Source organism: Bacteroides sp. An322 (assembly GCF_002161765.1).
In the GTDB taxonomy this organism is placed as follows: domain Bacteria; phylum Bacteroidota; class Bacteroidia; order Bacteroidales; family Bacteroidaceae; genus Phocaeicola; species Phocaeicola merdavium.
Map to the genome: position 1 here is coordinate 1 of NZ_NFIN01000017.1, position 57,671 is coordinate 57,671.

Annotated in this window: 52 protein-coding genes and 2 pseudogenes (1 of these 54 running past the window's edge); 18 read left to right on the plus strand and 36 right to left on the minus strand. The window is 43.8% G+C overall.

The window, feature by feature from the left end; all coding sequences use genetic code 11:
• From B5F91_RS09760 to B5F91_RS09775, 4 genes and pseudogenes are all read right to left on the minus strand, one after another.
• Positions 1 to 271: pseudogene (locus B5F91_RS09760) on the minus strand (hypothetical protein); the annotation flags it as partial.
• 794 nt (positions 272 to 1,065) lie between these two features.
• Positions 1,066 to 1,992, minus strand: a complete 927-nt coding sequence (locus B5F91_RS09765; RefSeq protein WP_087428908.1) for a carbohydrate kinase — start codon at positions 1,990 to 1,992, stop codon at positions 1,066 to 1,068.
• Between the two features lie 26 nt (positions 1,993 to 2,018).
• Positions 2,019 to 2,618 (minus strand): SIS domain-containing protein, encoded by a 600-nt coding sequence (locus tag B5F91_RS09770; protein WP_087428909.1) that lies wholly within the window; start codon positions 2,616 to 2,618, stop codon positions 2,019 to 2,021.
• 58 nt (positions 2,619 to 2,676) lie between these two features.
• Positions 2,677 to 3,210, minus strand: a complete 534-nt coding sequence (locus tag B5F91_RS09775) for a TIGR00730 family Rossman fold protein (RefSeq protein ID WP_087428910.1) — start codon at positions 3,208 to 3,210, stop codon at positions 2,677 to 2,679.
• A 111-nt stretch (positions 3,211 to 3,321) separates the two neighbouring features.
• Between B5F91_RS09775 and B5F91_RS09780 the strand changes: the two genes are divergently transcribed.
• Both B5F91_RS09780 and B5F91_RS09785 read left to right on the plus strand, forming a co-directional pair.
• Positions 3,322 to 4,545 carry a pitrilysin family protein gene (locus B5F91_RS09780; RefSeq protein WP_087428911.1) on the plus strand — a complete coding sequence of 408 codons (1,224 nt, stop codon included), beginning with the start codon at positions 3,322 to 3,324 and terminating at the stop codon, positions 4,543 to 4,545.
• 268 nt (positions 4,546 to 4,813) lie between these two features.
• On the plus strand, positions 4,814 to 7,564 hold the full coding sequence (locus B5F91_RS09785; RefSeq protein ID WP_087428912.1) for a hypothetical protein: 2,751 nt from the start codon (positions 4,814 to 4,816) through the stop codon (positions 7,562 to 7,564).
• A gap of 409 nt (positions 7,565 to 7,973) precedes the next feature.
• Here B5F91_RS09785 and B5F91_RS09790 read toward each other — a convergent pair whose 3' ends face one another.
• The gene (locus tag B5F91_RS09790; RefSeq protein ID WP_144025100.1) at positions 7,974 to 10,124 is read right to left on the minus strand and encodes a M3 family metallopeptidase; all 2,151 of its coding nucleotides are present in this window, start codon (positions 10,122 to 10,124) and stop codon (positions 7,974 to 7,976) included.
• 104 nt (positions 10,125 to 10,228) lie between these two features.
• Between B5F91_RS09790 and B5F91_RS09795 the strand changes: the two genes are divergently transcribed.
• Together B5F91_RS09795 and B5F91_RS09800 are read left to right on the plus strand one after the other, a co-directional pair.
• Positions 10,229 to 10,504, plus strand: coding sequence for a hypothetical protein (locus tag B5F91_RS09795; protein WP_087428913.1), 276 nt, complete (start codon positions 10,229 to 10,231; stop codon positions 10,502 to 10,504).
• A gap of 203 nt (positions 10,505 to 10,707) precedes the next feature.
• Positions 10,708 to 11,169 (plus strand): glycosyl hydrolase family 8, encoded by a 462-nt coding sequence (locus B5F91_RS09800; protein WP_255376665.1) that lies wholly within the window; start codon positions 10,708 to 10,710, stop codon positions 11,167 to 11,169.
• 225 nt (positions 11,170 to 11,394) lie between these two features.
• Here B5F91_RS09800 and B5F91_RS09805 read toward each other — a convergent pair whose 3' ends face one another.
• The 18 genes from B5F91_RS09805 to B5F91_RS09890 form a co-directional block, all read right to left on the minus strand.
• On the minus strand, positions 11,395 to 13,221 hold the full coding sequence (locus B5F91_RS09805; protein ID WP_087428915.1) for a PL29 family lyase N-terminal domain-containing protein: 1,827 nt from the start codon (positions 13,219 to 13,221) through the stop codon (positions 11,395 to 11,397).
• A gap of 447 nt (positions 13,222 to 13,668) precedes the next feature.
• A complete protein-coding gene (gene tyrS / locus B5F91_RS09810) occupies positions 13,669 to 14,961 on the minus strand; it encodes a tyrosine--tRNA ligase (RefSeq protein WP_087428916.1) in 1,293 nt (430 codons plus the stop codon).
• A gap of 75 nt (positions 14,962 to 15,036) precedes the next feature.
• Positions 15,037 to 15,675, minus strand: coding sequence for a TatD family hydrolase (locus B5F91_RS09815; protein WP_087428917.1), 639 nt, complete (start codon positions 15,673 to 15,675; stop codon positions 15,037 to 15,039).
• Positions 15,676 to 15,716: 41 nt separating this feature from the next.
• Complete coding sequence (yidD, locus tag B5F91_RS09820) at positions 15,717 to 15,938, minus strand: membrane protein insertion efficiency factor YidD (protein ID WP_087428918.1); 222 nt, start codon at positions 15,936 to 15,938, stop codon at positions 15,717 to 15,719.
• Positions 15,939 to 15,941: 3 nt separating this feature from the next.
• Positions 15,942 to 16,337 (minus strand): ribonuclease P protein component, encoded by a 396-nt coding sequence (gene rnpA / locus B5F91_RS09825; protein WP_087428919.1) that lies wholly within the window; start codon positions 16,335 to 16,337, stop codon positions 15,942 to 15,944.
• Positions 16,338 to 16,448: 111 nt separating this feature from the next.
• Positions 16,449 to 17,195, minus strand: a complete 747-nt coding sequence (locus B5F91_RS09830) for a uroporphyrinogen-III synthase (RefSeq protein WP_087428920.1) — start codon at positions 17,193 to 17,195, stop codon at positions 16,449 to 16,451.
• Positions 17,196 to 17,199: 4 nt separating this feature from the next.
• The gene (locus B5F91_RS09835) at positions 17,200 to 18,003 is read right to left on the minus strand and encodes a DUF4271 domain-containing protein (protein ID WP_087428921.1); all 804 of its coding nucleotides are present in this window, start codon (positions 18,001 to 18,003) and stop codon (positions 17,200 to 17,202) included.
• On the minus strand, positions 18,000 to 18,587 hold the full coding sequence (locus B5F91_RS09840) for a TIGR00730 family Rossman fold protein (protein ID WP_087428922.1): 588 nt from the start codon (positions 18,585 to 18,587) through the stop codon (positions 18,000 to 18,002). The genes B5F91_RS09835 and B5F91_RS09840 overlap by 4 nt, the downstream gene beginning before the upstream one ends.
• Before the next feature lie 109 nt (positions 18,588 to 18,696).
• Entirely contained in the window at positions 18,697 to 19,989 is a 1,293-nt protein-coding gene (metK, locus tag B5F91_RS09845) for a methionine adenosyltransferase (protein ID WP_087428923.1), read from the minus strand.
• A gap of 223 nt (positions 19,990 to 20,212) precedes the next feature.
• A complete protein-coding gene (locus tag B5F91_RS09850) occupies positions 20,213 to 21,760 on the minus strand; it encodes an ATP-binding protein (protein ID WP_087428924.1) in 1,548 nt (515 codons plus the stop codon).
• Between the two features lie 56 nt (positions 21,761 to 21,816).
• Positions 21,817 to 22,296, minus strand: a complete 480-nt coding sequence (folK, locus tag B5F91_RS09855; RefSeq protein WP_087428925.1) for a 2-amino-4-hydroxy-6-hydroxymethyldihydropteridine diphosphokinase — start codon at positions 22,294 to 22,296, stop codon at positions 21,817 to 21,819.
• A gap of 12 nt (positions 22,297 to 22,308) precedes the next feature.
• The gene (gene queA / locus B5F91_RS09860; RefSeq protein ID WP_087428926.1) at positions 22,309 to 23,364 is read right to left on the minus strand and encodes a tRNA preQ1(34) S-adenosylmethionine ribosyltransferase-isomerase QueA; all 1,056 of its coding nucleotides are present in this window, start codon (positions 23,362 to 23,364) and stop codon (positions 22,309 to 22,311) included.
• 12 nt (positions 23,365 to 23,376) lie between these two features.
• Positions 23,377 to 24,084: a tRNA pseudouridine(55) synthase TruB gene (truB, locus tag B5F91_RS09865; protein ID WP_087428927.1), complete on the minus strand. Its 708-nt coding sequence runs from the start codon at positions 24,082 to 24,084 to the stop codon at positions 23,377 to 23,379.
• The gene (locus tag B5F91_RS09870; RefSeq protein ID WP_087428928.1) at positions 24,084 to 24,944 is read right to left on the minus strand and encodes an undecaprenyl-diphosphate phosphatase; all 861 of its coding nucleotides are present in this window, start codon (positions 24,942 to 24,944) and stop codon (positions 24,084 to 24,086) included. The genes truB and B5F91_RS09870 overlap by 1 nt, the downstream gene beginning before the upstream one ends.
• The gene (locus B5F91_RS09875) at positions 24,941 to 25,195 is read right to left on the minus strand and encodes a DUF3098 domain-containing protein (RefSeq protein WP_087428929.1); all 255 of its coding nucleotides are present in this window, start codon (positions 25,193 to 25,195) and stop codon (positions 24,941 to 24,943) included. The genes B5F91_RS09870 and B5F91_RS09875 overlap by 4 nt, the downstream gene beginning before the upstream one ends.
• Positions 25,196 to 25,222: 27 nt before the next feature.
• Positions 25,223 to 26,092: a permease-like cell division protein FtsX gene (locus B5F91_RS09880; protein WP_087428930.1), complete on the minus strand. Its 870-nt coding sequence runs from the start codon at positions 26,090 to 26,092 to the stop codon at positions 25,223 to 25,225.
• Positions 26,089 to 26,994, minus strand: coding sequence for a class I SAM-dependent methyltransferase (locus tag B5F91_RS09885; protein ID WP_087428931.1), 906 nt, complete (start codon positions 26,992 to 26,994; stop codon positions 26,089 to 26,091). The genes B5F91_RS09880 and B5F91_RS09885 overlap by 4 nt, the downstream gene beginning before the upstream one ends.
• 193 nt (positions 26,995 to 27,187) lie before the next feature.
• Entirely contained in the window at positions 27,188 to 28,201 is a 1,014-nt protein-coding gene (locus B5F91_RS09890) for an ATP-dependent 6-phosphofructokinase (RefSeq protein WP_087428932.1), read from the minus strand.
• A 128-nt stretch (positions 28,202 to 28,329) separates the two neighbouring features.
• Between B5F91_RS09890 and B5F91_RS09895 the strand changes: the two genes are divergently transcribed.
• The 3 genes from B5F91_RS09895 to B5F91_RS09905 are packed head-to-tail and all read left to right on the plus strand — an operon-like array spanning position 28,330 to position 32,570.
• Entirely contained in the window at positions 28,330 to 29,835 is a 1,506-nt protein-coding gene (locus B5F91_RS09895; RefSeq protein WP_087428933.1) for a GH3 auxin-responsive promoter family protein, read from the plus strand.
• A 9-nt stretch (positions 29,836 to 29,844) separates the two neighbouring features.
• Positions 29,845 to 31,767 carry an Ig-like domain-containing protein gene (locus B5F91_RS09900; protein ID WP_087428934.1) on the plus strand — a complete coding sequence of 641 codons (1,923 nt, stop codon included), beginning with the start codon at positions 29,845 to 29,847 and terminating at the stop codon, positions 31,765 to 31,767.
• Positions 31,764 to 32,570, plus strand: a complete 807-nt coding sequence (locus tag B5F91_RS09905; RefSeq protein WP_087428935.1) for a DUF3108 domain-containing protein — start codon at positions 31,764 to 31,766, stop codon at positions 32,568 to 32,570. The genes B5F91_RS09900 and B5F91_RS09905 overlap by 4 nt, the downstream gene beginning before the upstream one ends.
• A 47-nt stretch (positions 32,571 to 32,617) precedes the next feature.
• On the opposite strand, the gene B5F91_RS09910 is transcribed toward B5F91_RS09905, so the two are convergent.
• The 4 genes from B5F91_RS09910 to B5F91_RS09925 form a co-directional block, all read right to left on the minus strand.
• On the minus strand, positions 32,618 to 33,271 hold the full coding sequence (locus tag B5F91_RS09910) for a chloramphenicol acetyltransferase (RefSeq protein ID WP_087428936.1): 654 nt from the start codon (positions 33,269 to 33,271) through the stop codon (positions 32,618 to 32,620).
• The gene (locus B5F91_RS09915) at positions 33,268 to 34,179 is read right to left on the minus strand and encodes a ketopantoate reductase family protein (RefSeq protein WP_087428937.1); all 912 of its coding nucleotides are present in this window, start codon (positions 34,177 to 34,179) and stop codon (positions 33,268 to 33,270) included. Before B5F91_RS09915 ends, B5F91_RS09910 begins: the two co-directional genes overlap by 4 nt.
• Positions 34,180 to 34,352: 173 nt before the next feature.
• A complete protein-coding gene (gene ychF, locus B5F91_RS09920) occupies positions 34,353 to 35,456 on the minus strand; it encodes a redox-regulated ATPase YchF (protein WP_087428968.1) in 1,104 nt (367 codons plus the stop codon).
• A 169-nt stretch (positions 35,457 to 35,625) separates the two neighbouring features.
• Complete coding sequence (locus tag B5F91_RS09925; protein ID WP_239416398.1) at positions 35,626 to 36,195, minus strand: helix-turn-helix transcriptional regulator; 570 nt, start codon at positions 36,193 to 36,195, stop codon at positions 35,626 to 35,628.
• A 145-nt stretch (positions 36,196 to 36,340) separates the two neighbouring features.
• Between B5F91_RS09925 and B5F91_RS09930 the strand changes: the two genes are divergently transcribed.
• Positions 36,341 to 37,255: an AraC family transcriptional regulator gene (locus B5F91_RS09930; protein ID WP_087428938.1), complete on the plus strand. Its 915-nt coding sequence runs from the start codon at positions 36,341 to 36,343 to the stop codon at positions 37,253 to 37,255.
• A gap of 14 nt (positions 37,256 to 37,269) precedes the next feature.
• On the opposite strand, the pseudogene B5F91_RS09935 reads toward B5F91_RS09930, so the two are convergent.
• From B5F91_RS09935 to B5F91_RS09945, 3 genes and pseudogenes are all read right to left on the minus strand, one after another.
• Positions 37,270 to 38,144 (minus strand): annotated as a pseudogene (locus B5F91_RS09935) (radical SAM mobile pair protein B).
• Positions 38,141 to 38,809 (minus strand): radical SAM mobile pair protein A, encoded by a 669-nt coding sequence (locus B5F91_RS09940; protein ID WP_087428939.1) that lies wholly within the window; start codon positions 38,807 to 38,809, stop codon positions 38,141 to 38,143. The pseudogene B5F91_RS09935 and the gene B5F91_RS09940 overlap by 4 nt, the downstream one beginning before the upstream one ends.
• Positions 38,806 to 39,582, minus strand: a complete 777-nt coding sequence (locus B5F91_RS09945) for an MBL fold metallo-hydrolase (protein WP_087428940.1) — start codon at positions 39,580 to 39,582, stop codon at positions 38,806 to 38,808. The genes B5F91_RS09940 and B5F91_RS09945 overlap by 4 nt, the downstream gene beginning before the upstream one ends.
• Before the next feature lie 135 nt (positions 39,583 to 39,717).
• Here B5F91_RS09945 and B5F91_RS09950 point away from each other — a divergent pair, with 135 nt between their 5' ends.
• The 7 genes from B5F91_RS09950 (at position 39,718) to B5F91_RS09980 (ending at position 48,478) form a co-directional block, all read left to right on the plus strand.
• Positions 39,718 to 40,617: a helix-turn-helix domain-containing protein gene (locus B5F91_RS09950; RefSeq protein ID WP_018712095.1), complete on the plus strand. Its 900-nt coding sequence runs from the start codon at positions 39,718 to 39,720 to the stop codon at positions 40,615 to 40,617.
• Positions 40,618 to 41,029: 412 nt separating this feature from the next.
• Positions 41,030 to 41,932: an NAD-dependent protein deacetylase gene (locus tag B5F91_RS09955; RefSeq protein WP_087428941.1), complete on the plus strand. Its 903-nt coding sequence runs from the start codon at positions 41,030 to 41,032 to the stop codon at positions 41,930 to 41,932.
• Between the two features lies 1 nt (position 41,933).
• Positions 41,934 to 42,617: a hypothetical protein gene (locus B5F91_RS09960; protein WP_087428970.1), complete on the plus strand. Its 684-nt coding sequence runs from the start codon at positions 41,934 to 41,936 to the stop codon at positions 42,615 to 42,617.
• Positions 42,614 to 43,447 (plus strand): Fic family protein, encoded by an 834-nt coding sequence (locus B5F91_RS09965; RefSeq protein WP_087428942.1) that lies wholly within the window; start codon positions 42,614 to 42,616, stop codon positions 43,445 to 43,447. Before B5F91_RS09960 ends, B5F91_RS09965 begins: the two co-directional genes overlap by 4 nt.
• A gap of 523 nt (positions 43,448 to 43,970) precedes the next feature.
• Positions 43,971 to 46,805, plus strand: coding sequence for a leucine--tRNA ligase (leuS, locus tag B5F91_RS09970; protein WP_087428943.1), 2,835 nt, complete (start codon positions 43,971 to 43,973; stop codon positions 46,803 to 46,805).
• A gap of 97 nt (positions 46,806 to 46,902) precedes the next feature.
• Positions 46,903 to 47,799 (plus strand): YitT family protein, encoded by an 897-nt coding sequence (locus B5F91_RS09975; protein WP_087428944.1) that lies wholly within the window; start codon positions 46,903 to 46,905, stop codon positions 47,797 to 47,799.
• A 97-nt stretch (positions 47,800 to 47,896) separates the two neighbouring features.
• Complete coding sequence (locus B5F91_RS09980) at positions 47,897 to 48,478, plus strand: non-canonical purine NTP diphosphatase (protein WP_087428945.1); 582 nt, start codon at positions 47,897 to 47,899, stop codon at positions 48,476 to 48,478.
• Positions 48,479 to 48,545: 67 nt separating this feature from the next.
• Here the strand turns inward: B5F91_RS09980 and B5F91_RS09985 are convergent, their stop codons facing one another.
• The 4 genes from B5F91_RS09985 to B5F91_RS10000 are packed head-to-tail and all read right to left on the minus strand — an operon-like array spanning position 48,546 to position 52,018.
• On the minus strand, positions 48,546 to 49,058 hold the full coding sequence (locus tag B5F91_RS09985; RefSeq protein WP_087428946.1) for a PH domain-containing protein: 513 nt from the start codon (positions 49,056 to 49,058) through the stop codon (positions 48,546 to 48,548).
• Positions 49,059 to 49,074: 16 nt separating this feature from the next.
• The gene (locus tag B5F91_RS09990) at positions 49,075 to 49,854 is read right to left on the minus strand and encodes a radical SAM protein (RefSeq protein WP_087428947.1); all 780 of its coding nucleotides are present in this window, start codon (positions 49,852 to 49,854) and stop codon (positions 49,075 to 49,077) included.
• Positions 49,855 to 49,861: 7 nt separating this feature from the next.
• Positions 49,862 to 50,950: a hypothetical protein gene (locus tag B5F91_RS09995; protein ID WP_087428948.1), complete on the minus strand. Its 1,089-nt coding sequence runs from the start codon at positions 50,948 to 50,950 to the stop codon at positions 49,862 to 49,864.
• A 12-nt stretch (positions 50,951 to 50,962) separates the two neighbouring features.
• Entirely contained in the window at positions 50,963 to 52,018 is a 1,056-nt protein-coding gene (locus B5F91_RS10000) for a DNA adenine methylase (RefSeq protein WP_087428949.1), read from the minus strand.
• Positions 52,019 to 52,190: 172 nt separating this feature from the next.
• On the opposite strand from B5F91_RS10000, the gene B5F91_RS10005 reads away from it, so the two are divergent.
• Positions 52,191 to 53,663 carry a sigma-70 family RNA polymerase sigma factor gene (locus B5F91_RS10005; RefSeq protein ID WP_087428950.1) on the plus strand — a complete coding sequence of 491 codons (1,473 nt, stop codon included), beginning with the start codon at positions 52,191 to 52,193 and terminating at the stop codon, positions 53,661 to 53,663.
• Positions 53,664 to 53,731: 68 nt separating this feature from the next.
• Complete coding sequence (locus B5F91_RS10010) at positions 53,732 to 54,511, plus strand: class I SAM-dependent methyltransferase (RefSeq protein WP_087428951.1); 780 nt, start codon at positions 53,732 to 53,734, stop codon at positions 54,509 to 54,511.
• Positions 54,512 to 54,520: 9 nt separating this feature from the next.
• On the opposite strand, the gene B5F91_RS10015 is transcribed toward B5F91_RS10010, so the two are convergent.
• Positions 54,521 to 56,563, minus strand: a complete 2,043-nt coding sequence (locus B5F91_RS10015) for a helix-hairpin-helix domain-containing protein (protein ID WP_087428952.1) — start codon at positions 56,561 to 56,563, stop codon at positions 54,521 to 54,523.
• A 189-nt stretch (positions 56,564 to 56,752) separates the two neighbouring features.
• Between B5F91_RS10015 and B5F91_RS10020 the strand changes: the two genes are divergently transcribed.
• Positions 56,753 to 57,265, plus strand: coding sequence for a DUF4294 domain-containing protein (locus B5F91_RS10020; RefSeq protein WP_144025104.1), 513 nt, complete (start codon positions 56,753 to 56,755; stop codon positions 57,263 to 57,265).
• Positions 57,266 to 57,408: 143 nt separating this feature from the next.
• Here the strand turns inward: B5F91_RS10020 and B5F91_RS10025 are convergent, their stop codons facing one another.
• Positions 57,409 to 57,671, minus strand: partial view of an RNA methyltransferase gene (locus tag B5F91_RS10025; protein WP_087428972.1) — the end only. The gene runs 265 nt beyond the window's last position; only the last 263 of its 528 coding nucleotides appear in the window; its start codon lies off the right edge, out of view; it ends in the stop codon at positions 57,409 to 57,411.

The window sequence follows — 57,671 nt, forward strand, 5'->3', positions numbered from 1 at the left end:
CTTCTTTAATGCCGGTGCATTCAGGCATAGCAGCTGAAACGTCTCCGTTCGGTGTATGAACGATCAATTTGCCATCGCTGAACTCGATGCTTTCCACGCATCCCAAAGCATTTACTTTGGTCTCCAGGTCAGCCAAGTCTGATGCAATCTGATCAACCCGTTGGTTCAGGTTATTGATGTCATCATCATAATCATTACAAGAGGTAAAAGTTCCTGCCGAAGCGAACAAAAGCGCTCCGAACAGCAGTGCACTTAAATACTTTTTTCTCATAACAAAATAAATTTAATTTATAAATTAAAAAAACTCAAATCGTTCTAACTCAAGTCGTTACAAACAATTCCCTAATCTGCCGAAACCCCCGAATCCTTTTTGTCTTGTAACCGCGCCGGTTACTGACCAAATCAGCTTCCAACGCTCCGTATTTCGGGACACAGCAGTTTTACCATAGAACTCTTCCTTTTTTAATCACGTTGAAATCCGTATCCGGATACGTCTCTCGCTGCTTTCAAAAGGTTTTCATTCACAAATTTTGTTTTAGAAGACAACTTTCAAGGCACAAATGTAAATGTTTTATTTTATACATGTATACCTTCGTACAAAAAAGTTCGGCTAATTTTATATTTATTAACATAGAGACAAGAGCAATGCTCAAAAAACGGGGATTTGTGCAATGTTTTTGTCATATTCCTTAGGGTTTAGGCTAACAAGCCAGTTTGATTCCTTACTCCTTATTATATTATATATAGCATCTCGGAAGCATCAGCATAAGAAAAACCGAATAGATTCCGAACAGATTTGAAACGGTTCCGAACGTACTTCCGCCTACCAGTTCTCCGGCTTATCTTTGCATTGTCAATCAACGACAAGCGTTCTATGACTTTTTGTAACACTACCCGCCTGCGGAACGGTTTATAATAAATGAATATCCGCAAAGTACCAACTGTAGGGGCGTATCGCATACGCCCTGAAAACATCCACGTGAATAAGTGTGCGCATTCGGGCGTATGCGATACGCCCCTACGATAATCCAATTGTTTTAATCTGCGTAATCTGCGGTGAGAAAGCTACTTTCGGAACTTCTCTGCAAACTCCAGCGAGACGGAATTGGATACGCTTTGGCACACCTCGCTTCCGAAAGCCATACCGCACGCAATGATTTCATCCCAATCCTTTTCACTCAATCCACTTATATCAGAACGGCGGATGCGGTTGGCTATCAATCCATATACAATGCCGGCATTGAAGTTATCGCCTGCTCCAATGGTACTTACCGTTTTGACCTGAGGCACAGGATAATGCTTGTCGAAGTTTCCTGTGAAAAGACGGACATCACGGGGACCATCGGTACAGATAAACGACTTACAATAGAAATCTACCTTCTCCCGGTAAATGCGCTCCGGATTATCCAGACCAAACATAAAGCGAAAGTCCTCGGTAGACCCACGTAAGATATCGGTGTATTCGAAATTTTCGAGGATAGTGGGCATCAGCTTGATAGCTTCATTGGCATGCGTGCTGCGGAAATTAATATCATAATAAATGATAGCTTCCCGTTCGCGAGCCAAATCGAGCAATTCTTTAACTTTGTCTCTCAATACAGGTGTAATGGCAAAATAAGAACCTATCATCACGATATCATCTGCCTGGATATCGGGCATAACGACATCCAGACGCTGGCGGGGGTAATCTTTATAAAAGATGTATTCGGCATCGTTATGCTCATTCAGAAAAGCCAAAGATACAGGAGACTTTCCATCGGGAAAAACATTGACGCTGTCTGTACGCACGCCATTGGCACGCATATTTTCCAAGATGATTTCCCCCACACGGTCGTTTCCGGTTTCGCTGATAAAGGTCACATCCATGCCCATTCTTCCTAACGATATCATAGCGTTATAGACTGAACCTCCCGGCACGGCTGCCTGAGGCTGGTTATCACGAAACAGAATGTCGAGAATGGTTTCTCCTATACCTATTACTTTTCTTTTCATGGTTTATATATTATTGATTCTTAGAATTATTTGCTCAATTCCCGCGAACGTTCACCCAGATATCCACCGTGATGCCGTTTGCTGTATTCTTCGATTGTAAAGCCAGTCTGCTTCATTGTCTCTACCACAAGAATATCGCCTATAACCGTCATGACGGTAGTAGAAGTGGTAGGAGTCATGCCTAGCGGGCAGACTTCATCGGGATGGCCTGTAGCGATGCAAATATCTGCCGCCTCTGCCAAAGGGCTGTCCGGATTGCCGGTAATCACAATCTTTTTCAGATTCGGATTGAGCCGCTCTGCCAAATCGGTAAGTTCGATAATCTCGCGTGTCTTCCCCGAATTGGAAATCAAAAGCAAGAGGTCATTCTCTTGCAAGATGCCTAAATCGCCATGTTGTGCCTCACTGGGATGAAGAAACACCGAAGGAGTTCCGGTAGAACAGAATGTAGTGGCTATATTCATGGCAATCTGTCCGGCTTTTCCCATGCCGCTAGTCACCAGTTTCCCTTTCTTTTGATGCACTTGTTCCACAATCAGACTGACTGCTTTTCCGTAGGCATCGGTTATCGGGATATTAAGCACAGCTTGCGCTTCGCGGCGCAGCAATTCATGAATGGAATCCATTTCTTCAGTGAATAATTAATAGTTAACAATTAATAGTTTATCTCATATCGTCGGTGTCTTACATCAGCAATTCCGCCAATTCTTCGAAGGTATTTGCCACCTTATAATATTGTTTCAGCGGGCGATGGGCAAAACGGGTTTCTTCAAGCGTATGGAAAAAATGCAGGATGTCATTCCAAAATCCATTGATATTATAAAAGATGACCTGCTTTCCGTGATACCCGATTGTTGCTGAAGCCATGACATGGAATATCTCGTCTAACGTACCGACTCCTCCCGGCAAAGCAACCGCCACATCGGCTTCTTGCAACATAATGTCCTTCCGGTCGCTCAGATTAACGGTGTGGAATGTTACGTCCAACTTATCGCTCACCATACTCCGTTCTTCGAGTTTAGTAGGCACTACGCCCATAAGCATAGCCCCTTTTGCCTTGGCAGCTTCGGCTACAACCTCCATCAGACCGGTATTTGCTCCGCCATATATCAGCCATTTATGATGTTCGCCCATCCATGCGCCCAATTCTTCTGCTTTTTCCTTATATATCGGGGCTATTGAATCGGATGCGGAACAGAATAATGCTATCTTGTTCATGTGTATGAAGTTTATAAACTCAAAACTTACTTGCAAATATCTGCATTTTTTCTGCAAAAGCAATGAGTATTATTGTATTTTTGCATCCGAATTTATTCTAACAGAAAAAACATGGGCTATCAAACTGTTACTTTACCCAACGGAATACGCATTATCCACGAGCAGAACCCAATCAATGTGGCATATTGCGGTTATGCCATTGATGCTGGAACACGCGATGAACAGGCAGACGAACAAGGCATGGCGCATTTTGTTGAACATCTGATATTTAAGGGAACCCGCAAACGCCATGCATGGCACATATTGAACCGGATGGAAAATGTAGGCGGGGACTTGAATGCTTATACCAATAAGGAAGAAACCGTCATCTATAGCGCTTTCTTGAAAGAAGATTTCTTGCGTGCGGCAGAATTGCTGACTGATATTGTATTCAACAGTACTTTCCCACAAAATGAAATCGAAAAAGAAGTGGAAGTCATCATCGATGAAATACAAAGCTACGAAGACAGCCCAGCCGAACTGATATTCGATGATTTCGAAGAATTGATTTTCCCCGACCACCCGTTAGGGCGGAATATTTTAGGCAAGCCTGAACAGCTTCGGAATTTCCGGAGCGAAGATGCCTTACGCTTTGTCAACCGCTATTATAAACCGGATAACCTGATTTTTTTTGTGCAGGGCAATCTGGACTTCAACCGCATTGTGCGGAGTATGGAAAAAGTGACGGCTGGAATCCCTTTTAGCACAACAGAAAATTACACCCGTCAAGCCCCCGGACCTTATCATCCTCGTCAAGTCGTTTTGCACAAAGATACGCATCAGGCACACGTAATGATAGGCGGACGCGGATACAATGCTTACGATGAACGACGTACAGGACTTTATCTGTTGAACAATATTTTAGGCGGACCGGGCATGAACAGCCGGTTGAACGTAGCTTTGCGCGAAAAAAGAGGATTGGTATACAGCGTAGAATCCAATCTGACTGCCTATACTGATACAGGAACATTTTGCATTTATTTCGGATGTGACCTTAAAGATACCGACCGATGCATCGAATTGGTACAGAAAGAATTGCGCAACCTGCGCGAGCAACCGTTAACCACATCACGCCTAAACGCTGCGAAGAAACAAATTATCGGACAAATCGGTGTGGCAAGCGACAATTTTGAAAGCAATGCCCTTGATATGGCAAAATCGTTTCTTCATTATAAACAATATGAAGCTAAAGAAAAACTTTTCCAGCGCATCGAATCTTTAACTGCATCCTATTTGCAGGATATAGCCAATGAAATGTTTGATGAAAACTATCTTTCCACATTGATTTATCAATAAGCCTTTCTTTTCTAATTTTCTCATACCAAACACTCGTCAGGTTTTGGACTACAAAACCGGCACATATTTGCGCCGCGTGAGTTCCGAGCCTCTTGAAGCCTAGGATTAATTCACTATCTATCAACTACTTACCCATACCTACGTCAGTTTCCGGCGCGGTTACAAGACAAAAAGGATTCGGGAGTTTCGGCAGATTAGGAAATTGTTTGTAACGACTTGAGTTAGAACGATTTGAGTTTTTTAATTTATAAATTAAATTTATTTTGTTATGAGAAAAAAGTATTTAAGTGCACTGCTGTTCGGAGCGCTTCTGTTCGCTTCGGCTGGAACTTTTACTTCATGTAAGGACTACGATGATGACATCAACAATTTGAGTCAGAGAATCGACCAAGTTGCTAGCGACTTGAGCGACTTGAAGACAAAGGTTGACGCTTTGGGCGGTTATGTAGAGAACGTTTCTTTCGCTGATGGCGTATTGAGCGTTACTACTGGTGGAAACACCGTAACTTACAACATCCCCGACAAAACCGGAGTGAATGAAGTGACTTTGGCTTTGGAAGGAAATAATTTGGTTTTGACGGTTGACGGAACTGCTACTACTATCGAATTGCCGGCTGGTGAAAGTGGCGAAACTCCTGAAATTCCGGAAATCGAAGTTATCGACGGCGTTCTTTATATCAACGGAGAAGCTCAAGACTTGAAAGTAGACGTTGAAAGCAACGTTACTATCATCGAAAGCACTATCCCGGGCAACGAAACTTACACCGTTATGGTTAACGGCGAAGAAGTAACTTTCGCTAAGGCTTTTGCTGATGTAAGAATCACATTAGAAAGCGCTAACAACGGAAGCGATGGCTTCTATTTTACAGAAGTCGGTTTGTTGGCTGCTGCTGACAATCAACAATCATACGGTATTCATTGGGCAAGAGCAACTAAAGATATTGCATGGGACGGTCCTAAGGGCAATATCGCAAGCGGTACATTGGTTGTAGGTCAGACTACAGCTGCTGAAGTGACTGTACGTCCGATTAACTTCGACTTGAAAGCTCACGAAAACGAATTGACTTTGGTTTCTTCTACAGGCGTTGTAGCTCCTGCTAAAGTAGTCGTTTACAAGTCTCAAGACAATGGTCCGTTGCATAGTGGTTCAAGAGCCGCTGACATCACATACGATGACGTAAAACAGGGTGACTATGTATTGGGTATCCAATTGAACAGCGATTTGACCGACAGACAAGTTATCGAATCATTCGCTACTGCTGACGGCAATCACAACGTAAAATATGCTTTAGCTCTTGACGGTACAGTCGTTACTGACTATAATTTTGTTATTGATACACAACTGAAAGCTGATACTCAAACTAAGTGTGAGAAACCGCAACCTAGCAAGTTTGTTATCGGAGGAGAAAACTATTGGGAAGCTCCTACAGGTACTCACCAAATGACTTATTTGGATGGCCGTATCTATGATATGAAGGTTGAAATTGACCCGAGTTCTCAATCTGATGCTAATGTTTATGGTGTGAAGATTAATGAAGACGGAACGATTACAGCCGGTGCAAATGCAGAAAGTCGTCGTTTTAAATTGCAAGTAACATTGATTGACGTTAACGGAAATATTTCTGAAACAGAAGTTATTGAAGTTGTGTTCAAGCAAGCTGATCCTGCTCAGATTACCGAATTGGCTCCGATGCCTTATACTGTAACTCCGCTTGCTGATAAGAGTGTAGTTATCAATTTGGGTGACGTATTCACTTCATTGAGCGATGAAGATGCTATTGCGCTTGATAGCAGAAATAACATTGTATGGGATATCGAAGATACAGATGATACCTTCGTTCTTACTCAAACAAATTTGAGAGCTTTGAATGGAGAAATTGCAGGTGGTATCACTTACTATTCAGATGCTGCTTGTACGCAAGAAATCGATGCTAATGACTGGAATGACGGTGAAGCAGTGAAGTCTATTAAGTATGCTAAGATTCCTGTAACGAACTATAACCTCTTCGCATCGTTAGGTGAGCACTTGTTGTCTATTAAATTATATAGAGAAGTTGGTGTTGTTCCTACTGATCCTGTTTATAAGACTATCAAGACTGTTAATGTTCCTGTAGATGTTCAGTTGCCTGCTTGGGAAGCCTTGTTCTCTCAACCTACTCAAACTTGGGACAACGACACTTACATAACTCGTATTGTTGATGTTCGTGGTACTGGAACAAACCGTCGCGCTGAAATCTCTATGGATGCTTATGCAGCCGTAGCTGGTTCTGGAGCAATCGCTGATGATATCAAAGTTAACTACATCGGTGCTAATATTGATGGCAATATGATCAATGCTATCAATGGAACAAGTGATAATAATCCTTTGATGATAGCACAACAAGTAAATGCAAACTTCGTATTAAAAGCTGAAGCAAGTATCGCTGATGCAAATGGTAACCTGCCAGCAGCAGATATGACAGCTGACTTCCAATATACAATCGGTAATGTTCCTGCATTTACTGTTAAGAAAGAAAATGTGAAAGTTCATATCAAGTCTATCTTTGAAGATGTTACTTACGTTTGGTACAATAAGGACGGTAATGAAACTACTGGTCCGGCAGAATTGGATGGCGTAACAAGCACTATTAAGGGTACCGGTTCTACAGATTCTGATAAGAAGAAAGGTTTAGCACTGCGTTTCATCTCTCAAAATATAGAAATTGGTGACTTAGATCATGCTACTTGGGGTCAATTCAATGTATTAGGCCTCTTAGGCGGTGTTCAAGATCTCGTCGCAGGTGCTCCTACAAATAGAACTCAAATTGGATATGAAATGGAAGCAACAAGCGATGGTGTTTCTGCTATCACCATTACTAAGACTGCACACGTTGCATCTCCGTATGCTCAATCCTTCATCACTCTTACTCCGACAAGCGGTGTAATTTCTGACAATGGTGGTACAATCACATTGACATTCACTGACTTCTTAGGAGTTAAGACTGAAGTTGTTATTCCGTTCGTAAAGAAAAATCTTTAATAGATAGCAATATCTCTCTCTAAATAAAGAAGCGGCTCTGAACAGACCCGCTTCTTTAAACAGACAAGATTTTTAAGTAATTAATGCTTACCAAAGAGGTATTCTTGGCATAAAGCTGAGAATACCTCTTGCTTTTATATGCTTCCTGCCAATCCGGCACTTAGCTACTGACAAAAATGCATACGGCTGCATCAGCCAATTCATACGGGTGCATCAGCTATCGAAGCCTGCTTCGTAAGCCAATGCACCCGTATGCGTTTTTAATTATATGAACGTCCGCATTTCAGCAAATTAACTGTAGGGGCGTATTGCATACGCCCGAATGCACACACTTATCTACGCGGATGTTTTCAGGCGTATGCGATACACCCCTACATTGGTGCGGACATTCATATTTAATTATCAATGATTATTCTTTATCTTGTTTCAAAGGAGTGGGCGTATCCAAGCCACGCTTTTCGAGCAACCACTTGATTTCGGGACCTTTGCCACGGAAGTTGACGTACATATCCATAGCGTCATCGATGCCGCCCGGAGTCAGGACATACTTACGGAACTTGCTTGCCACTTCGGGGTCGAACAGGTTTCCGCTCTCTACGTATGCCCCAAAGGCATCACAATCCAGCACTTCCGCCCAGATGTAGCTGTAATATCCGGCGGTATAGCCTCCACCCATAGTATGCGAGAAATACGTGGTTCGGTAACGGGAAGGAATCTGCTTCAACAAGCCACGCTTGCCTAAAGTTTCGGCTTCAAACTCCATGACATCCATATTGGCAGGCACCGACTTCAATGTATGGAAATCCATATCGAGGAGCGACGCGGCAAGGTATTCCACCGTAGCAAAACCTTGTCCGTACTTGCTGCTCTTGTCGTATTTCTCAATCAATTCGGTCGGGATAACCTCACCGGTTTGATAATGTTTGGCATACACCTGCAACATTTCCGGCTCGAAAGTGAAATGCTCGTCGATTTGAGAAGGAAGTTCCACAAAATCACGAGGCACTCCGCTTACGCCTTGATAATGTACATCGCGGAACAGACTATGCAATCCGTGACCGAACTCATGGAAGAGCGTGGTAGCCTCATCAGGACTTAACAACGCCGGTTCTCCAGCCGAAGGTTTAGTGAAATTGCATACAATCGTAACTACAGGCACGACCTTATTGCCATTCTCATCGTAAGATTGGGGACGATAGCCTCCACACCATGCTCCCCCACTCTTGCTGGCACGCGGGAAGAAGTCGAAGTAAAGGATGCCCAAGGGTTTTCCGTCTTTGTCGATACACTCGAACACTTGCGCTTCGGGATGAGGTTTCGGCATGTATTCCAAAGGACGGAACGTGATGCCATACAGGCGGTTCGCCATATAGAAAGCACCTTCGCGCACATTGTTCAGTTCCAAGTACGGACGGATTTCATTCTCGTCCATATCGTACTTATGCTTTTTCGCCTTCTCGAAATAATAACGCCAGTCCCAACCTTCCGGCTCGAAATTGTTGCCTTCGCGCTTGATTTCCGCCTTGATGTCGGCTAACTCTTCTTTCGCCTTAGCCAATGCGGGCGTCCAAAGCTGGTCGAGCAGGTCGTACACGTTCTTTTCGTTCTTTGCCATACGGTCTTCTAATACCATGGAGGCATAATCTTCATACCCCATCAATTTGGCTTTCTCCAAACGGGCAGTAATCAATTCGCGCACCACCTGCTTGTTATCGGCATCGTTTCCGTTGTTTCCCCGGTTGATATAAGCCTTATAGATACGCTCGCGCAAGGTGCGGTTATCGGCGTATTGCAAGAAAGGCATGATGCTGGGATTGTGCAATGTAAACACCCATTTGCCTTCTTCGCCCATGCTCTTAGCGGTCTCGGCGGCTTGGGCAATCAGGCTGGCTGGCAATCCGCTCAAGTCTTTTTCGTCCGTAATGACCAATTTAAACGCATTGGTTTCTTTCAGCATATTCTGCTCGAACGTAATCTGAAGCATCGATATCTTTTCGTTCAAGGCACGTAGCTTCTGCTGGTCGGCATCGCTCAAGTTGGCTCCGCTTCGAACAAAGTCCTTGTATGTATTCTCCAATAATTTAATCTGTTCCTTGTCAAGGTTGAATTTCTCACGGTTCTCATATACTTCCTTTACCCGCTGGAACAGACGCTTGTTTAACGTGATATCATCGGAATGTGCCGAAAGCAACGGAGCCATTTCTTGCTCTAAAGCCTGCATTTCGGCATTCGTATTGCATCCGCTCTGTCCGAAAAATACGGATGCAACCCGTTGCAACATTGCTCCGCTCCGGTCGAGTGCCACAATGGTATTCTCGAAATCGGGCATCGAGCGTTGATTTACAATCGCATCAATCTCTTTCTTTTGTTCTTCCATTCCTTTCAGGAACCCTTTACGGTAATCCGCAATGGTAATCTGTTCGAAAGGAGGAACCCCGTAAGGCGTTTTAAATTCGCTCAGGAACGGATTAACGTGTCCCGTAGCGTCTTGTCCGTAAGCCGCCACGCCCGCGGCAAAGCATACGGCAAACATCAGTCTTCTACAAACATTGGTTTTCATATTTCTCTATATTTATCGTTTTGTGCGCTAAATTACGGAAAATTTCAAGAAAAGGAAACCAAAATGTGCTATCTTTGTAAAAGTAACAACTAAACACATGGATTATGGAAACAACTCTGAATACAAGTGCCGAATTACTTCGTCAAATCGGTTACCTTGCCGATGATGAGAACAGCCTGAAAAAACTCCTTGCCTATACCAAGAAATTAGTGACTAAGAAAAGGGAGGCGGAAGAAGAACCTGTACAGACTAAAGAGGAAATCCTTGCCGACTTTGCCGAGGCTTGCCGGGAACTGAAGTTGCATAGGGAAGGGAAAAAAGAACTTCAAACATGGGATGAGTTTAAAAAAGAATTGCAAGATGAAGGATATTACAATTAAACTTTCGGCTATATTTCGAAAAGAATTCAAGAGGCTTGCAAAGAAATACCGTTCACTTCCTTTCGATTTAGACAAATTGATAACAAGAAGAAATCGACAAACGAGTACAAACCGTTTTCAACGGAATCTTCTCGCCTAAGAATAAAGTCTATGTAGAGCCTGATGACTCCACAGCTTATATCTGCGACATCGTACACAACGATGTGCGCAGCGAAGGTATGTCATACGGAATGATGATAGCCGTCCAGTTTGATCGGAAAGACATCTTCGACCGCCTTTGGCGCTGGAGCAAAACCTATATGCAACACAAAGAAGGTCCTTCGGAAGGATATTTCGCCTGGTGCTGTCGCACGGACGGAAGCCATATCGACGGTGGTTCTGCTTCGGACGGCGAACTTTACTTCATCACTTCGCTGATTTTCGCATCAAACCGCTGGGGGAATGAAACTGGCATCAACTACCTTGCCGATGCACGCCACATCTTAGATTGTGCTTTGAAAAAAGACGGAACAGGCGGTATTATGCCACTTATCCATAAAGAGCACAAGCTCATTACCTTCGTCCCGAATGATTTCGGGTATGCGTTTACCGATCCCTCTTATCACCTGCCCGCCTTTTACGAAGTATGGGCACGCTGGGCAGATGACGGATGTTCCGACTATTGAATAGAAATAGGCTTTCATTTTGTCATTCTGAACATAGTGAAGAATCTCGAAAACACAAGCTGATGCACACGAGATCCTTCGCTTTGCTCAGGATGACATTACTTTTTGATAGGCTATTTGTCTTTTCGAGACAGCCCTTTTTTTTAATATATTTACTATATACAATTAAATCGGGGCAACGCTGAACGCGCTGCCCCGATGATAGAAAAAGTTATAAAAAACCGTTTATGATGCAGAAGTAACAAACTCTACATCTTTAAATATAATTTCTGCTTGATATTTTCCATCGGTCGATTTGATGACAATCTTTACTGTATGCTTACCTGTCAACATATCCCTCGTGAAATTCATTTTAACAATGTATGAATTACTAATAGCACCCGTTACAGGCAGATCTTCTAACGATACATCAGTAAACGAAGCGTTTGTATCTATCGTAGTACCTCCTGTATAAGTAGCGAACAGACGTGGATCTTCATCTTCTAACTGGATCCATTTGTATGTATCAGGACGATAGTTATTTAAGTCACTAAATACAGTATGAATGGTACCCTTAGTAGCTCCCCAATTATAATAAGATGAATTTGTATTTACTGATTCAACTGACCATCCCCCATTACCATTGGGTTGGTTAGGTTCGTCTGTAAAGTGTACGTAAATGCGGTTAGCACCTGGACGGAAAGTAAAGTTTTCATCGGCAAAATGTAACATGATACCACCACATTCGCCTCCTGCATTGTTATATGCTGCGGCTTTAGTTTCCAGATTAGCATCTACATAACCTGTAGTACGGTATATTCCGTAAGTATGTCCGCTCCGGTTATTCAAATAATCATGCAATGCCTCTACCGTTGTAATATCGATAGCTCCATTCACATAATTATGGTCAATACCGACACAACCGAATTGTACATCCATCGTTTGTGACAAAGTAGTAGACCAATCTATAATTTCCTGTGCAACTGTATTGGCTTCTTCACTCATACTGCCAGAATTATCTACCAAGAATACCACATCAGCTTTTGCCTGACTTACGAAAGAAGCTGTACGCGATACAGCACCACGTGATTTTGCTTGTACAGTTTCACTATTGATTACAGAAATTGCTTTCGGTTTGCCGTCGACTTCTACCCAAATGTTTTGGCTTGCATGTCCTGTTCCAAACAGTTCCATCCATTCGTCAGTTCCCGGAATCTGGATACCAGTCAAACTCATATTTAATATATCCTCATTATTCTCATCAACATAAAATGCGGGTTGAGGAATAGTCAAATTAGATTCGCCCTGAAGAGTCGGAGTTGCACCTGCTTTACTATCCGGCATACCGATAGCTGCATTGTTATCAAACGGCATAGAGATTTCTTCGCCTGTTGCAGCCAATACCAGTACCAAATATCCGTTTTCTATCTTTACAGAACTAAAGAATGAATCACCGTTAGCGCCAGGAGCACCATCAGAACCATCCGCTCCGTCAGCACCATCTTCACCGTCCTTACCAACAGCTTTCACCGGATTACCTGCTTCATCTAATATTTCTGTAAATGTCAAACCATTATCATAACTTACAATCCAGAAACCATTTGCATTTACTTCCAGCTTCGGAGTTATGGCATCTTTTCCTGAAACAGGCAACTTATTACCCGCATCATCTACTAGCCATGATACAGCACCATCAATAACCTGAATCCAATAATACTTACCATCTGTATCTTTTTGGATACTAATAACAGGAGCATCTGCTCCGTCAGCACCATCCACTCCATCTGCACCATCTGCTCCATTAGTAATAGTAGCTGCCGTTCCATCGGAAAATTCAATTGTGTAACCATTATTTGTGCTTGTCACACTTGAAATGTAAACACGATTTGCAATTCCATTTATCAAAGTCTGTAATGAAGAAGTTTGTTCATTCAGATTTTCCAATGTTTCCTCAATTGAAGTAACCCGGTCGTCTAACGAATTGACTTTATCCCACAATTCGCCGTCATCATACTTACATGATATAGCCGTCATAACAAGCAATACCAATAACCAAATGTTTTTTGCTTTCATATCTTCTTTAAAATTTAATAATTAATTACGATACAAAGTTACAATTTTGCACCAAATATTAAAAATAAGTTATGGTTTGCAAATAACTAAATGGCTATTTTATGAAACTATATAATTAAAAATAACAACTATGATGATAAAAATATATGATGATAAAACATGACAAATAACATCCATGAGCTTTTATACTCATATCATCTCTTCTTATCGTTTTACCATTCACAATGATTTAACATTGCATTTTGAACTAGAAACTTATCTAACAAAAAATTAAACGCAAAGAGGGTGAATCAAAATAAAATTTAGCTTTCATTTTGTCATCCTGAACGTAGTGAAGTATCTCGAATACGCAAGTTTACGCACACGAGATTCTTCACTGCGTTCAGAATGACATTACTTTTTGATAGGCAAATCTCATTTTGAGACAGCCTCACGATTCTAAAAATCTTATTTCGCGATAATCAAGTAATAATTCTTCTTACCACGCTGAACGAGCAAATATTTCTCGTCAAGCAAGTCATTGGCGGTAATTACTTGGTCGAATGCGGTGAGCTTTTCTTTATTGAGCGATACGCCTCCGCCTTGTACCATTTTGCGCATCTCGCCTTTCGAGGGGAAGATAGCGGTTTTTTCCACGAATAAGTCAACGGCTTTGATGCCTGCTTCAATCTCAGCCTTAGCCACTTCAAATTGAGGTACACCTTCGAATACGGAAAGCAATGTATCTTCATCCAAACGCTTCAATGCATCAGAAGTAGCGTTTCCGAAAAGAATGCCCGATGCTTCCACGGCTGCATTGTAGTCTTCTTCAGAGTGTACCATGACGGTAACTTCTTTCGCTAACCGCTTCTGAAGCGCACGCAAATGCGGAGCGGCTCTGTGTTCAGCTATCAATGCATCGATTTCTTCTTTGGTGAGTGAAGTGAATATCTTGATGTAGCGTTCGGCATCTTCATCGCTCACGTTCAGCCAGAACTGATAGAACTTATACGGAGAAGTGTAACGCGGGTCGAGCCATACGTTTCCGCTTTCGGTCTTTCCGAACTTGGTACCGTCGGCTTTTGTCACTAACGGGCAAGTCAAGGCGAATACCTCGCCTCCGTTGGTACGGCGAATCAATTCGGCACCTGTAGTGATGTTACCCCATTGGTCGCTTCCGCCTAACTGGAGCTTGCATCCGCGAGTCTCGTATAAATGCAAGAAGTCGTATCCTTGGAGCAATTGATAGGTGAACTCGGTGAATGAAAGTCCGTCGCGTGCTTCGCCGTTCAAACGTTTTTGCACGGAATCCTTCGCCATCATATAATTAACGGTGATGTGCTTGCCTACCGTACGGGCAAAGTCCAAGAAAGTAAAGTCTTTCATCCAATCGTAATTGTTCACCAGTTCTGCACGGTTCGGGGCATCCGACTCAAAGTCGAGAAACTTGCCCAACTGCTTCTTGATGCACTCTTGGTTATGGCGCAAGGTTTCTTCGTCCAGCAGATTCCGTTCCTGCGATTTGCCGGAAGGGTCGCCAATCATACCGGTAGCTCCGCCTACCAATGCCAAAGGCTTGTGTCCGCAACGCTGGAAATGCCGCAACATCATCACACCACACAAGTGACCGATATGCAAGGAATCGGCGGTAGGGTCGATACCCAAATAAGCCGTAACCATTTCTTTTTCCAACAATTCTTCGGTGCCGGGCATCATGTTATGCACCATTCCACGCCATTTTAATTCTTCTACAAAATTCATCGAATGAGATTCTTAGTTTAACATTATAGTAAAGTTGAGGGCAAAAGTACGACACTTTATCTGAATAAGCAATTTTTATCGGTTAAAAAAGAGCGAGTTAACCGTCCGGCAAACTTCGTGAGCCAAGGATTCGGGGCTAATCCCACGTATTTCCGCAGCTCTGCCGTATAAAGAGCTGATAGGGACAAGGCTTTCATCGGTCTCGAACAAGAAGCTTCCTTCGGGCATTTCCCGCAAGGCATCGGCATGATAACGCTCGCCGAAAGACAGATAGAACCCTTGATTCACTAAGCTTTGGGCAAGTTCCTTCTTGCCCCGGAAGCCATGAATAATCCAAGGCTGGGAAGGATGAACCTCTTTTTTTAGAGCAATCAATTCGTTATAAGCCTTTACGGCATGAATAATCAAAGGACGGCAATAGTGTTCGGAAAGGGAAATTACCTTACGGAAAGCTTCTTCCTGTAAGGTGTAGGGCGTATCACAACACTTGTCAAGTCCGGCTTCGCCTAAAGCGATTATCCGTTTATCATCCTGCAACATCGATTCCACCCATTGAAGCCGCACGGGATAATCCTCGTCCGTAAGATGCCACGGATGTATCCCTACCGAAATGTATATAGCTTCATCGGGTGTCGGCATATAGTTGCTATCGGCATTGTATATAGCTTCGGAAGGACATGCAGATAAATGATGGGTATGGATATCGAAATACATCTTAAGTAAAAGAAGATAAAGAAGGTAAAGAATTAAAGCAATTAGGGAACCGGGTCGTATCCCGAACCGCCCCACGGATGACACCGAAGCAAACGGCCTATAGCCAAATAAAGCCCTTTGAACGGACCATGCTTTTTTATCGCTTGTACGGCATATTCGGAACAAGTCGGGGTAAACCGGCAAGAAGGAGGAGTAAAAGGAGATATGCAATTCCGGTAAAAGTAGATAGGGAGCAAGAGTAAAAACGAAAGAATCTTTTTCATGCCTTATCCGATACGCTCCGCTATGAGCTGGAGCAACTTTTTTACTTTCTCTTCCACTTCCGAAGAAGCATGAAGCTCATCATCGAGCCAAATAAAAGCAACCGCCAGTTTTTTGCCTTTCGCTTCTAAAGCATCGGTTAGCAAGGACTTGTTTTTACGGTAAGCTTCCCTCACTTGACGTTTCACCCGATTGCGCTTTACCGCCCGTTTGAACCGTTTTTTAGAAACACTAATCAAGACAGAAGCAGCAGGGAGGTTTTCATTCTCTATCGGCATATAAACGGCACGCAAGGGGAAAACAGCCAATGACTTGCTGCCTCCTGCAAACAATTTGCCAATCAATAGCAAACTGCTTAAATGTTCGCTTTTCGGGAAAACCGGTCTTACTTGTTCTGGCATGATTTAAACATTAAAGAAACGCAGATTAACACAGATTTTCACAGATTTTTATTCTCTTGTCATCCGCGCAAATCTGCGTTAATCTGCGTTTCAATATACCTTCGATGAATCTTATTTATTATGTTCGCGGATAAACATATCCAATGCAGCGGGCATTGAAGGTGCAGCTACTGTAGGAGCTTCCAAGTCCAAGCGCAGCCCTGCATCCTTTACCGCCTTTGCTGTAGTCGGTCCGAAGCTTCCGATAGCAATATCCTTTTGTTCAAACTGAGGGAAGTTCTTCATCAATGACTGGATTCCAGCCGGGCTGAAGAAAATAAGCATATCGTAATCAAACTTCTCTTCGGGTGTGAAATCATTGCTTACCGTACGGTACATCACGGCTTCGGTATGCTGGATGTGATGCTTATCCAATAAATCTTTCACTTCATCGTTGTGCACATCCGACATCGGAATCAAATATTTTTCCGTGCTGTGCTTAACAATGGCAGGTACTAAATCAACGAATTTACCTGTAGCGCCGAAGAATACTTTTCTTTTACGGTATTGAACATACTTTTGAATATACAAAGCAATGGTCTCTGACGTGCAGAAATATTTCATGGTTTCCGGCACCGTTACGCGAAGCTCTGTACATAAATTAAAGAAGTGGTCAATAGCATGACGCGAAGTAAATACAACGGCAGTATGATCCAGGATAGAAATCTTCTGTTGTCTAAATTCCTTTGCCGATAAACTCTCAACTTTTATAAAGGGGCGAAAATCTATTTTCACTCCATACTTCTCAGCAATGTCAAAATAAGGTGACTTTTCTGATGTAGGTTTAGGCTGAGAAACGAGGACTTTTTTAATCTTCAAGGCGCTAAAAATTTAAAATCACAATCTGGTTTATATAGAGGATTCCTTTTACCAATAGCAAAAGGGGTACCATTTCGAGGGCACAAAAGTACAGAATTAAATGTAGAAAACCATAACTTTGGCTGAAAAAGTTCCTAAAACCCTTATAATATAACAATATTTTAGCGAAAACTAAAATAAACAGCATAAAAATACTGCCTATATGAAAGTCCAGATTGTAATAAACCAGAAGCAGGATTAACGGGAAAAGCAAAAGGCATTGGCCGCAAAGCGTATCAAAATAAGCCTGAATCCACCTGCGCTTATGTTCTTTTTCGAAGAATATCCAATTGATGAAATTATAGCTTCCCCATTTCAACAATACATAAAAAAAAGCGACAAAAACATACATGCCTATAATTGCTTCACGGGGAGTGACAAAAACTAATGAAGGGAATTTCTCTATGGAATAACAAAAGAAAAACAGACCATAAAAAACACACGTAAGCGAAGATAAGACAACAACCGCTCCATTGCTTGAACCTGATGTGTCATCGAATAAACTGCTTCGCTCTTTGTGTTGGAACAGGCTTTTGAGATGTTGGAAGATGTATTTCTTCCCGTTTTTCAGTGCGTATGACAACAATAAGAAACAGAACAAAAGCAAGCAGGTCACCGACCATTCGGAACGAAATTGATAAGGCAATGCTTCTCCACGCATACCGGGAGTCTCCTGTATGCTTCTCATCAATGCACTATCAAGTTGCAATTGTTGCTCATGCATTTTCTCGGCAATGTATTCGAATCCAATGGTGCTTGTTTCTTTCATACTTCCGCAAATTTACGGATTTCTTTGTTCCAAAGCGGAATTGTACAACATAAATTTACAGCTTCATCGGGAGTAAATGCGATTTCCCATAAAGATTCATGCTCACGGCGCATAAAATGTTGGTCGATCGCTTTCTCCAACATCTCAATCAACGGGTTATAGAAACCGCTTGTGTTTAAAATCACAACCGGCTTGTCGTAAAGCCCCAATTGTTTCCAGGTAATGATTTCCATCAGTTCCTCCATCGTGCCGCATCCGCCAGGAAGTGCAATGACCGCATCCGACATTTGAGCCATTAATTCCTTACGCTCGTGCATGGTTCCGGTTTCTACCAGTTGGGTCAAACCTGTATGATGCCACCCCCGCTCTACCATAAAACGAGGAATAATCCCGGTCACCGTACCTCCTGTAGCAAGGGCTGTATCGTTAAGGCATCCCATCAATCCTACTTTACCCGCTCCGTCAATCAGGTTTATCTTCCTTTCGGCTAAAAGATACCCCAATCTTTCTGCAGCCTTAAAATAAGCCGGAGCGATTTGCGGGCTTGACGCACAATACACACAAATATTCTTTATTTCATTCATATTATAAAGAGAGATTCAATAAACGCAGATTAGCGCAGATTCTCGCAGATTATAAAATTTATATTTCTGCGTTAATCTGCGAAAATCTGCGTTTTATAAGATTCGAGTATTACAATCCGAAAGCCGCTTTTACTTTATCTACGTAGTCTAACTTCTCCCAGGTGAAAAGTTCCACCTCTACATCTTTATTGCCTTCGTAAAGCGATTCGAAATGCTTGGTCACTACTTTCGGCTCACGTCCCATGTGCCCGTAAGCTGCCGTTTCGCTATAAATCGGATTACGGAGCTTCAACCGTTCTTCGATAGCGCGCGGACGCATATCAAATATTTCATCTATCTTCTTGGCGATTTCCCCATCGCTCATGGCTACATGGCTTTTCCCGTATGTATTGACATAAATGTTAATCGGGCGTGCTACGCCGATTGCATACGATACCTGTACCAATATTTCATCTGCAACACCGGCAGCAACCAGATTCTTAGCAATATGACGGGCTGCGTATGCGGCACTGCGGTCTACTTTGCTGGGGTCTTTACCCGAGAAAGCGCCTCCACCATGAGCGCCTGCTCCTCCGTATGTATCTACAATAATCTTACGTCCTGTCAAACCCGTATCTCCATGAGGGCCTCCGATAACGAACTTGCCGGTCGGATTGACATGGTATGTAATTTGGTCATTGAATAATTTCAAGACTTCCGGATTGTGGATTCCGGCAATTACACGAGGCATCAAGATATGGATTACATCTTCATGAATCTGTTTTACCATTGCTTCATCCGCCTTCAATTGAGCTTCTTTCGAATCATCCTCGGGCAAAATGAATTCATCATGTTGGGTAGAAATAACGATTGTATCAATCCGCACCGGGCGGCGGTTATCATCGTATTCAATGGTTACTTGGCTTTTTGCATCCGGACGGAGGTAAGTCATCACCTTGCCTTCTCTGCGGATATCTGCCAATACCATCAGTAATTTATGTGCCAAATCAAGCGATAAGGGCATGTAGTTTTCGGTTTCGTTCGTAGCATAACCGAACATCATGCCTTGGTCTCCCGCACCTTGGTTCATCGGGTCTTCACGCTCTACGCCACGATTGATATCCGGGCTTTGTTCATGGATAGCAGAAAGCACTCCGCATGAATTGCCTTCAAACATATATTCGCTCTTGGTATAACCGATGCGGTTGATTACCTCGCGTGCCACACGCTGGAGGTCGATGTAAGCTTTTGTTTTCACTTCTCCTGCCAGTACTACCTGTCCGGTAGTTACCAATGTTTCGCAAGCTACTTTCGAACTGGGGTCGTATGCCAACAGTTTGTCAAGCACAGCGTCGGAAATCTGATCCGCCACTTTGTCGGGGTGTCCTTCTGACACCGATTCGGATGTGAATAAGTATCCCATTTTTGTTTTTATAATTAAAAGGATTAATAAAAATGCCGTGTACAGACAAGAGTAGGAATACAAAGAAGCGGGAAAATAAAAATGAATGTGTTTTAGCATTTTTTTCCGTGGTTGCAAGCTACTCAAATCTTTCCACTTTTAAATTCGGCGCAAAGATACACTTATTCCTTGAAATAAGGATAGGTTAAAGATGCATTTAACATATTTCTATATTATGAATTAATTAATTGACTATCCACTTCTCGATATTCCTTGCCTGTGCACTGAAATTCACCCCTACCTTATATAATTGGCGGGTATCAGACAAGAAAGGTTGTGCATAATGCTTCTCTTCTATTTGGCGCAATACTTCTTCTGCCGTACCATCTAATTTAAACTCCATTACATAGATATAGCGGTCGGTCTGTATCGTCAGGTCGATGCGCCCTTTTGAAGTATGGTATTCTGCATGAGTGTAAAAGCCTAAGAGTTTAAAGACAATGAAAAGCACATTCTGATAGTGCAGCTCCAAGTCGCGCACCAATTCATAGGGGGTATCTGCAAAAAAACTTTGCAGGCGTTGCATGAAGGAATCGATATCACCCGATTCCACATCCCGAACAAAAAGACTGATTTGGAAGATACTTTCCGATTTTCCTACCTTGGCATAATAAGGAAGCAAGAAGCTGATAAAACCCTTTTCTACTTCCTCATTGGGGAATCCCAAACGATAAAGTCCGAAACGTTTATCGTAACCTTTAATAGTAAGATAACCGCTTTGGTAAAGTAACGGGATTGGATTTTCGTCCATCGATCCAATTCCTCCCAAAACATCAGAGGTCGTTTGCTCTTGAGTCAACCGGTGTAAATCGTAATGCGTATGCTTTAAGGTTTCAACCAAGAAAGTAGGCGTACCTGTATCAAACCAATAACTACCAAAACGCATTTGGGCAAATGTATTCAGTAAACTAAATGGATTATACATGTCCGGACATTCCGCACCGAAATGATAACCGTCATACCATTGTTTTAGCGTCTGTTGCGCTTCTTCATAAATCATTCCGTTGGCTTCTCCTAACTGAGCAATATCTTCTTTAAAATCGGTAAGCAGTTCCTGCTCGGTGATACCGCAGATGCTGGCATAGCGGTGATCCATCGAAATATCCGCCAAATTATTCAAGTCGCTGAACACACTGACTTTACTGAACTTGGTCACGCCCGTCAATAAGGCAAAGCGGATAGAAGCGTCACAACTTTTCAGCACACCGTAGAAAGCTTTCAGCGTGGCACGGAAATCGTCTTGTAAATCCGGCTTGCCGATAGTTTGAAGCAATGGCTTATCGTATTCGTCCACTAACACCACAACGTTCCGTCCAGCCGCCTTGGCGGCACGCTCAATGACATCGACAAAACGTAATGAAAGCGACGGAATTTGCGGCTCAATTTCATACTCCGCTTCCCATTTCTTCAGATTCTTATCTAAAATTCTTTCCAAACTTTCTGGCGTATCGTATTTCTGTGAGTTCAAATCGAGATGCAAGACAGGATATGCCGTCCAGTCTTTTTCTAATTGTTCCATAGCCAAGCCTTGGAACAACTCTTTCCGTCCTAAGAAATAAGCTTCCAAGGTAGAGATAAGCAGACTTTTGCCAAACCGACGAGGCCGACTCAAAAAATAATATTTACCAGTCTTTACCAACCGGTAAATCAGTTCGGTTTTATCTGCATAATAATATCCTCCTTTACGAAGTTCCTCAAAACTCTGTATGCCTATCGGATAATGTTTGCCCATAGCTGTTGTGCGTTAGATGGTTTAACTCTACAAAAATAGTAAATTCCTACATAACTTTACTTACTATCTTCTTTCTTTTCCTTAAAAAACAGTGCGCTTAATTTCTTCCCGAATACCGGATGCACTACATCCGGCGCTATCTCCACCAAAGGGTTCATTACAAAGTCACGTTGAAGCATAAGGGGATGAGGAATAGTAAGTTCAGGGGTTTGTATTATCTCCTTATTATATAATAGGAGGTCGATGTCGATGATGCGGTCGTGGTAAATGCCTCCCGTTGATTTGTGGGTACGTCCTAATGTACGCTCTATTTCTTGTGTACGGTGCAAGACTTCCAAAGGTGATAAGGAGGTTTCAACGCATATTGCCGCGTTCAGGAAACTATTTTCCGACTCGAATCCCCAAGGAGCGGTCGCATAAAAAGAAGATAGGGAAATCACTTTCCCTATCTTTCCACTTATCAAATGAACCGCCGCATGCAAGTTTGCGGCTTTATCTCCTAAGTTTGTACCAAGCCCTAAATAGACTATTGCCATTTCTTTATAAAATTATTTATTCAGAATCAGCATCGCGTCGCCATATGTTCCGAAGCGGTAATCTTCTTTTAATGCCGCTTGATAAGCATCCATTATCAATTCATAACCTCCGTATGAACAGGTTAACATCAACATGGTGGATAAAGGCATGTGGAAATTGGTCACCATTGCATCGGGCAATACAAAATCGTAGGGCGGGAAGATAAACTTATTGGTCCAGCCTTCGTATTCTTTCAAACGTCCGTCGGTTCCTGTAGCGGTCTCTACGGCACGCATTACGCTTGTACCTACCGCACATACTTTATGCCCTTCGTCTTTCGCCGCATTGACTATTTTGCAAGCCTCCGCATTGATAAACATCTGTTCCGAATCCATCTTATGCTTGGTCAGGTCTTCCACATCAATATCGCGGAAGCATCCCAATCCGCAATGCATGGTAATGAATGCCAAGTTGATGCCTTTTATCTCCATCCGCTTCATCAATTCACGGCTGAAATGAAGCCCTGCGGCTGGAACGGTCACGGCTCCTTCGTTCTTGGCGAAGATAGTTTGGAAACGTTCTGTGTCTTCCGGTTCTGCCGGACGGCGGATAAAGGGTGGCAAGGGAGGTTCGCCCAATGCATAAAGCGCTTTCTTGAATTCATCATGCGGACCGTCGTAAAGGAAACGCAAAGTACGTCCACGCGAAGTGGTATTGTCTATTACTTCTGCCACCATCGAATCGTCATCACCGAAATAAAGCTTATTGCCGATACGGATTTTCCGTGCAGGGTCTACCAACACATCCCATAAACGCAATTCTTCGTTCAACTCACGCAACAAAAAGACTTCGATACGTGCACCCGTCTTTTCCTTGTTTCCATATAAACGGGCAGGAAACACTTTTGTATCATTAAAGATGAATGCATCTTGATCGTCAAAGTAATTCAGGATGTCCTTGAATATCACATGTTCAATCTCTCCCGTTGACTTATGTACCACCATCAGCCGGGATTCGTCTCTGTACTTTACCGGATGCAATGCTATTTTTTCTTCCGGCAATTTGAATTTAAATTGTGATAGTTTCATATCTTTGAGTTTTTAATTTTGTGAGTTCTCTTCTATTTCTTGCTGGTCCAACCAGTTTTCAAAATCTTCTACTTTCATACAATCCGCTAAGGTGATGTCCCCCACCCTTGTACGGATAAGTCCTGTCAGATGCGCACCGCTATGAAGCGCTTCGCCGATATCGCGTGCCAATGCACGGATATAAGTGCCTTTGCTGCATACCACACGTATCTTTATTTCGGGCAAATTACATTCTAACAATTCGATTTCATCTATTACCAACGTTTTAGGCTTTAGTTGCACCTCATCGCCTTTCCGTGCCAATTCGTATGCCCGTTTCCCATCTACCTTACAAGCCGAAAAAGCCGGAGGAATCTGTTCGATTGCTCCTACAAACCGTTGCAATGTCTCTTCCACCAGTTCCCGCGTAATATGCTCCGTAGGATAAGTAGCGTCGATTTCCTTTTCCAAATCATACGAAGGAGTCGTAGCGCCCAATTGCAATGTGGCTACATATTCCTTGGTATGGTATTGGAACTCCTCAATGCGCTTTGTCGCTTTTCCGGTACAGATAATCATCACCCCTGTAGCCAGCGGGTCGAGCGTTCCTGCATGTCCTACCTTTATCTTTTTTACGCCTAATTTCCGGCTGATATGATACCTTATTTTATTGACAAGAGCAAACGATGTCCATCGGTATGGCTTATCAAAATACAACACCTCTCCTTCCTTAAAGTTCATCAAGCAAGCTCTAAATTATATCCTAAACAACTCATTATCAAAATCACACCGCCTACAATGATGCGGTACCACCCGAATGCGGCAAAACCGTATTTCGTTACAAAGCTGATAAAGAACTTAATAGCAAGCATCGCCACGATAAAAGCCACTACATTGCCCACTATCAAGGCATTCATGTTGCTTGCGATAATTTCCGTTCCGCCCTCCATAAACAGTTTGAACATCTTATATACCGTAGCGGCAAACATCGTAGGTACAGCTAAGAAGAACGAGAACTCAGCCGCGGCTTTGCGTGTTAATTTCTGTGCCATACCGCCCACAATAGTCGCCATCGAACGAGATACACCCGGTATCATCGAGATACATTGGAACAATCCGATATAAAAGGCACGCTTCTCGGTCAGTTCCGTCTTCTCGCTTCCATTCCCGAAAAGCTTGTCACAGAACAACATAAACACGCCTCCGATAATCAACATCACCGCTACAACCGTCACGCTTTCCAGCATGGCGTCAATCATATCGCTAAACAAAAGCCCCAATACAGCCGCCGGAATGAAGGCTACGAACAATTTCCAATAGAAATCATACGTATGAAGGAAGCGTTTAAATGCCGAAGCCCCTTCAGGCGCAGGCGTATGGTTGAGACGAAAAAAACGTTTCCAATACAAACATACTACCGACAAAATGGCTCCGAACTGGATGATAAACGTAAATGCCTTTACAAATTCGGTACTCTCCACTCCTAATATATTCTGGGCGATAATCATGTGACCTGTAGAAGATACCGGTAAAAACTCGGTCAGCCCTTCTACTATCGCGATGATAATGGTCTGAAATAAATCCAAATCTCCTCCCGTCATTTCACTTCGCTTTTAGTGTCCTCCACACGGTCCTTCGGCTTGCGGAGTATGCCGTAAATCATAAAGATAAACCCTAAAAAACAAACCGCAGGCGCGACCTTAATGCGGCGTACACTGAATATGTCAGGCTCGAATGTCGTTTCGGTCGAACCGGGACCCGACATCAACAGGAATCCGATGATAATCACGACCATTCCTATTGCCAAAAGCATGAAATTGGTCTTATCAAAGGCAAAGTTCTTTTTATCCATATCGTACAAATAAAAAATGTTATGAAGTTAATTATAATACAATTCATTCGTTTTCATCCGGAGATACCGGTTTATCGATATCAACGCACAAAGGGAAGTAATCACCACCCCGAAAATAAACACCGAAACCATGACGACTATCATCACTTCAGGCGTTATAACCGCTAATAAGTCAGGCTCATACTTTACCAATACATACGCCAGCCCGATTAATGCCACATCGGCGATAGCTCCAGCCAATATCCCTACCCACACGTTACGCATCAGAAACGGACGCCGGATGAAAGACCAGCTTGCCCCTACTAATTTCATGGTATGTATCAGAAACCGTTTGGAATAAATGGTAAGCCGGATGGTATTGTTTATCAAGGCAAAGGATATCAGTGTCAAGAGGGCGGCAAGCCCCAATAGCACTATGCTCACTTTGCGGATATTCCGGTTGACCGCATCCAGCAAGTCTTGCGGATAATTTATCTCCAGCACTCCCTTCTGCGCTAAAATCTCGTCCTTAATCCATGCCACGCTATCCGAATTGGCATAGCCGGCATTCAGTTTCACCTCAATCGAAGCCGTAAACGGATTATAGCCTAAAAACTCAGCCGGGTCGGTGCCCATGGCTTCGGTCTGCTCTTTCAATGCTTGTTGTTTCGAGATGTATGAAGTCTGCTTTACGTATGCTTCCTGATTCAATGCTTTCTGGTACCGGAGGATATCCGCTTCTTTCATGTCATCGCTCAGCAAGATAGAGAAAGCGATATTCTCGCGTACATACACCGAAAGGTTGTTTGCCGCCATAACGAAGAAAACAACCGTTCCCAGCAATACCAATACCAACATGGTGCTGATGCTGGACGTAATGAACTGCATATCAAAAGATGCTCCTGCCCGCTTGCTCATGCCTTCACTTTTTTCTGAAATACATAAATCATGGAACTGCTCCGTTCCTTTTTCATCAAAGAAGCCAGCCCTGCCTCCGCTCCTTCTATCATTCCTTTTATAAAAGGAGTGCCGCTCTTGCGGTATTTCTCCGAAAGCATCGATACATAAAAGGCATCGAAAGGCATCGGATGACGCTCCGCCAAGATAAATCCGTGCTTGGCTCCGAATTGTTGCATCACGGCAGGAGTGAAATGCCACAAATGCCTCGGCACATCGTATGCCGCCCACATTTCTTTATAATGAAGCGCATCAGACGAAGTGGGATTGGGCACAGCTACGACCAAGATGCCCCGGTCGTCCAAAATGGAATAAAGCGTTTCCCATGTCTCGTTCAGGTTCTGCAAATGTTCCATCACGTGCCAAAGCGTCACTACATCAAACGATTTCGCTTCGTAAGTGCCCAATGCTTCGGGCGCATCTGCCTCCAGACCGAAATGTTCGTGCGCAAAAGCTCTTGCTTGCGGGCTTTTTTCGATAGCCGAAACCCGCCAGCCACGCTCCTGCATGAAATGAGGGAAATAGCCCGTGCCTGTACCGATATCGAGCAGACGTCCCCGGCTTAATCCGCAACACCGCTTGATGAGGCGGGCTTTCCGCCGGAGCATGTATTGCCTTACGTAATGATACAAACGGTTGGCAAGCCCTTTCCGCGTATCTGTATGCGAGATATAGTCGGGCGATTCGTAATACCTCCCAATCTCGTTCTCGTCGGGCGCATCTTGCGTGAAAAGAAAACCGCACGCCGTACACCGGCAAATGTCAAACGGTTCATTTGTGGCATAATGGTCGGTGCAGGTCATCACCTTCTCGAAATGGCTCTTTCCGCAAAGCGGGCATGTATCTATGTGCAGTCTGTTCACTTCTTTCCCTAATTTGGTGCAAAATAACAAATAAATCAAGTATTAAGGCTCATCTGTTAAGCTTCTTTAAGGATATTGGCATTCTATTCGTTTTTCCCATATAACTGCCCTCCTTAACGAAGTTAACTCCATCGGGAGTTTCATCTATATGAAACCGCTGATGAAGCAGGGTAAGAATGGCTACGCATACGGCTTACCCAAAACATACTCCCATGCGGCGGCCCTGCACGATTAAATCATTGTCGGGAGTGACCAGTTTCACCTTTCCAGCCACTTCAGCCAACGGGACCGAAACAATATCATCGCCTTGTAGGGAAACCATTCTTCCGAACTTGCCTTGGGCGATTAATTCCGTTGCATGACCTCCCATCCGTGTGGCAAGAGTGCGGTCGAATGCCGTGGGGCTTCCTCCTCGTTGGATGTATCCCAATACCGTCTCGCGGGTTTCGAAGCCTGTTTCGTACTCGATTTCCTCGGCTATGTATTGAGCCGCTTTCTTCCCATGCAGGGTAGGAATGCCTTCGGCTACGACTACAATCGAATAGGGCTTGCCTTTTTTCAGCCTTTCGATGATTACGTCACCTATGTTATGAATGTTGAAAGGAAGTTCGGGAAGCAGGATAATATCACCTCCCCCCGCCATGCCAGAGTGCAGGGCAATCCAGCCCGCCTTGTGCCCCATCACTTCGATGACCATTACGCGCTGGTGGGAACTTGCCGTAGAGTGAAGGCGGTCGATGGCTTCGGTGGCTATGCTTACCGCCGAGTCGAATCCGAAAGATGTATCGGTGCCCCATACATCGTTATCAATCGTCTTGGGAATCATCACCACGTTTACACCGGCTTCCACTAACTTTGCCGCGGTGGTCTGGGTGCCATTTCCTCCGATGCATACCAGGCAATCCAACCCGTGTGCCTGAATGGTCCGCATCAACGCGTCGGGGGCATTGTCCGAATCAGACACTTTCCCTTTGCGCCGGAAAGGCTTTACACGCGAAGTGCCTAAGATAGTCCCTCCCATGGTAAGCAGCCCTCCCAAAGAGGCTTCCGTAAGCGGTGTCACTTCATCATCGAGCAATCCGCGGAAACCGTTATGGATGCCGCACACTTCCATTCCATAATAATTTATAGCCGTCTTGCAAACGCCCCGGATGGTGGCGTTGATTCCGGGACAATCCCCTCCTGCCGTTAATATTCCGATTCTCATAACCTTCAAATTTAGTCTTCGCGTGGTAAAGTTATAAGAAAAAAGCGTAGATTTGTCTTTTCTAACATAAAAAATATATCACCGATAAGAGAAATGCCTAACTTTGCGGGCAGAAAATAAATAAACCAATGGTTTCAACAAAGTTAATTGAAAAGTTATTTGTTTCCCGTCAAAAGGAAATAGACACATACACCACACAGACGGAAGCCATTCAGGAGAAGGTTTTCCGGAAACTTATTGAACATGCTTCGAATACCGAATGGGGCAAGAAATTCGATTATGCGCACATCCGTTCATACGAGGATTTCCAGCGTGTGCCTATCCAGCAATACGATGACATCAGGGATTATGTAGACCGTATGCGCCACGGAGAGAAAGACGTCTTATGGCCCGGACACGTGATTTGGTATGCTAAATCTTCGGGTACCACGAGTGATAAAAGCAAGTTCATCCCCGTTAGCAAGGACGGGCTGAAGCATATCCATTACCGCGGAGGGACCGATGCCGTAGCGCTCTACTTGCGTTCGAATCCCGAAAGCCGTTTCTTTTCAGGCAAAGGATTGATATTGGGCGGAAGCCATAGCCCGAATTATAATGTAAAGGATAGCTTGGTGGGCGACTTGTCCGCCATTCTGATACAGAACATCAACCCGTTGGTGAACTTCATCCGAGTGCCGAGCAAAGAGATTGCCTTGCTAAGCGAATTTGAGGAGAAGGTAGAACGCATTGCCGAAACCACGATACACGAGAATGTGACCAACCTTTCGGGTGTGCCTTCGTGGATGTTAGCGGTCATCAAGCGCATCTTGGAGAAGACAGGAGCCAAGCACCTGAACGAGGTATGGCCTAACTTGGAAGTCTTCTTCCATGGCGGTGTTTGCTTCACTCCTTATCGGGAACAATACAAGCAACTGATAACCAGCCCAACAATGCATTACATGGAGACTTATAATGCCAGCGAAGGTTTCTTCGGCTTGCAAAGCGACCTCGCCGACCCTGCCATGTTGCTGATGATAGATTATGACGTATTCTACGAGTTCATTCCTTTGGAAGAAATCGATAATCCGAATCCTCACATCGTGCCCCTGACAGGTATTGAGGTAGGACGGAACTATGCGATGGTCATCAGCACTTCATGCGGCTTGTGGCGGTATATCATCGGCGATACGGTGAAGTTCACTCAGAAAGACCCGTATAAGTTTGTCATTACGGGACGTACCAAGCACTTTATCAATGCTTTTGGAGAAGAACTGATGGTGGATAATGCGGAAAAAGGACTTGCCAAAGCTTGTGCCGCTACAGGTGCGCAGGTATTGGAATACTCGGCGGCCCCCGTCTTTATGGATGCCAATGCCAAGTGCCGGCACCAGTGGCTGGTAGAGTTCAGCGTGATGCCCGACTCGTTAGAGAAATTCCGCCATACGTTAGACCAAGCCTTGCAAGAAGTTAATTCCGATTACGAAGCGAAACGCCATAAAGACATTACGTTACAGGAATTGGAACTGATTGTGGCACGCCCAAATCTGTTCCACGACTGGTTGAAGCAAAAAGGCAAATTGGGCGGCCAGCACAAGGTGCCCCGCTTGAGCAATAACCGTGACTATATAGAAGAAATGTTGAAACTAAATTCCTAAACCAAACGCATGAAGCCCATACCCAAATACCTTGCCCTGTTATTGGTCATTATCGGATTTTATGCCTGTGCCAGTACCGGCTCGCCCGACGGAGGTCCTTATGATGAAGAACCTCCCAAATTCGTACGTGCTACGCCTGCACCAAACGCTACCAATAACACACGTAAGGAAGTCTCCATTGAGTTCGATGAATTCATCAATTTGGAAAATGCATCGGAGAAAGTCATCATCTCGCCTCCCCAACGTGAACAACCCGAAGTGAAGACGCGGGGAAAGCGTGTAGTGGTAGAGTTTCTTGACTCTTTGATAGCCAATACGACTTATACCATCGACTTCGGCGATGCCATCGTAGATAATAATGAAGGCAACCCGTTAGGGCAGTTCTCGTATGCTTTCTCTACTGGACCCGAAATAGATACCATGGCTGTATCGGGCACCGTGCTCAATGCCGAGAACCTGGAACCGATAAAGGGCATTCAGGTGGGATTGCATAAGAATCTGAACGATACGGCTTTCACCAAGCTCCCGTTCGACCGCATTTCGCGTACAGATAGCCGGGGACAATTCACCATCCGTGGTGTGGCGCCGGGCAAGTACCGTATCTATGCTTTGCAGGACGGAAACCAAAACTACATGTACGATTCGAAAACCGAAACGGTGGCATGGTCTGATTCGCTCATTGTTCCGGACATGACTCCGGCGGTGCGTTTTGATACGGTATGGAACGAAATCGATACCACCCATATCGATACGATTTTCGAAGTGCATTATACCCGTTTCCTGCCCGATAACGTCATGCTCCGTGCTTTTAAGGAAGAAAGCACCATGCAATATTTAGCCAAAAGCGAGCGTCCCGAAATCAAGAAATTCAATCTCTATTTCAGTGCAAAAGCCGATACGCTCCCCACTTTAAGAGGATTGGACTTTGACGAAAAACAACTCATAGTAGAAGCCAACCAGCGGAACGATAGTATCACCTATTGGGTGAAAGATACGACTTTATGTGAACGGGATACGTTGACCATCGAACTGAAGTACTTAGAAACAGATACCCTGGGACAATTGGTACCTACTACCGATACCCTGCGTATGGTGAATAAAATTCCTCGTGAACGACGTTTGGCTATGAAGAAAGAAGCTGACGAAAAGGCGGAAAAAGAACGCAAAAAGAAAGAAAAGAAAGGTGATACAATCGTTGTTGAAACCAAGTTCTTGACTATGAACGTAGATGCACCTTCCGAACTTGACATCAACCGCAATATCATTATTAACTTTGATGAACCGATAGAAAGCATTGATACTTCGGCGATTCACATGCAAACCATGATAGATTCAGTATGGCAAGACACGCCTTTCATTTTCCAAGCCGATACGATAGCTCCGCGCAGGTATGTTATCCTTGCTAATTGGCAACCTGGGCAAGAATACCAGCTTACAATCGATTCGCTTGGATTCAAAGGTATTTATGGACTATATACTGATAAAACAGAAAATAAACTGAAAGTCAAGACCATAGATCAATATGGCACCCTTTATCTTAATATTACGGGAGCCGGACCGCATGCCATTGTCCAGCTATTGAACGGAAGTGATGCCGTAGTGCGCCAACAACCCGTAAGCGAAAAACAGACTTGTGACTTTTATTTCCTCCAACCCGGAACTAAATATTATATTCGTTTGTTCAACGATACGAACAATAACGGCAAATGGGACACGGGAAATTATGAAGAAAAACGCCAAGCAGAAGAAGTGTTCTATTTTCCCAAAACATGGGAAATGAAAGCAAACTTCGAATTTGAAGAGAATTGGAATCTTTATGCCGTTCCCCTCGATCGCCAAAAGTTGGATGAAATAAAGAAACAAAAACCTGACGAAGCAAAGAAGATAAAAGACAGGAACAAAGAAAGAGCTAAAAAATTAGGACGAACATGATGAAGAAAATCTTACTCTGCCTCTGCTTACTAACTGGAAGCATGGCAATAAAAGCCCAATGCGGCGCCTCTAATAACGCTATCAAGCCCGGAGAATCGTTGAGCTACGAATTGAAGTTCAACTGGAAGTTCATCTGGTTTAACGTAGGCTGGGCAAAAATGACCATAAACGAAGACACTTACAATACACAACCCTGCTTACGTACTGATTTGCTTTCTTATACCAACAAACGTTTCGACCGCTGGTTCAAGATGCGCGACACGTTGACTTGCATCACTAGCCAACGCCTTGAACCGCTCTATTTCCGTAAGGGAGCCGAAGAAGGGAAACGCTATACAGTAGACGAAGTACGCTTCGGATATCGCAACGGAAAGTGCATTGTTGACCAGCAACGTACCTTGCGGGGGAATACTGTCAAAAAGCACGATGAAATGGATGTCTGTGTCTACGATATGCTGAGCATCCTGCTCCAAGCACGTTCGTATGACCCTACGGATTACAAGGTAGGAATGAAAATCCTTTTCTCAATGGCTACAGGTAAAGCCGTAGAAAAACAAACACTTATCTACCGAGGCAAAGAAAACTTTACTTCCGAAAATGGAACTACTTACCGATGCTTAGTTTTCTCACTCGTAGAATACGTAGACAATAAGGAAAAAGAAGTCATTACTTTCTTTGTGACAGATGACCTTAATCACCTTCCCGTACGTCTTGACATGTACCTGAATTTCGGTTCAGCCAAAGCTTTCTTGACCGATATTAAAGGAAACCGGCATCCGTTGACTTCGATTGTAAAAGAATAAGTCTTTGTCTATATTTTGACACAACTTCCTTTTTCACCGTATATAAATCAAGCAAGTTCTTTTAATATTTGCTCCACCTTCTCGAAGAAAAGTGAGATATGTGCTCCGTCGGCAAAGGCATGGCTTACCGTAAGGGCTATGGGCATATAGAGCCTTCCTGCACGGGTGATAGCCTTACCCGCATTCATCAACGGATAATCCAACGGATGCCCTACCGATTGTTGGGTATAGGTAATGGAAGTGAAATATAACTTCGGTGTAGCACTGAGCAGGAATACATCGAAATCGCCTTGCTCGGCGATTTGCTTATCCGTACCATACGGGTCTCCGTCTTCAGGGATAGAGGTGATGATGCTCCGCGCTTCACGGTAGAATGTATCGAAGTCGGAATGATAGGGGATGCGCACGGTATAGAATGTACGTCCTAGTACGGCAATAGGGGTAATCACATCCACCGTATCGTGATAGACCACTTGCCCGTTCTTGTCCCACCGGTAACGCAATTCTTTGATTTCATTCACTGCCCGCGTGATGGCATAGAGGTAATAGAGGAAAAACGAGTGTCCCCGCTCCTTTGCCCGTGCGAATGCCTCGGTACAATCCGCTTCGCTTGTAATGGCAATCCACGAATTGGCAAAGCCCCGGAAGAAGTTATAATTGTCTTTCCGTTCCCATGTATCAATGTTAATGATGTGTTTCATGCTTTCTTGAACTTTAATGCCACTTTGTGATAGGTAAGTAACTCTACTCCAAGTTGTTCGCCCAAGTCGATGAGGTCAAAAAGCAAGCCTTGGATTTCTGATTCGTGTCCTCGTGCAATGTCCTTTTGCATGGAAGCGGTGCTATGCGGGTCAAGCGAGTCGATTACCTTCAGATTATATGCCACGGGGTCTTCGGGATAAGTTACGCCGAGCCGTTTCCCTATTTCCGCACTTTCTTGCGATAGTCCGATGAAGGTATCACGTACTTCACCTTCGTGCTGCACTTCGCCCATCGGCACATCGTGATAGGCTCCTGTACAAGCCATAGCCGAAATGAATGCCCATTTAATGAAAGTGTCTCGATTGATGTCATCCGACACTTCGGCTTTGATGCCGCAGGCTTGCAATTCTTCAGCTATTTGGTCTAACCGTTCTTGCGCAATGCCTTGTTCGGGACGTGCACCAAATACCAAGCGGAAGATGCTTCCCATTTGGGTTATCTCGCCTTCTCCCGAAACAAAGCCTACAATATAGATACATCCATCAAGCACGTGGACCGAAGGTACAAGCCGTCCGATACGCGGTCCGGTGCCATATACGTTCAAAATAGGAATAACCAATGTATCGGGAGTGGAGGCACGTTCCAAGACCTCTTTAATAGAATCAATAGAATAGCCTTTCACACATACGAAAATCACATCGGCTTTCCCTTCGAATGTTTCGGCGGTACAAGCCTTAACTGAAAGGAAATGTTCCCCCTTCAGGTCTGATTTCAAATGAAGCCCATTGCGGCGTATGGCTTCCAAATGCTTGCCTCGTGCAATGCAAGTCACGTCTTTCCCTGCCAATGCGAGGAAGCCCGCTATAGAGCCTCCTACGCCTCCTGTTCCTACTACTAAGTATTTCATAATCCTTGTGTCTTTTATAATTGAACACAGAGACACGGAGACATAGAGCTTTATTTTTTAGAGAGAACAAAGTTCACGGAGAAAAGGACTGACTTTGTGAGCTTTGTCGTCTCTTCTATATTTATTTCTCTGTGCCTCTGTGTCTCCGTGTTCTGATTTATATTGGTGTACTCTTATACATTAAAGCGGAAGTGCATAATGTCGCCGTCCTGCACCACGTAGTCCTTACCTTCTACGTTCAGTTTACCTGCCTCGCGCACAGCGGCTTCGCTTCCGTATTTGATATAATCCTCATACTTGATTACTTCGGCACGGATAAAACCTTTCTCAAAATCGGTATGGATGACACCGGCACATTGCGGAGCTTTCCAGCCTTTGTGATACGTCCATGCCTTCACTTCCATTTCGCCTGCGGTGATAAAGGTTTCCAAATTCAGAAGTTTGTATGCCGATTTGATAAGACGGTTTACGCCTGATTCTTCCAGTCCCACTTCTTGCAGGAACATCTGACGGTCTTCATACGTCTCCAGTTCGGCGATATCGGCTTCAGTCTTAGCTGCAACTACCAATATCTCGGCATTCTCGTCCTTTACGGCTTCGCGCACTTGTTCTACATATTGGTTTCCCGTTACGGCACTGGCTTCGTCTACGTTGCATACGTACATCACCGGTTTCGAAGTCAGCAGGAAAAAGTCGTGCGCTATCTTTTGTTCGTCTTTCGATTCGAATTGCACCGTGCGTGCCGACTTTCCTTGCTCCAACGCTTCTTTGTAGCGCACCAATACTTCGTAAGTTTGCTTTGCCGCCTTATCACCTCCCGTCTGAGCTTGTTTCTGTACACGCTGGATGCGGCTCTCAATGGTTTCCAGGTCCTTCAATTGAAGCTCTGTATCGATAATCTCCTTGTCGCGTACCGGATTGACCGTACCGTCTACGTGCGTCACGTTTTCATCATCAAAGCAACGCAACACATGGATAATGGCATCCGTTTCGCGGATATTCGCCAAGAACTTATTGCCCAATCCTTCACCTTTGCTTGCTCCTTTCACCAGTCCGGCGATGTCTACAATCTCTACCGTAGTGGGCACGATGCGTCCCGGATGAACCAGTTCCGCCAATTTGTTGAGGCGTTCATCGGGCACGGTAATCACACCCACGTTCGGTTCGATGGTACAGAAAGGGAAATTGGCTGCTTGAGCCTTTGCGTTCGATAAGCAATTGAAAAGCGTCGATTTGCCCACGTTCGGCAAACCAACGATGCCACATTGTAAACTCATAATGCTATATTGTTTTTTATTGTTTTGATTTCTTGCTCGTTCCAGCGGGCAAAGGTAGTCATTTCTTTTGGCATAATTGAGCATGTGTACAGAATTAATAGATAATTTTGACATTCACGGCTCGAAAGCAAAGGTATCAGTTTCAGTTATCATAAGAATAAACTGTAAGTTATATCTCGTCAAGCGGTTTCAGCTTATGTCCTTTTATCATTTTGAATTGGGTAGGAGACATCCCTGTTTGTGACTTGAACTGCGTGCTCAGATGAGCTACGCTCGAATAGTGCAGTTTGTCCGCAATCTCGCTGACGGTCAGTTCGTCATAGACAAGCAACTCTTTCACCAACTCTATCTTCTGCGCAAGATAATACCGCTCGATGCTGATGCCTTTCATTGCGGTGAACAGCTTGCTGAGCGCACTGTATTCCTTGCGGCATTTGTCCTGCAAATAGCCTGATAAGTTTATCTTCTCCTGATATTCCGGATGGCGCACGAACTCAATGACACCGATACGAATCTGTTCGATGATGCGCATCCGCTTGTCGTCAATCACCTCGAAACCGTATTCTTCGAGCCGACGGCGGATGCTTTCTTGCTTCTCTTTCGGGATAGGTTCAGACAGCACGACCGTACCTAATTCTACACTGGCAGGCGTGATGCCGTTCTCCTGAAAGATATTGGAAACGGTCAGGATGCACCGTCTGCAAACCATATTCTTGATATAGATATTGTTTCCTTCCATATTTCTGTTGTTTTATATCGGGCAAAAGTAGAAGCATTTTAATGCAACTTGGTTGTAAAGATACGGTTGAAAGCCGGATTTTAGAGTCCTCTGTTCCATAATCTGCCAAAAGGGAATTACCTTTGCATTAAGTAAAACAACGAAGATGAATCGCAAAGACACTTACGGCATATACAACGACACGCCCGAGCAGATTTCCCTCCTGAAATACTCCAAAAGCTCGTGCGGCGTGGACTTTCTGCTGAACACGGCGGAAAGCACGGAGAAGCGGGGCTGGTTCGACACGGACAAGCGGTATCGGACTGACTTCTTCGAGTTCTATTTCTTCCGCAAGGCGGAGGGGTATCTCTTTTTGGCGGGCGAACGGATTGACCTGCATCCCGGTATGTGGCTCGTCATTTCGCCTTTCCAGTTGCAGGAATGGCACGTGGAAATGGAAAAGTTAGACTATACGTTCCTTGTCTTTCAGGAGGAGTTCGTGAACAATTTCCTCTCCGACAAGTATTTTATGTACCGCCTTTTGTATTGCTACCAACACGATTATCCCACTTGGTTCGATATGCCGGAGGAAGAAGCTTGCCCGTTGCTCGACCTGCTGCGGAAGATGAAGAAGGAACTGCGTGAGCCGATTGCCGACAGCTATCACCTGATTGTCGCCTACCTCTACCAGTTCCTCCTGTTGCTCAACCGCATTTATGCCAGCCGCTTCCACTTGCCGTTTGCCCTGCCGCTGAACAACTACGCTTACCAGTACAAGCAACTCTTGGAAAAGAACATCTGCGACAAGGCGCGTGTGGCGGACTATGCCGAAATGATAGGCATCAGCCGCGTGTCACTCAACAAGGCGGTGACGCGCGAGTTCGGACTTTCGGCGGTGCATCTGCTGAAACAACGTCTCCTGCAAGAGGTGAAAAACGACCTGCTTTTCTCCGACCTCTCCGTGAAAGAAATCGCTTTCCGCCTGCACTTCTCCGAGCCGAACCACCTGATGCGCTTCTTCAAGCAGATGACGGGGCAGACCATCAGCGCATTTCTTGCGGAGATGAACCGGGAAGATTAAAGGCTGTATGCCACTTATTTTTTGAACCTGATTTTTTCGTGGTAGAAATAGTTTACGATAACAGGCTTTCCTTTTTCCGAGCGTCCGTAAGGCAAATCGTTTACCCGATAGGGAAAGCCTTGTGTCTGTGCATATTGGGATATGTCCTGCTCCAACGCCTGCCAGTAATCAAGCCTTTTCTTGTTGTATATTTCCTCATATAACGGGAAGAGTTCGGGACGCTTCTTACGGATATACGCCATTATTCCTCCTTTGAATTGCCCACGCAGGTTCAGGTTTTCCAGCCATATCAAATCGGCATATCCTTTCACTTCCTCGATAATCGCCTTCACGTCGGTTATTCCCGGAAATATGGGCGAGACAAAACATACGGTACGGAGCCTGCCTCATAGACTTGGCGCATCGCTTTCAGGCGGCGTTCTATGCTCACGGCGTTGTCCATATCCGCACGAAACTGTTCGTTAAGCGTATTGATTGACCAAGACACTGTTACTTTGGGAAAACGTTTCAACAGGTCGAGGTCGCGAAGGACGAGGTCGGACTTCGTACATACCATAATCTCGGCGTTGCTTCCGCGCAGTTCTTCGAGCAGCCTGCGGGTACGGCGGAATTGTTCCTCATAGGGGTTGTAACCGTCCGTCACGGAACCTATCACGATGCGCTCACCGTCATATTTGTGCGGATTGGCTATCGGTTTCCAGTTCTTCACGTCCAGAAACGCGCCCCACGGTTCTGTATGCCCGGTGAAGCGTTTCATAAACGATGCGTAGCAATACTTGCAGGCGTGAGGGCATCCCACGTAAGGATTGACCGAATATCCTCCGACTGGCAGTGCGGATTTGGTCATAACGCTCTGTACGTCTATTTCCTTGATTGTTTCAGTATTCATTGTATGCGTTTGATAAATTGTTCCGGCAGTTCCTGAATCATCCTTTCTTCACCCATTATAAGCAGCAAATCCTCTTTCATAAATACGGGGATTCCTTGCGCTTTGGCTTGGTCGGCAATGTGAAGCACCCATTCGAGACGGGAATCCACTTTGCCTTTCCGATGTCCCGTTTCCGTGCCTATGACAACCCAATCGATACCCGCGAAGTCTATCTCTCCGATTTCGTCAAAGATAGGTTCAAAGGTGACGTGGTAATGTTTGGCCTTGATATTTCTTTTCAAATCTTCTAACCTTTTTTTCTCGGAACTGCGCGTGACGGTCACGCCCATCCAGACATTTTCGTCATCCGTAGAAAAACAGACCTTATCCGGACGTTTCGTAAGAAAGATATAAGCGTGTTGCGGATTGCTTTTCATTCTTCCGAAAATCTCCGCGTTCCATTCAGGCTTCCAATCGGAGAAGTCGCTCATTCCGGTCATCAGCCATACGTGAGGTTTTGGAGTGTCGATGATGTGTAGCTTGCGCCCCATATATTCGGGTACAGAAAAATCGTCCGTGATATGGAAGCGGCGACAGTTATTACGGGCATAGCAGTAGCTGCACCCTATTGAGCAGCCTATCACTATGTTCATATTCTTTATCAGCGATTTGATGCAAACACTCATAACGTAATGCTCTCCCCATCTCCCGGCATAATCAGTCGGTTCATATCCACTCCGTGGTGGCGGGCTTCGTTTCGCAGGATTTCGCGTGTTGTCTGGCAATGGTCAATAGCATCCATGTGTACGGCTATCAGTTTGATTTGTGCGGGGAGCGTGTCGAGCATCGCCATCACTTCCTGCTCGTCGGGGATGATGCAGCCGTCTGTCTTGGAAAATTCGGGGAACACCGCACCGCCGCTGTTTACAACGATATAATCAGGGCGGTATTTTTCCACGGTTTCAAGGATGCACGGTTCCCATTTGCAGTCGCCCATTATATAAATGGTCGGAAGTCCCTCCGCCATCAGCACATAGCCCGACACGGGTCCCATCATCTGGCCTATCTGACCGAAACCGTGATGACCCGTGGTGCGGTGGATGGTCAGGTTGCCTATTGTCTTGCTCTTTTCAATTGCTTCTACATTTGTAAAACCATCTTGCACGAGGGTTTCCTTGTCTTGCGGCTGGGTGTAGAAAGGGATGTCTTTCGGCAAATGTTGTTTCACGCTCGGTTCATAATGGTCAATGTGGTTGTGTGTGAGCAGTACCATATCCACGCCCTCGGTGATTTCGCTGATGGGCATTACCAGATGCACCCTCGGACTTTTATACACGCCGAGAGCGGATTGCAGGGTTCCTTTGTCGGCAAATACGGGGTCAACAAGGATGGTGTGTCCTGCATAATTGATTTTCAAGGTGGCGCTGCGCACCAACCGGATAATAGCTTTCTCGTTCATAATGTTACGCTTTTATGATTTGTCGGGTGCAAAGTTCGGAAGATTCCCCTGATGCCTCTATGCCTTAAAAAGAGAAATATATGCCATTTTGATAAAAGAATGATGTATATTTGCAGAAAGCAAAGAACAAGAGCGATGAAAACGATAACCAACCCCGAAAGACTGGTCAGCGTCCCGTTCAGCAAGACACGTTGCGGCGTGGACTTCTACATCAACACAGGCGAGAGCAAGGACATCTGTGGTGTCTTGACCGAGCACCGGACGTTCAAGACGGATTTTTTCAGTTTCTATTTCTTTCGCCGCGCCAATGGCTATGTGCTGTTAAACTTCCGCAAAATAGAGTTACGGGACGATATGGTGCTCCTCCTGTCGCCGCACCAGCAACAGGAATGGCATGTGGACGAAGCGGAACTGGACTACACTTTCCTTATCTTCCGCGAGGACTTTATGCGCACGTTCATCGCCGACAAGTTCTTCGTCTATCGCCTGCTGTATTATTATCAGACCGACACGCCACCGTACCTGTTTGCCGCGCCGGAAGAACTGGCGGAATATATGCGCCTCTTGGGGAAGATAAAACAGGAGCTACTGCATCCTGTGGCAGACACTTACAACCTTATCGTATCTGTGCTTTACTATCTGTTGGTGGTTATCAACCGGGCATACGCCAAAACTTACCGTCTGCCGGTCGAAGTGCCGAAGAACAATTATGCATTCCAGTTCAAGGACTTGCTCGAAAAGCATATCCACACCGTGCAGCGTGTTCAGGAATATGCCGATATACTCCGCGTGAGCCGTATTACTCTGAACAATTCTGTAATGGCGCAGTTCGGCGTATCCGCCACCCATCTGCTCAAACAACGCTTGTTGGAGGAATTGAAAAACGAGCTGTTGTTCTCCGACCGCAACGTAAGCCAGTTGGCGGACGAGTTCCACTTTTCCGACCCCAGCCATCTGATGCGCTTCTTCAAGCAACAGACGGGAAAGACATTTACGCAATATATCACGGACTACCAAAAGGGGATTTACGAGTAATCCGTCCCGATAAGCGTTGGAAACTGCGTCGACAGCATCAATCCGTCAGGATAAGCACCGTCGACGGGTGACGAAACCATTAATCGGCACGGATAAGCACTAAATACGGCGACGATAGTCCTCGCGAACTTGGAGAACCGCTGTCGTCGCTGACGACAACGCCAATCGGCGCGGATTATCATTTTCGTAGGCTTACTTCACATCCGGGATGAGCCTACCAAAGGTCGGACCTTTGATACCCTCAAGTCCGGGGTGAGGGTATCTCAAGTCCGACCTGAGCTTGGATAAGGAATAATCCAATTTTTGCCCGATTCCGCTTATCAAAATGGTAGCATACGGCTATGGATTGGTAGCGGCTGTTTCTTGCGATGCCTGTACCTTTGCACCGGACTAATCAAAGGAGATTTTCAATATGGTTTCAAAAGAAAAGATTGAGTTGTTGAGGCAGAAGATAGACGAGGCGGATGCCATCGTGGTGGGCGGAGCGTCGGGAATGTCTGCCGCTTCGGGCTTCGTGTTCTACTATCAGGAGGACGATATGTTCCGCCGTATGGCAGGAGGTCTGGCCGAGAAATACGACAGGCACAATATGTTCGACCTGTTCTATGACCGCCGTCCCTCGCGTGGCGAACAATGGGCGTTGATGCTGCGCGTCATACACTACATATACGAATGCTATACAGGCGAGACTTATACAGACTTGGCGGAACTGCTCAAAGGGAAGGATTACTATATTGCTACGACCAATCAGGACGCGCAATTCTACCGTGTGTTCCCTGCCGAGCGCATCACGCGCATACAAGGCGATTGGCGATACTGGCAATGTAGCCGTCCGTGCCACGACGAGATATATTATAATAAGGAAAGGGTACTGGAGCTATGCCCGAAGATTGTAGGCGATACCTTGCCCGACGAATTGATACCCCGTTGCCCGCATTGCGGCAAGGAGTTGGCTCCGTGGGTGCGTGGTTACACCTTCCTTGAAGGCGAATATTACCAACGGGAGATGAAGCGGTATCTCGACTTCCTTCGCGCCAACTCGCGGCGCAAGGTGCTGTTCCTCGAACTCGGTGTGGGGATGATGACCCCGATGTTCATCAAGGAGCCGTTTATGAATATGACCTATCAGTTCCCGAATGCGTTCTATACCACCGTCAATCCGCAACACGCTATTATCCCGAAAGAGATTGCACGGAAAAGCCTTGCCATCAGCGACGACATTGCCGTTACGCTGAAACAATTGTTGGGTAAATCCACGGCAGGAATGAAAGCATTCGATGCAAAAGAAGCGTTTAACCCGTCAAGAGTATATTGATATGACAGAGATACAGAGAGCCGCCCAAGCCATCAAGGATGCCGATGCCTTGCTCATCGGCGCAAGCAACGGATTGTCCATCGCCGAGGGTTATCACATTTTCGCCAATAACGAGATGTTCCGCCGCCAGTTCGGCGACATCCAACAGAAATACGGCATACGCAGTGTCATTGAAGGATGTTTTTATCCCTACCCGAACGAGAAAGACCGCCAAGAGTTCTTGCATCGGCTTGTGCAGTATTGGGTAACAGACTACCGTCTCTCACAAGTGATGAAAGACCTGCTTGCCGTTGTCGGCGACAAGGATTATTTCATCCTCACCTCCAATGCTGATACGCATCTGGAACTGTCCGGCTTCGCACCCGGCAAGGTGTTCGAGGTGGAAGGCACTTTCGAGGATATGCTGCATAACCGCCCGATGCAAGACAAGAGTCAAGAAGCCAATGCTTTTCTCAATCGTTATCACGGCAAGCGGCTCGCCATTCTCGAACTGGGCATAGGCAGCCGAAACCGTCTGATAAAGCTGCCGTTGATGCAACTGGCTGCACGTGAACCGCAAGCCGTGTATATCACGCTGAATCTTGCGCAAGAACTTTACATTCCCAATGAGATTGCGCATAAATCCATCGGGCTGGCGGGTGATATTGCCGTGACACTTCAAAAGTTAAAGGAGAAATTGGTATGAGGAGTTATCGTAAACATCTTTCAGGAGAAGCGGCTTTCAAGTCGTTTGTCCCGACACCCCTTTCAGAAATACAGGTTATCCATACGGAGGAATTGGATAAGCTAATAATGGAAACGGAAAGCGCGATGCAGCAATTTAATGATGACGCTTCACAACTTTCCGAGGAACAGATTAAGCAATTGATGTGGCAGGAAGCGGAAAATTCCTGCAAATTGGCTTTGGGCGAACAGCCTTTGTCTTTTGGTTTTATGCCGGATGCGGATAGTGCGCTGGAAGAAGATACGGACAATCTGCTGAAAGCCACTTCCTACGCCATCGAAGCTATGGACGAATTGCCATTGAGTGCCCGTCTGTTGAAAAACGCCCATTACCTGATGTGCAATAGTGAGAGGTACGAAAAGAAATATCCGGGAGAGTTCCGCACCTCTCCTGTCTGGATAGGCTGGAAAGAAAACGGACTGAAAGACGCGATGTTTGTTCCGCCCGTGTATGATGATATGATTGAAGCCTTTTCCGACCTTGAACGTTACATCAATTATGAAGATTCAGAGAATGTATTTGTACGAGCCGCTTTGATACACTATCAGTTTGAAATGATACATCCCTTCATTGACGGGAATGGCAGAGTTGGACGGCTGCTCAACACATTGTACCTGATGGAGCAGGATGTTCTCAAATGCCCGGTTCTGCAACTATCCAATGTATTGAAGAAAAGGATTCTTGGATATTATATGGGAATACAGCATGTCAATGAGACGGGAACGTACAATGACTGGCTGTGCTTCTATTTGAATGCAATTAAATCAGCCTGTTCGATGATAGTGATTTAATAGAGGTAGGTGTAGTCATTTCTTTTGGCATATATACAGAATTAACGGATATTTAAAGACGAACGATAATTATTTGACTACTCATACGCATCAGGCTTCGTTGGCTGTCCTACCCGTATGAAACTTGCATCTCATACGGGTGAAATAGCCAACGCACTTAGATGCATAAAAAGCCCTAACTTAATGCTTGTGTAAGGCAATCGAACTGATAGATATTCCCAATACACTTATCAACAACATTGTGCAAGCGTTATTCACTGGTTATAAACATCTGACAATAGGTTTTAACAGACTTTTCAACGCTATATTCACCGTTTATCAACCGAATTTTCAACCAATGCAATAATGAAAAAACACAAGATATTAATGCAACGGTTTTCCAATAAACAACCTGCATATTTTATTTCATTTTTCTCTTTGAAACTCTTCTGTCCTTAATACGTTGCAAATAAAGCGATTTCTTTGTATCTTTGCACGGCTAATAATATAAGGTGTAAAATCAAAATTACAACACAATATCACAATGGAATACAATTTCAGAGAGATTGAAAAGAAATGGCAACAGAAGTGGGTGGAACAGAAGACCTACAAGGTTACCGAAGACGAATCGAAACAAAAGTTTTATGTTTTGAATATGTTCCCTTATCCGTCGGGAGCAGGACTTCACGTAGGACATCCGTTAGGATATATCGCCAGCGATATTTATGCACGCTACAAACGCTTGCAAGGCTTCAACGTGCTCAACCCGATGGGCTATGATGCCTACGGGCTTCCGGCAGAGCAATATGCCATTCAGACGGGACAGCATCCCGCTATCACTACGGTGAACAACATCAACCGTTACCGTGAGCAATTGGATAAAATCGGGTTCTCGTTCGATTGGGACCGCGAGATACGCACCTGCGACCCTGAATATTACCACTGGACGCAATGGGCTTTCCAGAAGATGTTCAATAGCTTCTATTGCAACACCTGCGGTAAAGCTCAACCCATCGAAAAGCTTATCGCACACTTCGAAGAAAAAGGTACCGAAGGACTGGATGTAGCTTGCTCGGAAGAATTGAGCTTCACCGCCGAAGAATGGAAGGCGATGAGCGAAAAGCAGCAACAAGAAACCTTGATGAACTATCGTATCGCTTACTTAGGCGAAACCATGGTGAACTGGTGCCCGCAATTAGGCACGGTATTGGCGAACGATGAAGTGGTGGACGGCGTGAGCGAACGCGGCGGCTATCCCGTGGTACAGAAGAAGATGCGCCAATGGTGCTTGCGTGTATCGGCATACGCCGGACGCTTGCTCGACGGACTGGATACCATCGACTGGACAGACTCTTTGAAAGAAACTCAACGCAACTGGATAGGCCGCTCGGAAGGTACGGAAGTGCGCTTTAAGGTAAAAGACAGCGATTTGGAATTTACCATTTTCACCACCCGTGCCGACACGATGTTCGGCGTGACCTTCATGGTATTGGCACCCGAAAGCGAATTAGTTCCGCAAGTCACCACCGAAGCTCAACGTACCGAAGTGGAAGCCTACTTAGACCGCACCAAGAAACGTACCGAGCGCGAACGCATCTCCGACCGCCGCGTAACGGGTGTATTCAGTGGTTCGTATGCTATCAATCCTTTTACGGGCGAAGACGTGCCTATCTGGATCAGCGATTATGTATTAGCTGGTTACGGAACGGGAGCCATTATGGCAGTACCTGCCCACGATAGCCGCGACTATGCTTTCGCCAAACATTTCAACCTACCTATCGTTCCGTTAGTAGAAGGATGCGATGTTTCAGAAGAAAGTTTTGATGCTAAAGAAGGAATCGTTTGCAATTCTCCGAAAGCCGGTGTAACCCCTTATTGCGATTTGAACCTGAACGGCTTGACCATTAAAGAAGCCATCGCCGCTACTAAGGAATATGTAAAAGCCCATCACTTAGGACGTGTGAAAGTGAACTACCGTCTGCGCGACGCCATTTTCTCTCGCCAACGTTATTGGGGCGAACCGTTCCCCGTATATTACAAGGACGGAATGCCTTACATGATAGACGAAAGCAAGCTTCCGCTGGAATTGCCCGAAGTAGCCAAGTTCTTGCCTACCGAAACGGGCGAACCTCCGTTGGGGCACGCTACAAAATGGGCATGGGATGTAGAAAAAGGCGAAGTGGTGGAAAACACGAAGATAGACAACGTGACCGTATTCCCGCTCGAACTGAACACCATGCCGGGCTTTGCAGGTTCCAGTGCCTACTACCTGCGCTATATGGACCCGCACAACGATAAAGCGTTGGTATCGGAAAAGGCAGACCACTACTGGCAAAACGTTGACCTCTATGTAGGAGGAACAGAACACGCTACGGGACACCTTATCTACTCACGCTTCTGGAACAAATTCTTGTTCGACTTGGGTGTAAGCGTGAAGGAAGAACCGTTCCAGAAATTGGTGAACCAAGGCATGATTCAAGGACGAAGCAACTTCGTTTACCGCATCAAGGACACGAACACATTCGTATCTCTCGGACTGAAAGACCAATACGAGGTGACTCCGCTCCACGTAGATGTGAATATCGTAGCAAACGATGTGCTCGACATCGAAGCCTTCAAGAACTGGCGTCCCGAATATGCCAATGCCGAATTTATTTTGGAAGACGGCAAGTACATCTGCGGATGGGCGGTAGAGAAGATGAGCAAATCAATGTACAATGTGGTGAACCCCGATATGATTGTAGAGAAATACGGAGCAGACACCTTGCGTATGTACGAAATGTTCCTCGGTCCGGTAGAGCAATCGAAACCTTGGGACACGAACGGTATAGACGGTGTACACCGTTTCTTGAAGAAACTTTGGAACCTCTTCTACGACCGTCAGGACAATTTCCTTCCTGCCGAAGGCGAAGCGACTAAGGAAGAACTGAAGTCTATTCATAAATTGATTAAGAAAGTAACAGGCGACATCGAAGCGTTCTCATACAATACTTCGGTCAGTGCCTTCATGATTTGCGTCAACGAATTGACTTCATTGAAATGCCGTAACAAAGAAGTATTAAGCAAGTTAATTATCTTGCTTGCCCCGTTTGCTCCCCATTTGGCGGAAGAATTATGGGAAGCCTTAGGGCATAACACAACGGTATGCGACGCACAATGGCCCGTATGGAACGAAGATTACCTGAAAGAAGACACGGTGAAATACACCATCTCCTTCAACGGAAAAGCACGTTTCACCATGGAATTCCCTGCCGATGCAGACAATAATACTATCCAAGCAGCGGTAATGGCAGAAGAGCAATCGCAGAAATGGATTGACGGCAAAACTCCGAAAAAGGTCATCATCGTGCCGAAGAAGATTGTCAATATCGTGTTATAATCAATAAAGAAACGCAGATTAACGCAGATTTTCGCAGATAAATAAAGAAAAACAATCTGCGCTAATCCGCGTTAATCTGCGTTTAAACCAACTATCTATGGAATTAGCATTAATCAAGAAAATAAGCAGAGAATCAAAAGATTACTTTGCCATTACTTTCGGGCTGATACTATATGCATTAGGCTGGGCAATGTTTCTCCTCCCTTACCAGATAACCACAGGAGGCGTGACGGGTATCTCAGCCATTATCTACTATGCCACAGGGGTGGAAATCCAAATCTCCTACTTCCTTATCAATGCCGTCTTCCTCGGCTTTGCCTTGAAGATATTAGGACCGAAATTCAGTGTGAAAACCATTTATGCCATCTTCATGCTAACCTTCCTCCTTTGGCTTTTCCAATGGATACTGAAGGACGAAAGCGGAAACCTGCCCCAGCTTTTAGGACCAGGCCAAGACTTTATGGCATGTGTCATTGGAGCCGGTATGTTGGGCTTCGGCATCGGTATCGTATTTTGTAACAACGGAAGTACGGGCGGCACTGACATCATCGCCTGGATTATCAACAAATACAAAGACGTGACGTTAGGACGGATGATGATGTATTGCGATATCGTCATCATTTCGTCGTGCTATTTCATCTTCCACGACTGGAGGCGCGTACTTTTCGGCTTCTGTGTATTGTTTATTATGAGCATCGTCATCGACTACGTGATTAATAGCGCACGCCAGTCGGTACAGTTCCTCATCTTCTCGAAAGAATACGAAAAGATAGCCGAAGGTATCTCCACCAAGATAGACCGTGGCGTTACCTTACTCAATGGTCAAGGCTGGTACAGCAAACAAGATATCAAAGTAGTTGTAGTCTTGGCTAAGAAGACTCAATCGCTTGATATCTTCCGCCTCGTGAAAGACATCGACCCGAACGCCTTCATCTCGCAAAGCAACGTAGTAGGTGTTTACGGCGAAGGCTTCGACAAACTGAAAGTAAAATAATAAAAAATGAACACAGAGACACGAAGATACAGAGAAAATCAACAAACTAAAAACTCCGTGTCTCTGCGTCTCTGTGTTCTACAATCCCCTATCAACAATGAAAAAGAACCTCGTTTTTGCAACCAATAACGCGCACAAACTCGAAGAGATACGCGCTATCCTTGGCGACAAAATAAATATCTTAAGTCTGAATGATATTGATTGTCATGCCGATATTCCCGAAACCGCCGATACATTAGAAGGCAATGCCCGCCTGAAAGCCGAATACATTTATCAGAACTACGGAATGGACTGTTTTGCCGATGATACAGGACTCGAAGTGGAAGCCCTCAATGGCGCACCGGGCATCTATTCGGCACGCTATGCAGGCGGAGCGGGACACGACTCGGAAGCCAATATGCGCAAATTACTCTCCGAATTGGAAGGAAAAACCAACCGGAAAGCCCAGTTCCGCACCGCTATCTGCCTCATCGAAGGAGGCGAAGAACATTTGTTCGAAGGTATCGTACATGGAACTATCTTACAAGAAAGACGTGGTACAGCAGGCTTTGGCTATGACCCTATCTTCCAACCCGAAGGCTACACTGAAACTTTTGCTGAAATGGGAAATGAAGAAAAAAATAAAATCAGCCACCGTGCCCGTGCCGTGCAGAAGTTAGTAGAATACCTCAATCAATGAAATTCACTACAGAGAACACAGAGTAGCACAGAGTTTTATATTCTCTCTATGCTATTCTGTGATATCATCAATGGGAAATAACGCTTTGAATATGCTCCACTACTCGTTCTGCCTCATCACAACTAAGCATATAAGACTTGCTTTTACGCAACTTGAGATAAAACGCGTCTTGATATTGTCCTACATACTCAAAATGGCTTCCTAAACCTCCTCCAGAGAACCAGCCGATATAACCACCGAAACCGCCGCTTCCCCATTGACGCAACAAACGTGAAGGCTTACCTTGCCATTTACCGACTTCAGTTATGTCTTCGTAACGAAAAACCTTATTCCCCGATGCACAATGCAGCACCAATGCATCGTTTGTCAATTCTATGTATTGAGGAGACTGACGATGATAATAAACAAGGACACTTATTACAATAGCAAGTATAGGTACGACAATAAGTAATCCTATCGGATGCTTGATACCTTGCCACAAAATAAACAGACATAATACTGTAATAATTATCCAGACAACAATGGTTACAATATGTACAGTTTTACTCTTTGTTACTTTAAATATTCGTTTTTCCTCCATTTTAATAATGTTTCATTTAATACGACGCACTCGCCCGAATACCTGCTTGTTCCAACAAGGCTACAATGCGGTCAAGTTCTTCGTGAGTGGCTTTTTGGAGGAAACTATCGGGTGTTTCGCGGTCTATCGTATAAATCATTACCTGACGGGGAGCTATCGCCTTTACCGTTTCCAGCCACGGAAGTACAAAAGCATCCGAAGTGTTGTCTACATCTTCGCCTTCATCGGTCTTCCCTTTCAAGAACATGGTCTGGATAATCAGATTGCCGTGAAAAGCCTTCATCCCTTCGATGATTCGGCTTACGTCATACGAACCTACGGGACGGTCTACCTTATTTATATAAGCAACATCTATCGTATCCAATTTCAGGATATTATTATCCACCCGATTAAGCGCTTCGAACACTTCGGGACGATGTATCTGAGTGGAATTACTCAACACGCTTATCTTGGCATTAGGAAAATAACGGTCGCGTAAAGCAATCGTATCTTCTATGATTTCCTTGAAATGCGGATGAAGCGTAGGCTCTCCGTTTCCCGCAAAGGTCAGCACATCGGGAGCCGGACCGTTCGCCTGCATCTCCTTCAAGCGTTGTTCCAAAGCCTTACGCACTTCTTCACGTGTAGGAAGCTTGGCATGAGGACGATGGTCTTTATTGTATCCGCATTCGCAATAGATGCAATCAAACGTGCAGCACTTCCCGTCTGCGGGAAGCAAATTGATTCCTAACGACACTCCCAACCGGCGACTATGCACCGGTCCGAATATAGGAGAAGAATAAATAACGGTTGACATAAGCTTTCTATTCTTTTACTATAAAAATCACATCAGCTAAACTACTATATGAATTTCCCTTAAATTCAAAATCAATCTTTTTTAATGAAGTATCGGTAAAATTATCAAGGTAATTTTCTATTTTCGGTTCGATTAAAGAAAAAGCTCTTTTCATCTTCCAAGATTGACTTATATCATTTACATCTATTAGAATAACAAAAAGCCTGTTTTCTGCACCAAACCGCATTTCACCTTGATGTGTATATAACCAAGTCATTAATTCAATTTCATTTTTTTGAGCTTCGTGTATAACTTCTTTGCGTTTATTGTTTAATTCTGAAATAACATCTTTACGACCTATTTCCAATAACTTTTCTGAAATGATATATATTTGCTGTGATTCGGTTTGTTTAGAATCAAATATAATGTTATTTTCTTTTGCCTTTTTCTTTAACCATGAAATTTCTTTTTCACCTAATTTCGTTTTCAATTTTTCATCCATGTACTGATTCGGGAAAAATGTAACTTTTAAATCAATAGGATTATCATTTATAAAGAAATCAACACTTTTTATTTCCCCAACTGCAGAGATGACTTTTCTATGTCGCTTAAACAAACATTCTATAAGATAAGATGTCCAATTATTATACCAACTTGTCTGCACATAATTCCACGCATTATCTGCTATTTCAGATTGTTTACTGACTAATTCATCATAATTACTAATTACCTTTACATACTTACTGACCAGATGTTTGTCTAATGAATTATTTTGATTGCCACCCCATATATAATGATGAACTTTATATAAATCATTTTTAAGCTGATCCTCATTAATTCCTAATGATTTATACCATTCATGTTCATGATCATTTAAAAAATCATTTAATAACTGCATCGCATTAGGCAAACTTTCCAATATATCAAATAATTCTTTATTTTGTTCTGTAATTTTAGTAGTGGAAAGTTCTATACCATTTGCTTTTATGAATTGTTTTAATTGTTTGCTCCTACATACAGCACGCACTTTTAACCACAATAACCCATTTATATTTCCATTAAACGCATATAGATTTTGTGCTCTAAATTCTTTATTCCATTTTAAAAAGTCCGTCATATACAATTACATTTATTTTGTTGTACAAACTAATAAGATTTCGCTACTGCCAGCTACACTACCTTTTCCTCCACGTCCCATACTATATTTTTTCCTCTCTACTCTTACATTACGATAAGGAGTAATCATTTCTATCATAGTATTTATATCTGGATAGCTTCGGTCATTATAACTTACTAACCAAATAGGAATATGATTTGCTTTTTCAAACATTAACTGAAGATTTGAAAGAACTTCACTATTCTTATCAAACCCACTATATTTTTTTGGTTCATACCGTTTTATCCCATTAACAAATTGTTTGTCTTTCCAGTATTCTACGTACGTTTCAAGTAAATGATAAAATGACTGATAATCTGCATGGCTATTACAATAAGGAGGATCAAAATAAACCAAATCTATATTAGTCAATTTAGGTAACAATGTTAAAATGTTTTCATTATAACTTCTGTTATCTTTTAAATTATCAAAAACAGCGGCATTATATTCAGGAAGCAATTCTTTAAATATATCTTTAAGAGGACGTACTAAACTACGGTTACGTTTGATACGGACAGGATCTGCTGCATATTTTAGAGCCTGTGTATGAGCAAAATGTCCCATCGTTACTTTTCGTGTCATGCTCCGACACATTACAGATAACGCCAGTGCTTCCTTATATTTGTTATTTAAACGATTTATATTACTTCGAAAACTATCCGCAAATTCAGCTTCTTCTGGTAAAAAAAATAAATTAGCAAACAGTTTTTCCATCAAATTAAATTCTTTTGGATTACTGTTTTCAGAAAAAAGTATCTCTAAATCATTTTCATCAAGGGTATATTTAGGGTTTTCTATAAGTGCCCTACCTATTAAATTATTAAAATTCAAAAAATCATTTGTTATAACTCTTTTACCCAACTGTTTAAACATATATGCAATAGATTGCGAACCAGAGAAAGCATCCAATACATTTCTTACTTTATCAGGCACAAATTGAGCAATCCATCCACGATGAATATATTTTGCCCCTAAATATTGTGGCTCAGGAAATTTATAATCAAGATATTTGGTTTCATCAAAAAGCATACAGTCTTTCTTTTAAATGCAAAAAATTAAATTATGCACTGCAAACATAATGTTTTTACAGCATAATACAAAATCTGTAGAAGCCGATATTCTTCCGAATGTTAAATTCCACTTGCCTATGCAGTGTTTCATGTTTTACTTCATCTTACTTTAATACCAACAAATTAGGAAAGTGGAGAACAAAGAACTGATAGATTTATGCAAACAAGGAAACGGGAAAGCATTAGGCTTGCTCTACACCACCTACGCAGACAAAATGATGCGGATTTGCTTACGTTATGTATCCGACGAACAAACCGCACAAGACCTGCTGCACGATGGATTCCTTATCATCTTTTCTTCCCTGCATACCCTTCGTTCTCCGGAAAAGTTAGAAAGCTGGATGGGAAAAATCATGAAGAACATGGCTTTGCAATATTTAAAAGAATCCCGCCCGACAAGCATTACGTTAGAAAGCATTACGGAATCGGAAGAACCTGCCGAATCTATGTTTTCAACCGATTTCCCTACTTATGAACACCTGCTTAAAACCATAGAAACCTTGCCGCAAGGATACCGAAACGTATTCAAACTGGCTGTATTAGAGAATCTTTCTCACAAAGAAATAGCCGCATTATTGGGCATTGCTCCTCATTCGTCCTCCTCGCAATTAGCCCGAGCCAAGGAAATGTTACGCAAACTTTTGTCCCGGTATGCCTTCATCATTGGTTGGGCTTTATCCCTTGTTATTTCCATTTACCTTTTATTATACCCGAAAAAGAACGAAAACTTAACCGAACATAAACCATCCGAAAAAGAAAAAGATAAGTCCATCAAGACACAAAAAGAAGATGCTTCCCTATCAGATGTCCGCTTTATCTCTTCCGGTACTGAAACTTATCAATCCAGTGATACATTGAAAAACAATGTTGGTATACCAGACAGCATTATCGCTCCGAAAGACAGTACGATAAACGAAACACCAGTTCCTGTTATGCCCTTAACGGTGTTTGCTCAAAAGCAATATACTCCTGTCTTCCAGCCTGATAAAGAAAAGAAACATTGGTCTTTCTCATTCGCTTATACAGGTGAAGGAAAACAGATAAACAATAAACTCTATCAAACTCCGGGAGGAATCTCATCGGGCGAAAGCCAACAAGTAAAAGAAAAAACGCATCATCACTTTCCCGTCAATATATCATTTGCATTGCGTTACCATTTTAATCCGGCTTGGGGAATAGAAACCGGATTGCAATATACTTATTTGCGTTCTGATTTTACGAAAATAACCGATTTATACACCGAACGCATACAAAAAGTCAATTACATCGGAATCCCCTTAAAAGGTGTTCTGAATCTATGGAATCATTCCCTGTTCTCTGTATACACTTCGGCTGGCATTACCTTGGATATTCCCATTAAAGCCACATCTGAAGAAACTATCAAAGAGAAAAACCAGGTACTTTCTCATGAGAAAACGACCATACATCCTTCTTTACAAGGATCAACCCAGTTAGGCATCGGCATTCAATACCAACTCACGCCTTCTATAAGCATTTATGCGGAACCTAACCTGAACTACTATTTTAAAACCGATTTAAACACCATTCGAAAAGAGCATCCCTTTACATTTACCATACCTATTGGTATACGATACTCATGGTAAAAACATCTTTTTCATGCAGTCTTTAAGCTATACGGGTATCTTATTAGCAAAACCTAATTTTACCCGGTATGCAAACACGACATAAAAACAGATTTTTATATTTCAATGAATTAGCGACAACAAGCAAGAACTACTTCATTCCTTATATCCAACACGCATGTCCCATCCAAACGGGAATGAATGTTTTAGAAATAGGATGCGGTGATGGGGGAAACCTGCTTCCTTTTTCTCAAATGGGATGTCGTACTACAGGCATAGACATATCCGTAAACCGGATAGAAGACGCTAAAGCTTTCTTTCAAGAAATGAAGGCGGAAGGAAGATTCATCGCTTCGGACATTTTCAACTGGAAAGAGCCGGAACCAACCTTCGATTTAATTATTTGCCACGATGTATTGGAACATATCAGTGACAAGAACCGCTTCTTAGCTCAAATAAGCAGCTATCTGCATCCGAATGGTATTTTGTTTATGTCGTTCCCTGCCTGGCAAATGCCATTCGGAGGGCATCAACAAATATGTACGAATAAAATAGTTTCACACCTACCTTTTATCCATCTTTTGCCCATTCCGCTTTACCGAAGATTATTGCAGCTCTTCGGAGAAACGGAACGCTGTATCCGTGAATTACTTGAAATCAAACAAACCGGTACATCCATCGAAGCATTCGAGAAACTAATCGGAGCCAGTCCTTTCCATATTGTAAACCGCCAATTATGGCTCATCAACCCACATTACGAAACCAAGTTCGGCATTCATCCATACAAATTAAATCCTCTCTTTTCCCGTATTCCCCACATAAGAAACTTCCTAAGCACCAGTTGCTTTTACCTTTTAAAACTTCAATAAACAACACATTCACCACTTCACCCTGACTTGCACCTGCAAATCCGCCTTATCGCTTCCTTGTATCTCTTCGGTGTCTGTGCCGATGCGGTTCCGGTCCTGATAGTGTGTCCAGCCCCATTTGGCTTGAATCATGAAACGGTTCTCCCAAGTGTATTTCAAGTTGATTGCCATACGAGTGCCTTTCCCGTAAAACGAGTTCATCGAGAAAGCGTAAAGCAAGCCGGGTTCGTAGACGTAAATGCGCGAATTGTAGTCTTGCGTATGAAACCATGTCCCGGTTATTGACGCTTGAATCGGGATATTTGGGATACTTCCTTTTACCGTACTGCTTACATAACCTCCTTTTGATTTCTCTCTTCCGTTATACGAAGTCATTACTCCTTCTCCTGTTCCTTTCAACGAAAGATAGGCATTTGGCGCATACGAACATTGATAGCGCAAACGTTGCCTTACGTAAGGCAAAACAAACTTCACTTCATCGGACGAAGTATAGTTTTTAGCCTTGTTCTTATAGGCATACTTTATTAACATGGATAGTGAATTAGATGGTGAATAACTTAATTGAAATAATCCGTCGAATCCCGATGTATGGTCACGGTCTACCTGATACCTGCGATAAAAGAAATGAAAGAAATCGCCATAACACAAGAGCTTGAACTTTCCTAAGAAACTGGTTTCCAATCCTAAATAAGTTCCTGTTTCGTTTTGAAGTTTCGAGTTTTCGCCAAACGCATTGCCATAAAGCGACTGGTAACGCTTATCGTAATAGCGGTGAATAAACAAGAGATTGATATTCACACTCGGTTGATAACTGATTGCATTAAGGGTAGCTATCCTTCCCGCTTTATCCATAGCCGTCTCGCCGGAAAGCGTAAACCGATGCAGAAAAAATTTGTAATTCACTCCTACATTATAGAAATAGTTTCCACGGGGATAATAGAGATTATAGGCACGCGCATCAGGATTCAACACCTTGTTGAAACGGTTATACACAGCAGTTAATCCGAACTCAGTGAATTTTCCATTGTAAGTTAAGTTGCATCCGGTCAGATGATTAGACACCGTATGTTTCTTTTCCATATCCTTTTTCAACCGATGATACCCATCGGTTTTCAACGACCTTATAAACTCGTTTTCCACACGTGCGTCTTGTTTTCTGAATGAATAGAAAGCCGAAGCTTGCCAACGTTTTGCCACTTGGTACGTAGCTCCTATGCCTTGTAAAAACTCTCCTTCACCAACCGAAGTGTACTTCATGAATCCTTGTCCGAATCGGTTCCGGTTAATCATTCCTTTTCCTAAGGTAAAGCTTCCGATATTCAATACCAACCCATAACCGAAGTTCGCCTTGAAATTCCCGATAGTCAATGCCTTGAGTTTCTTCAGGTTCGACAAGAACAGATAGCCGGAATACGAATCATATCCTTTCCGGTTGTATTGGCTAAAGAATGGCTCGCCTGCATCTTTCTCTGCAGTTAACCCTACATACACTTGTTTATTATACTGGAAACGATAGCGCACGTTGTGATAAAACGGACTTCCATAATAACGCTTATTGGGACTTTCCGCTAAGGTTTCCTTATCGTAATCAGCATATCCAGCCTTCATGTTGAAAGGGATGTCCAGCCGTGTTAATAACTCCTGTTTATTGTATTTCCACAAGTTCCGCCATGAGAACTTATCTTTCTCATTATCAGACGGTCCGATATAAATAAAGTCGGTTAAAAACTTTCGGGTCTGCCAATCCATTCCTTCCACACCCAACAGTTCATTCTTGGTCAGCATCGGTCCGTACTTATAGATATAATACAAGATGTTTTCTATCATCTTGTCCGATAGAAACGGAAGCTGCTCCAGTTCTTCCTTGGTAATGGTATTAATATTAAAAGGATGCTCGGCTATCTCGCTCAATTCTTCGTATTTTTCCCTCCAGTCTTCCAGTTCTTCGGAAGCCGTTATGTCTTCGTTCCATTCCAGCCAATCGGACTGGGCAAACAGGGGTGTTAATACATAACATCCTATTATACAACAAATAAACAAACGTTTCAACATACAATTCACAAGTTATCAACAAAGACTAATACGTTAATTTTTCGTATAACCTTTGCTTGGTTTCTATCACGATTCATTATTATTCCTATTTTTGCGCGTATGAAAAATAAGTTATACATAGTATTCATCCTGCTCTTTGTTTTTGCATTGAAAATCAAAGCGCAAACCTCTTCTTCTAACACCACTACGATGTACAAAGTACCTGTAATTGTATATAAAGGAGACTCTATACCTTGTATAACGCTAAGAACCGTATATGTATATCCCGAATTGCATTTTAAAAACAAACGCCAACGCAGATATTACAATAAATTGGTGAGGGATGTGAAAAAAACCCTTCCTATTGCCAAAGAAGTGAACCGGGCAGTGATAGAAACTTACGAATACTTGATGACTTTACCTGATGAAAAAGCACGTAATCAGCATATTAAGTTAGTAGAAAAAGGATTGAAAGAACAATACACACCGCGGATGAAGAAATTAACATTCGCACAAGGCAAGTTGTTGATAAAGTTGGTGAACAGGGAATGTAACCAATCTTCCTTCCAATTGGTTAAAGCGTTTATGGGACCTTTTAAAGCCGGATTCTATCAGACATTTGCCGCACTCTTCGGTGCCAGCCTGAAGAAAGAATATCATCCTGAAGACGAAGATAAATTAACCGAACGGGTAGTTACACTGGTGGAAAACGGACAATTGTAATGTGATAATCAAACGCAGAGACGCAAAAACGCAGAGAAATAATTTTAGAGAAGGCAAAGCACACAGAACCAATACTTTTCTCTGTGCACTCAGCTATCTCTAAAAATAAAAACTTTGCGCTTTTGCGTCTCTGCGTTCCAATATTATATCAGCTTGCATGCAAATTCCCAAATAATAATCCCAGCCGTTACCGATACATTCAACGAATGCTTGGTGCCGAATTGAGGGATTTCAATGCATCCATCACACCGATTTACCACTTCTTGCTTCACGCCTTTTACTTCATTTCCTAATACGACCGCATATTTTTTATCCGGCTCCAAAGTGAGTTTATCCAGCATGGTGCTTCCTTCGCATTGCTCGATGGCAAATACCGTATAACCCATCGCATGAAGCTCGTTTACAG

Excerpts from the sequence above, each read along its gene's own strand:
- B5F91_RS09945 (WP_087428940.1), bottom strand. The coding sequence starts at position 39,582 with ATGAACGAGAAAGCTATTATCCGGTTGGTGCGCAGCGCCACCTTGAAA.
- B5F91_RS09995 (WP_087428948.1), bottom strand. The coding sequence starts at position 50,950 with ATGACGGACTTTTTAAAATGGAATAAAGAATTTAGAGCACAAAATCTA.
- yidD (WP_087428918.1), bottom strand. The coding sequence starts at position 15,938 with ATGAAAAAGATTCTTTCGTTTTTACTCTTGCTCCCTATCTACTTTTAC.
- B5F91_RS09990 (WP_087428947.1), bottom strand. The coding sequence starts at position 49,854 with ATGTCAACCGTTATTTATTCTTCTCCTATATTCGGACCGGTGCATAGT.
- B5F91_RS09850 (WP_087428924.1), bottom strand. The coding sequence starts at position 21,760 with ATGGGCAAACATTATCCGATAGGCATACAGAGTTTTGAGGAACTTCGT.
- B5F91_RS10020 (WP_144025104.1), top strand. The coding sequence starts at position 56,753 with ATGTACAAAGTACCTGTAATTGTATATAAAGGAGACTCTATACCTTGT.
- B5F91_RS09955 (WP_087428941.1), top strand. The coding sequence starts at position 41,030 with ATGGTTTCAAAAGAAAAGATTGAGTTGTTGAGGCAGAAGATAGACGAG.
- B5F91_RS09790 (WP_144025100.1), bottom strand. The coding sequence starts at position 10,124 with ATGAAAACCAATGTTTGTAGAAGACTGATGTTTGCCGTATGCTTTGCC.
- B5F91_RS09880 (WP_087428930.1), bottom strand. The coding sequence starts at position 26,092 with ATGAGCAAGCGGGCAGGAGCATCTTTTGATATGCAGTTCATTACGTCC.
- B5F91_RS09950 (WP_018712095.1), top strand. The coding sequence starts at position 39,718 with ATGAAAACGATAACCAACCCCGAAAGACTGGTCAGCGTCCCGTTCAGC.
- B5F91_RS09775 (WP_087428910.1), bottom strand. The coding sequence starts at position 3,210 with ATGAACAAGATAGCATTATTCTGTTCCGCATCCGATTCAATAGCCCCG.
- B5F91_RS09815 (WP_087428917.1), bottom strand. The coding sequence starts at position 15,675 with ATGTATTTCGATATCCATACCCATCATTTATCTGCATGTCCTTCCGAA.
- B5F91_RS09890 (WP_087428932.1), bottom strand. The coding sequence starts at position 28,201 with ATGAGAATCGGAATATTAACGGCAGGAGGGGATTGTCCCGGAATCAAC.
- leuS (WP_087428943.1), top strand. The coding sequence starts at position 43,971 with ATGGAATACAATTTCAGAGAGATTGAAAAGAAATGGCAACAGAAGTGG.
- B5F91_RS09835 (WP_087428921.1), bottom strand. The coding sequence starts at position 18,003 with ATGAAAGAAACAAGCACCATTGGATTCGAATACATTGCCGAGAAAATG.
- B5F91_RS09930 (WP_087428938.1), top strand. The coding sequence starts at position 36,341 with ATGAATCGCAAAGACACTTACGGCATATACAACGACACGCCCGAGCAG.
- tyrS (WP_087428916.1), bottom strand. The coding sequence starts at position 14,961 with ATGAATTTTGTAGAAGAATTAAAATGGCGTGGAATGGTGCATAACATG.
- B5F91_RS09870 (WP_087428928.1), bottom strand. The coding sequence starts at position 24,944 with ATGACGGGAGGAGATTTGGATTTATTTCAGACCATTATCATCGCGATA.
- B5F91_RS09915 (WP_087428937.1), bottom strand. The coding sequence starts at position 34,179 with ATGAAATACTTAGTAGTAGGAACAGGAGGCGTAGGAGGCTCTATAGCG.
- B5F91_RS10010 (WP_087428951.1), top strand. The coding sequence starts at position 53,732 with ATGCAAACACGACATAAAAACAGATTTTTATATTTCAATGAATTAGCG.
- B5F91_RS09975 (WP_087428944.1), top strand. The coding sequence starts at position 46,903 with ATGGAATTAGCATTAATCAAGAAAATAAGCAGAGAATCAAAAGATTAC.
- B5F91_RS09840 (WP_087428922.1), bottom strand. The coding sequence starts at position 18,587 with ATGAATGAAATAAAGAATATTTGTGTGTATTGTGCGTCAAGCCCGCAA.
- B5F91_RS09905 (WP_087428935.1), top strand. The coding sequence starts at position 31,764 with ATGATGAAGAAAATCTTACTCTGCCTCTGCTTACTAACTGGAAGCATG.
- truB (WP_087428927.1), bottom strand. The coding sequence starts at position 24,084 with ATGAACTTTAAGGAAGGAGAGGTGTTGTATTTTGATAAGCCATACCGA.
- folK (WP_087428925.1), bottom strand. The coding sequence starts at position 22,296 with ATGGCAATAGTCTATTTAGGGCTTGGTACAAACTTAGGAGATAAAGCC.
- B5F91_RS09900 (WP_087428934.1), top strand. The coding sequence starts at position 29,845 with ATGAAGCCCATACCCAAATACCTTGCCCTGTTATTGGTCATTATCGGA.
- B5F91_RS09765 (WP_087428908.1), bottom strand. The coding sequence starts at position 1,992 with ATGAAAAGAAAAGTAATAGGTATAGGAGAAACCATTCTCGACATTCTG.
- B5F91_RS09985 (WP_087428946.1), bottom strand. The coding sequence starts at position 49,058 with ATGGAGGAAAAACGAATATTTAAAGTAACAAAGAGTAAAACTGTACAT.
- B5F91_RS09875 (WP_087428929.1), bottom strand. The coding sequence starts at position 25,195 with ATGGATAAAAAGAACTTTGCCTTTGATAAGACCAATTTCATGCTTTTG.
- B5F91_RS09910 (WP_087428936.1), bottom strand. The coding sequence starts at position 33,271 with ATGAAACACATCATTAACATTGATACATGGGAACGGAAAGACAATTAT.
- B5F91_RS09925 (WP_239416398.1), bottom strand. The coding sequence starts at position 36,195 with ATGGAAGGAAACAATATCTATATCAAGAATATGGTTTGCAGACGGTGC.
- B5F91_RS10015 (WP_087428952.1), bottom strand. The coding sequence starts at position 56,563 with ATGTTGAAACGTTTGTTTATTTGTTGTATAATAGGATGTTATGTATTA.
- queA (WP_087428926.1), bottom strand. The coding sequence starts at position 23,364 with ATGAAACTATCACAATTTAAATTCAAATTGCCGGAAGAAAAAATAGCA.
- B5F91_RS09805 (WP_087428915.1), bottom strand. The coding sequence starts at position 13,221 with ATGAAAGCAAAAAACATTTGGTTATTGGTATTGCTTGTTATGACGGCT.
- B5F91_RS09895 (WP_087428933.1), top strand. The coding sequence starts at position 28,330 with ATGGTTTCAACAAAGTTAATTGAAAAGTTATTTGTTTCCCGTCAAAAG.
- B5F91_RS09980 (WP_087428945.1), top strand. The coding sequence starts at position 47,897 with ATGAAAAAGAACCTCGTTTTTGCAACCAATAACGCGCACAAACTCGAA.
- B5F91_RS09780 (WP_087428911.1), top strand. The coding sequence starts at position 3,322 with ATGGGCTATCAAACTGTTACTTTACCCAACGGAATACGCATTATCCAC.
- rnpA (WP_087428919.1), bottom strand. The coding sequence starts at position 16,337 with ATGCCAGAACAAGTAAGACCGGTTTTCCCGAAAAGCGAACATTTAAGC.
- metK (WP_087428923.1), bottom strand. The coding sequence starts at position 19,989 with ATGGGATACTTATTCACATCCGAATCGGTGTCAGAAGGACACCCCGAC.
- B5F91_RS09770 (WP_087428909.1), bottom strand. The coding sequence starts at position 2,618 with ATGGATTCCATTCATGAATTGCTGCGCCGCGAAGCGCAAGCTGTGCTT.
- B5F91_RS09965 (WP_087428942.1), top strand. The coding sequence starts at position 42,614 with ATGAGGAGTTATCGTAAACATCTTTCAGGAGAAGCGGCTTTCAAGTCG.
- B5F91_RS09795 (WP_087428913.1), top strand. The coding sequence starts at position 10,229 with ATGGAAACAACTCTGAATACAAGTGCCGAATTACTTCGTCAAATCGGT.
- B5F91_RS09960 (WP_087428970.1), top strand. The coding sequence starts at position 41,934 with ATGACAGAGATACAGAGAGCCGCCCAAGCCATCAAGGATGCCGATGCC.
- B5F91_RS10000 (WP_087428949.1), bottom strand. The coding sequence starts at position 52,018 with ATGCTTTTTGATGAAACCAAATATCTTGATTATAAATTTCCTGAGCCA.
- B5F91_RS09785 (WP_087428912.1), top strand. The coding sequence starts at position 4,814 with ATGAGAAAAAAGTATTTAAGTGCACTGCTGTTCGGAGCGCTTCTGTTC.
- B5F91_RS09940 (WP_087428939.1), bottom strand. The coding sequence starts at position 38,809 with ATGAGTGTTTGCATCAAATCGCTGATAAAGAATATGAACATAGTGATA.
- ychF (WP_087428968.1), bottom strand. The coding sequence starts at position 35,456 with ATGAGTTTACAATGTGGCATCGTTGGTTTGCCGAACGTGGGCAAATCG.